This is a genomic window from Streptomyces sp. NPDC090088 (assembly GCF_044747345.1).
Taxonomy (GTDB): Bacteria; Actinomycetota; Actinomycetes; order Streptomycetales; family Streptomycetaceae; genus Streptomyces.
The window spans coordinates 688,255-745,925 of the sequence record NZ_JBIVDZ010000001.1 but is presented as its reverse complement, the minus strand read 5'-3'; the positions used below and the strand labels follow the sequence as shown (position 1 = coordinate 745,925).

43 protein-coding genes and 2 pseudogenes (2 of these 45 only partly in view) are annotated in these 57,671 nt (G+C 70.8%); 9 read left to right on the top strand and 36 right to left on the bottom strand.

Annotation, left to right across the window (positions count from 1 at the left end; all coding sequences use genetic code 11):
• The 4 genes in view from ACIPSJ_RS03405 to ACIPSJ_RS03390 are tightly spaced (at most 19 nt apart) and all read right to left on the bottom strand, a layout consistent with a single transcriptional unit that may run on beyond the window.
• Positions 1-145, bottom strand: partial view of an MmcQ/YjbR family DNA-binding protein gene (locus ACIPSJ_RS03405; RefSeq protein ID WP_359224512.1) — the 5' end (the start) only. The gene continues 215 nt to the left of window position 1, outside the view; the window shows 145 of its 360 coding nt (coding positions 1-145); the start codon lies at positions 143-145; the stop codon falls past the left edge of the window.
• Positions 142-1,443: a hemolysin family protein gene (locus ACIPSJ_RS03400; RefSeq protein ID WP_359224510.1), complete on the bottom strand. Its 1,302-nt coding sequence runs from the start codon at positions 1,441-1,443 to the stop codon at positions 142-144. Before ACIPSJ_RS03400 ends, ACIPSJ_RS03405 begins: the two co-directional genes overlap by 4 nt.
• 19 nt (positions 1,444-1,462) lie before the next feature.
• Positions 1,463-1,960: an rRNA maturation RNase YbeY gene (gene ybeY / locus ACIPSJ_RS03395; protein WP_181802918.1), complete on the bottom strand. Its 498-nt coding sequence runs from the start codon at positions 1,958-1,960 to the stop codon at positions 1,463-1,465.
• A 14-nt stretch (positions 1,961-1,974) separates the two neighbouring features.
• Positions 1,975-3,042: a PhoH family protein gene (locus ACIPSJ_RS03390; protein ID WP_359224507.1), complete on the bottom strand. Its 1,068-nt coding sequence runs from the start codon at positions 3,040-3,042 to the stop codon at positions 1,975-1,977.
• A gap of 224 nt (positions 3,043-3,266) precedes the next feature.
• Between ACIPSJ_RS03390 and ACIPSJ_RS03385 the strand changes: the two genes are divergently transcribed.
• Positions 3,267-3,941, top strand: a complete 675-nt coding sequence (locus ACIPSJ_RS03385) for an FAD binding domain-containing protein (protein WP_401343050.1) — start codon at positions 3,267-3,269, stop codon at positions 3,939-3,941.
• Positions 3,942-4,179: 238 nt separating this feature from the next.
• Here ACIPSJ_RS03385 and ACIPSJ_RS03380 read toward each other — a convergent pair whose 3' ends face one another.
• From ACIPSJ_RS03380 to ACIPSJ_RS03370, 3 genes are all read right to left on the bottom strand, one after another.
• A complete protein-coding gene (locus tag ACIPSJ_RS03380; RefSeq protein WP_401343048.1) occupies positions 4,180-5,355 on the bottom strand; it encodes a carbohydrate kinase family protein in 1,176 nt (391 codons plus the stop codon).
• A gap of 95 nt (positions 5,356-5,450) precedes the next feature.
• Positions 5,451-6,740: a glucarate dehydratase family protein gene (locus ACIPSJ_RS03375; protein ID WP_359224503.1), complete on the bottom strand. Its 1,290-nt coding sequence runs from the start codon at positions 6,738-6,740 to the stop codon at positions 5,451-5,453.
• The gene (locus tag ACIPSJ_RS03370; protein WP_401344555.1) at positions 6,737-7,633 is read right to left on the bottom strand and encodes a 5-dehydro-4-deoxyglucarate dehydratase; all 897 of its coding nucleotides are present in this window, start codon (positions 7,631-7,633) and stop codon (positions 6,737-6,739) included. The genes ACIPSJ_RS03375 and ACIPSJ_RS03370 overlap by 4 nt, the downstream gene beginning before the upstream one ends.
• Positions 7,634-7,788: 155 nt before the next feature.
• Between ACIPSJ_RS03370 and ACIPSJ_RS03365 the strand changes: the two genes are divergently transcribed.
• Together ACIPSJ_RS03365 and ACIPSJ_RS03360 are read left to right on the top strand one after the other, a co-directional pair.
• The gene (locus tag ACIPSJ_RS03365) at positions 7,789-8,565 is read left to right on the top strand and encodes an IclR family transcriptional regulator (RefSeq protein ID WP_359224498.1); all 777 of its coding nucleotides are present in this window, start codon (positions 7,789-7,791) and stop codon (positions 8,563-8,565) included.
• Positions 8,566-8,910: 345 nt separating this feature from the next.
• On the top strand, positions 8,911-10,137 hold the full coding sequence (locus ACIPSJ_RS03360; RefSeq protein ID WP_401343046.1) for an MFS transporter: 1,227 nt from the start codon (positions 8,911-8,913) through the stop codon (positions 10,135-10,137).
• A 28-nt stretch (positions 10,138-10,165) separates the two neighbouring features.
• On the opposite strand, the gene ACIPSJ_RS03355 is transcribed toward ACIPSJ_RS03360, so the two are convergent.
• The 10 genes from ACIPSJ_RS03355 to hrcA all read right to left on the bottom strand — a co-directional run bounded on the left by ACIPSJ_RS03355 (position 10,166) and on the right by hrcA (position 21,002).
• A complete protein-coding gene (locus ACIPSJ_RS03355) occupies positions 10,166-11,158 on the bottom strand; it encodes an adenosine deaminase (RefSeq protein WP_401343045.1) in 993 nt (330 codons plus the stop codon).
• A 20-nt stretch (positions 11,159-11,178) separates the two neighbouring features.
• Positions 11,179-12,087, bottom strand: coding sequence for a ribonuclease Z (locus ACIPSJ_RS03350; protein WP_401343044.1), 909 nt, complete (start codon positions 12,085-12,087; stop codon positions 11,179-11,181).
• Between the two features lie 6 nt (positions 12,088-12,093).
• Entirely contained in the window at positions 12,094-12,447 is a 354-nt protein-coding gene (locus ACIPSJ_RS03345; protein ID WP_359224489.1) for a histidine triad nucleotide-binding protein, read from the bottom strand.
• Positions 12,448-12,589: 142 nt separating this feature from the next.
• The gene (locus ACIPSJ_RS03340) at positions 12,590-15,799 is read right to left on the bottom strand and encodes a S41 family peptidase (RefSeq protein ID WP_359224486.1); all 3,210 of its coding nucleotides are present in this window, start codon (positions 15,797-15,799) and stop codon (positions 12,590-12,592) included.
• A 46-nt stretch (positions 15,800-15,845) separates the two neighbouring features.
• Positions 15,846-16,403: a hypothetical protein gene (locus ACIPSJ_RS03335; RefSeq protein ID WP_359224484.1), complete on the bottom strand. Its 558-nt coding sequence runs from the start codon at positions 16,401-16,403 to the stop codon at positions 15,846-15,848.
• Positions 16,404-16,479: 76 nt separating this feature from the next.
• On the bottom strand, positions 16,480-16,872 hold the full coding sequence (locus tag ACIPSJ_RS03330) for a VOC family protein (RefSeq protein ID WP_359224481.1): 393 nt from the start codon (positions 16,870-16,872) through the stop codon (positions 16,480-16,482).
• A 27-nt stretch (positions 16,873-16,899) separates the two neighbouring features.
• Complete coding sequence (locus ACIPSJ_RS03325; RefSeq protein WP_401343041.1) at positions 16,900-17,649, bottom strand: 16S rRNA (uracil(1498)-N(3))-methyltransferase; 750 nt, start codon at positions 17,647-17,649, stop codon at positions 16,900-16,902.
• Positions 17,646-18,737: a nitronate monooxygenase gene (locus ACIPSJ_RS03320; protein WP_359224477.1), complete on the bottom strand. Its 1,092-nt coding sequence runs from the start codon at positions 18,735-18,737 to the stop codon at positions 17,646-17,648. The genes ACIPSJ_RS03325 and ACIPSJ_RS03320 overlap by 4 nt, the downstream gene beginning before the upstream one ends.
• A 111-nt stretch (positions 18,738-18,848) precedes the next feature.
• Complete coding sequence (gene dnaJ, locus ACIPSJ_RS03315) at positions 18,849-19,985, bottom strand: molecular chaperone DnaJ (RefSeq protein WP_355710776.1); 1,137 nt, start codon at positions 19,983-19,985, stop codon at positions 18,849-18,851.
• Positions 19,986-21,002: a heat-inducible transcriptional repressor HrcA gene (gene hrcA, locus ACIPSJ_RS03310; RefSeq protein WP_355710777.1), complete on the bottom strand. Its 1,017-nt coding sequence runs from the start codon at positions 21,000-21,002 to the stop codon at positions 19,986-19,988. It lies immediately after the preceding gene.
• A gap of 172 nt (positions 21,003-21,174) precedes the next feature.
• On the opposite strand from hrcA, the gene ACIPSJ_RS03305 reads away from it, so the two are divergent.
• Complete coding sequence (locus tag ACIPSJ_RS03305; RefSeq protein WP_401343038.1) at positions 21,175-21,897, top strand: MBL fold metallo-hydrolase; 723 nt, start codon at positions 21,175-21,177, stop codon at positions 21,895-21,897.
• Between the two features lie 34 nt (positions 21,898-21,931).
• A complete protein-coding gene (locus ACIPSJ_RS03300; protein ID WP_401343036.1) occupies positions 21,932-22,747 on the top strand; it encodes a DUF3097 domain-containing protein in 816 nt (271 codons plus the stop codon).
• A gap of 24 nt (positions 22,748-22,771) precedes the next feature.
• Here the strand turns inward: ACIPSJ_RS03300 and hemW are convergent, their stop codons facing one another.
• Entirely contained in the window at positions 22,772-24,004 is a 1,233-nt protein-coding gene (gene hemW, locus ACIPSJ_RS03295) for a radical SAM family heme chaperone HemW (RefSeq protein WP_359224470.1), read from the bottom strand.
• 111 nt (positions 24,005-24,115) lie between these two features.
• Positions 24,116-26,107: a SpoIIE family protein phosphatase gene (locus ACIPSJ_RS03290; protein WP_401343034.1), complete on the bottom strand. Its 1,992-nt coding sequence runs from the start codon at positions 26,105-26,107 to the stop codon at positions 24,116-24,118.
• Between the two features lie 102 nt (positions 26,108-26,209).
• On the opposite strand from ACIPSJ_RS03290, the gene ACIPSJ_RS03285 reads away from it, so the two are divergent.
• Together ACIPSJ_RS03285 and ACIPSJ_RS03280 are read left to right on the top strand one after the other, a co-directional pair.
• Complete coding sequence (locus ACIPSJ_RS03285) at positions 26,210-30,313, top strand: HAMP domain-containing protein (protein ID WP_359224465.1); 4,104 nt, start codon at positions 26,210-26,212, stop codon at positions 30,311-30,313.
• 38 nt (positions 30,314-30,351) lie between these two features.
• Positions 30,352-30,870: a two-component system response regulator gene (locus ACIPSJ_RS03280; RefSeq protein ID WP_401343031.1), complete on the top strand. Its 519-nt coding sequence runs from the start codon at positions 30,352-30,354 to the stop codon at positions 30,868-30,870.
• 71 nt (positions 30,871-30,941) lie between these two features.
• Here ACIPSJ_RS03280 and ACIPSJ_RS03275 read toward each other — a convergent pair whose 3' ends face one another.
• Positions 30,942-32,816, bottom strand: coding sequence for an AMP-dependent synthetase/ligase (locus ACIPSJ_RS03275; protein WP_401343029.1), 1,875 nt, complete (start codon positions 32,814-32,816; stop codon positions 30,942-30,944).
• A 272-nt stretch (positions 32,817-33,088) separates the two neighbouring features.
• Positions 33,089-34,963: a translation elongation factor 4 gene (gene lepA / locus ACIPSJ_RS03270; RefSeq protein ID WP_401343027.1), complete on the bottom strand. Its 1,875-nt coding sequence runs from the start codon at positions 34,961-34,963 to the stop codon at positions 33,089-33,091.
• A 221-nt stretch (positions 34,964-35,184) separates the two neighbouring features.
• On the opposite strand from lepA, the gene rpsT reads away from it, so the two are divergent.
• Positions 35,185-35,451, top strand: coding sequence for a 30S ribosomal protein S20 (rpsT, locus tag ACIPSJ_RS03265; RefSeq protein WP_046733201.1), 267 nt, complete (start codon positions 35,185-35,187; stop codon positions 35,449-35,451).
• A gap of 231 nt (positions 35,452-35,682) precedes the next feature.
• Here rpsT and holA read toward each other — a convergent pair whose 3' ends face one another.
• The 15 genes and pseudogenes from holA to leuS form a co-directional block, all read right to left on the bottom strand.
• A complete protein-coding gene (gene holA, locus ACIPSJ_RS03260; RefSeq protein ID WP_359224455.1) occupies positions 35,683-36,672 on the bottom strand; it encodes a DNA polymerase III subunit delta in 990 nt (329 codons plus the stop codon).
• A gap of 77 nt (positions 36,673-36,749) precedes the next feature.
• Positions 36,750-36,995, bottom strand: coding sequence for a hypothetical protein (locus tag ACIPSJ_RS03255; protein ID WP_359224452.1), 246 nt, complete (start codon positions 36,993-36,995; stop codon positions 36,750-36,752).
• Between the two features lie 56 nt (positions 36,996-37,051).
• Positions 37,052-37,933 carry a YceI family protein gene (locus tag ACIPSJ_RS03250; protein WP_359224449.1) on the bottom strand — a complete coding sequence of 294 codons (882 nt, stop codon included), beginning with the start codon at positions 37,931-37,933 and terminating at the stop codon, positions 37,052-37,054.
• A 174-nt stretch (positions 37,934-38,107) separates the two neighbouring features.
• Positions 38,108-38,980 (bottom strand): arylamine N-acetyltransferase, encoded by an 873-nt coding sequence (locus ACIPSJ_RS03245; RefSeq protein ID WP_401344554.1) that lies wholly within the window; start codon positions 38,978-38,980, stop codon positions 38,108-38,110.
• Positions 38,981-39,011: 31 nt separating this feature from the next.
• Positions 39,012-39,299, bottom strand: a pseudogene (locus ACIPSJ_RS03240) (ComEC/Rec2 family competence protein); the annotation flags it as partial.
• 82 nt (positions 39,300-39,381) lie between these two features.
• Positions 39,382-41,289 carry a TniQ family protein gene (locus ACIPSJ_RS03235; RefSeq protein ID WP_401343024.1) on the bottom strand — a complete coding sequence of 636 codons (1,908 nt, stop codon included), beginning with the start codon at positions 41,287-41,289 and terminating at the stop codon, positions 39,382-39,384.
• A 7-nt stretch (positions 41,290-41,296) separates the two neighbouring features.
• Positions 41,297-42,556, bottom strand: a complete 1,260-nt coding sequence (locus ACIPSJ_RS03230; RefSeq protein WP_401343022.1) for an ATP-binding protein — start codon at positions 42,554-42,556, stop codon at positions 41,297-41,299.
• Positions 42,553-44,808 (bottom strand): transposase, encoded by a 2,256-nt coding sequence (locus tag ACIPSJ_RS03225; protein ID WP_401343020.1) that lies wholly within the window; start codon positions 44,806-44,808, stop codon positions 42,553-42,555. The genes ACIPSJ_RS03230 and ACIPSJ_RS03225 overlap by 4 nt, the downstream gene beginning before the upstream one ends.
• A complete protein-coding gene (locus tag ACIPSJ_RS03220; RefSeq protein ID WP_401343018.1) occupies positions 44,805-45,698 on the bottom strand; it encodes a TnsA-like heteromeric transposase endonuclease subunit in 894 nt (297 codons plus the stop codon). The genes ACIPSJ_RS03225 and ACIPSJ_RS03220 overlap by 4 nt, the downstream gene beginning before the upstream one ends.
• Positions 45,699-45,896: 198 nt before the next feature.
• Positions 45,897-47,459, bottom strand: coding sequence for a serine/threonine-protein kinase (locus tag ACIPSJ_RS03215; RefSeq protein WP_401343016.1), 1,563 nt, complete (start codon positions 47,457-47,459; stop codon positions 45,897-45,899).
• Between the two features lie 233 nt (positions 47,460-47,692).
• A pseudogene (locus tag ACIPSJ_RS03210) lies at positions 47,693-50,086 on the bottom strand (ComEC/Rec2 family competence protein); the annotation flags it as partial.
• A complete protein-coding gene (locus ACIPSJ_RS03205; protein ID WP_401343014.1) occupies positions 50,083-51,174 on the bottom strand; it encodes a helix-hairpin-helix domain-containing protein in 1,092 nt (363 codons plus the stop codon). The gene ACIPSJ_RS03205 and the pseudogene ACIPSJ_RS03210, both read right to left, overlap by 4 nt.
• A gap of 155 nt (positions 51,175-51,329) precedes the next feature.
• Positions 51,330-52,175, bottom strand: coding sequence for a DegV family protein (locus tag ACIPSJ_RS03200; protein WP_359224442.1), 846 nt, complete (start codon positions 52,173-52,175; stop codon positions 51,330-51,332).
• A gap of 72 nt (positions 52,176-52,247) precedes the next feature.
• On the bottom strand, positions 52,248-52,982 hold the full coding sequence (locus ACIPSJ_RS03195) for a hypothetical protein (protein WP_401343012.1): 735 nt from the start codon (positions 52,980-52,982) through the stop codon (positions 52,248-52,250).
• Positions 52,983-53,133: 151 nt separating this feature from the next.
• Complete coding sequence (leuS, locus tag ACIPSJ_RS03190; RefSeq protein WP_401343010.1) at positions 53,134-56,013, bottom strand: leucine--tRNA ligase; 2,880 nt, start codon at positions 56,011-56,013, stop codon at positions 53,134-53,136.
• A gap of 427 nt (positions 56,014-56,440) precedes the next feature.
• Here leuS and ACIPSJ_RS03185 point away from each other — a divergent pair, with 427 nt between their 5' ends.
• On the top strand, positions 56,441-57,671 hold the 5' portion of the coding sequence (locus ACIPSJ_RS03185) for a cytochrome b/b6 domain-containing protein (RefSeq protein ID WP_401343008.1). 59 nt of this gene lie beyond the right edge of the window; the window shows 1,231 of its 1,290 coding nt (coding positions 1-1,231); it begins with the start codon at positions 56,441-56,443; the stop codon falls past the right edge of the window.

The following is a 57,671-nucleotide window of genomic DNA, read 5'->3' as shown; positions in this document are numbered from 1 at the left end:
TGACCTTGAGCGGCTTCGCGTCCATCCAGCTCAGCGCGAACATCTTGCCGAGCACCTTGAAGACGGAGATGTCCGGGTTGAAGGGGAAGTCCTCCTCGGCCGCGTTGAAGGAGAGGCAGAGGGCGCGCAGCTGGTCCGGGGTCACTCGGGGTCGTCCTCCGAGGCGTCGGGCACCGGCACCGGCTCCACCAGCACCGTCACGATCTTGTTCCGGCGGCCGGCGGCCGACTCGGCGGTGAGGGCCAGCCTGCGGCCGTCGGGGAGTTCGACCTGGGCGGAGGCACCGGCGATCGGGACCCGGCCGAGGGCCTTCGCGAGCAGCCCGCCGACGGTCTCCACGTCCTCGTCGTCGTACTCCTCCAGGCCGTACAGCTCGCCGAGATCGGTGATGTCGAGGCGGGCGGTGACCCGGTAGCGGTCGTCCCCGAGGTCGGTGACGGGCGGGAGTTCACGGTCGTACTCGTCGGTGATCTCGCCGACGATCTCCTCCAGGATGTCCTCGATGGTGACGATCCCGGCCGTGCCGCCGTACTCGTCGATGACGACGGCGACGTGGTTGCGTTCCTTCTGCATCTCGCGCAGCAGGTCGCCGGCGTTCTTGGTGTCGGGGACGAAGAACGCGGGCCGCATCGCGGTGGAGACCAGGTCGGCCTCGGCGTCCCGGCTGATGTGCGTCTTGCGGACCAGGTCCTTCAGGTACACGATCCCGACGATGTCGTCCTCGCTCTCCCCGGTGACGGGTATCCGCGAGAAACCGGACCTGAGCGCGAGGGTGAGGGCCTGCCGGATGGTCTTGTAGCGCTCGATGACGACGAGGTCGGTGCGCGGCACCATGACCTCCCGGACCAGCGTGTCGCTCAGCTCGAAGACGGAGTGCACCATGCGGCGCTCGTCGTCCTCGATCAGGGACTCCTGCTCGGCGAGGTCGACCAGGGCGCGCAGTTCGGCCTCGGAGGCGAACGGGCCGCGCCTGAAGCCCTTGCCGGGGGTGAGCGCGTTGCCGATGAGGATGAGGAGATAGGGGATCGGGCCCATGATCCGGGCCAGCGGCAGCAGCACGTACGCGGCGGCCGTGGCCGTGTTCAGCGGGTGCTGGCGGCCGATGGTGCGCGGGGAGACGCCGACGGCGACGTACGACACGAGCACCATCACGCCGATCGCGGCGAGCAGCGCCTGCCAGGTGCTGGGGATCTCCTGGAGGCACTCGTAGGTGACCAGGGCCGCGGCGGCCATCTCGCAGGCGACGCGGACCAGCAGCGCCACGTTGAGGTAGCGGGTCGGGTCGGCGGCGAGTTCGGCGAGCCGGGCGCTGCCGCGCCGCCCGGACTTCACCGCCTCCTCGGCGCGGAAACTGGAGACGCGGGCGATACCGGCCTCGGCGCAGGCGGCCAGCCAGGCGACGACGACCAGGGCGATCGCGCCGAGAACGATCTGCGGACTCATTCGAGGACGACCCGCCCGACTAGGAGACCGTCGGCGCCGGCGAGGGCCCGGTCAGGCCCTGCTCCGCGCGCCAGCCGTCCACGATGGCCGCCTGTAGGCCGAACATCTCGGCCTTCTCGTCGGGCTCCTCGTGGTCGTAGCCGAGCAGGTGCAGCACGCCATGGACGGTGAGCAGCTGGAGCTCCTCGTCCATGGAGTGCTGGGTCTCGGCCTCGGCGCCCTGCTTGGCGGCGACCTCCGGGCAGAGCACGATGTCGCCGAGCAGCCCCTGCGGGGGCTCCTCCTCGTCCTTCGACGGCGGCCGCAGCTCGTCCATCGGGAAGGACATGACATCGGTGGGCCCGGGCAGGTCCATCCACTGGATGTGCAGCTGCTCCATGGCGTCGGCGTCCACGACGATCACCGAGAGCTCGGAGAGCGGGTGGATGCGCATCCGTGCGAGCGCGTAGCGGGCGATGTCGAGGATCGCCTGCTCGTCGACCTCGGTTCCGGACTCGTTGTTGACGTCGATCGACATGGCGCGGTGCTTGTCTACTTCCCCTTGTGCCCGGACTTCGAGCGGCCGCCCTGGTGCGCGCCGTTCTCCGTGCCGTGCTGGCTGTCGAACTTCTCGTACGCGTCGACGATACGGCCCACCAGCTTGTGCCGTACGACATCGTGGGACGTCAGCCGGGAGAAGTGCACGTCCTCCACGCCTTCGAGGATGTCCTGCACCTGACGCAGACCGCTCTTGGTGCCGTTGGGCAGGTCGACCTGCGTCACGTCACCGGTGATCACGATCTTCGACTCGAAGCCGAGGCGGGTGAGGAACATCTTCATCTGCTCGGGGCTCGTGTTCTGGGCCTCGTCCAGGATGATGAAGGCGTCGTTGAGGGTACGGCCGCGCATGTACGCCAGCGGCGCGACCTCGATCGTCCCGGCCGCCATCAGGCGCGGGATCGAGTCCGGGTCGAGCATGTCGTGCAGCGCGTCGTACAGCGGGCGCAGGTAGGGGTCGATCTTCTCGTAGAGCGTGCCGGGCAGGAAGCCCAGCCGCTCGCCCGCCTCCACGGCCGGCCGGGTCAGGATGATGCGGTTGACCTGCTTGGACTGCAGGGCCTGCACCGCCTTGGCCATGGCCAGGTACGTCTTTCCGGTACCGGCGGGGCCGATGCCGAAGACGATCGTGTGCTTGTCGATCGCGTCGACGTACCGCTTCTGGTTGAGGGTCTTGGGGCGGATGGTGCGGCCGCGCGAGGACAGGATGTTCTGGGTCAGAACCTGGGCCGGGGTCTCCTCCGCGCCCTCCCCGTTCTCACTCGCCCGCAGCATGGCGATCGAGCGTTCCACTGCGTCCTCCGTCATCGGCTGCCCGGTGCGGAGCACCAGCATCATCTCGTCGAACAGGCGCTGGACGAGGGCGACTTCATGCGCCTCGCCGACCGCGCTGATCTCATTGCCCCGGACGTGTATGTCGGCCGCCGGGAAGGCCTTCTCGATCACACGCAGCAGGGAGTCGCCGGATCCCAGTACCGTGACCATCGGGTGCTGGGCGGGAACCTCGAACTGAGCTCGGGCCTGCTGCTGCGCGGGAGAGTGAGCTGTGGGTGTCTGAGTCATGGGCCGGCGCTTAAGGCCTGCGGTTCCTCCTCATCACGGCCGCGTAGCTGAGGGCGGCCTCGCGGTATCAAGCGTACGACGTGGCACTGACAACGCCGTAGGGCTTTTCGCCGGGAAAGGCGCCCTCAGTGAAACCGTGAGCCCTGCATGCGCTCCTGCACGCCGGGGCAGAATCCGAGCTACGTCCTTATGTCCTTACAGAGCCCCTCAGAAAGCAGGTAGCCGTGCAGCTGCGACTGCCCACGTCGGTGTCCGAGGCCCGGGAATGCCTGGCCGAGGGGGCGATACCCGTCGGCGGAGCGACCCTCGTGTGGGCCGCCTGGCAGCGGGACGGCTTCCCGGAACAGGCGGTGTCCCTGCGGGAGGTGCCGGAGGCGACGGTGATAGGAGACGGGGTGCTCGGCGGAGCGGTGCTGCTGCACCAGGTGGACGACCGGGTTCCGGAGGTGCTGCGGCTGGCCGCGAAGGGCGTCGGCACGGGGGCGGTGCGCCGGGCGGCGACGGTCGGCGGGAACATCGCGGGGTCGAGCCTGCGGGATCTGCTGCCGGCGGCGCTGGTGCTGGACGCGCGGGCCGACGTGCTCACCGCGGACGGGGTGGAGGAGGTGGACCTCGCCGAGGTGGTGGCGAAGTCTCCCGTGCTGTTGGCGCTGCGCTGGCGGGAGCCGGTGCGGGGCGCGTTCGCCAAGGTGGCGGACCCGGCGGGCGGGGAGGTGCCGACGCTGGCCGCGGCGGCGGTCGACACGGAGGGTGTGCTGAGGGTCGCGGTGCGGGAGGGGTATGTGGTGAGCGCGGGGGACGGTGGGGTGGAGGAGCTGTTCGCCGGGGCGTTGGCAGGGGTGTCGGAGGCGGGACGGGAGCTGGTGCGGGCGCAGGTGGCGAGGGTGACCGGGGGGTAGGTGGGGGCGGTTTCGGTCCGCCGTCGGGCGCGGGCCGGTGGGGGCTGGTCGCGCAGTTCCTCCCCCAGCCTTCGGCCGGGGGGACCCCAGCGCCCCTGACGGGGCGCTGTCCAGCCGCGGGCCGCGTCACGACTACTCAGCTACTCAGCTACTCAGCTGCGGGCAGGCGTGCCGCAGGGCGGCACGGGTGGGCGCAGCGGCACCCGGCCGGCGCCGGTGAGCGTCCCCACTCCTGCGGTCACCCCGCGCGGCCGAAGCCGATCGTCGGTACCGCTCTCCGCAGTGGCCAGGGGCGGGCCTGGTCCTCCCCCGGTACCAGGCCGTCCAGGAACGCGTAGCGCCGGAGTGCCGCCGGGTCCTGGCCCTCGACCGACTGCACCTTGCGCCACCAGGCGCCGATCTCGGACCAGCCGGGGGCCGAGAGGGAGCCGCCGAACTCCTGGACGGACAGCGCGGCGGTGAGGCCGGCGAAGGCGAGGCGGTCGGCGAGGGGCCAGTCGGCGAGGGTGCCGGTGACGAAGCCGGCGACGAAGACGTCGCCGGCGCCGGTCGGGTCGAGGGCCTCCACGGCGATGGCCGGGACCTCGGCGGACTCGCCGGTGCGTCCGTCGACGGCGTACGCGCCGTCCGCGCCGAGGGTGACCACGGCGAGGGGCACGTACGCGGTGAGGGCGTGCGCGGCGGCGCGCGGGCAGTCGGCGCCGGTGTACCGCATCGCCTCCTCCGCGTTCGGCAGGAACGCCTCGCAGTGCTCCAGGTCGGCGAGGCTCGCCAGGTCCCACGCCCCGGTGTCGTCCCAGCCGACGTCGGCGAAGATCCGGGTGCCCTCGGCGGCGGCCCTGGCGATCCACGGGTTGCGTTTGCCGGGCAGCAGCGAGGCGACGGCGGCGCGCGCGTGGGCGGGGCGGCCGGGTGCGTTCTGCTGGCGGAACAGGGTGTCGGCGGGCGGTTCGTGGCCGTGCGAGACCATGGTCCGCTCGCCCTCGTAGGCCATGGAGACGGTGACCGGCGAGTGCCAGCCGCGCACGGTCCGGGACGGGGAGAGGTCGATGCCCTCGCCCTGTTCGAGCGCGTCCCAGCAGTACTCGCCGTAGTGGTCGTCGCCGAAGGCCGCCGCGAGCGAGGTCTTCAGGCCGAGCCGGGCGAGGGCGGTGGCCATGTTGGCGATGCCGCCGGGGCTGGATCCCATCCCGCGCGCCCAGGACTCGGTGCCGCGCACCGGGGCGGAGGCGAGGCCGGTGAAGACGATGTCGAGGAAGACGGTGCCGGTGAGGTAGACGTCCCAGGGCGGATCGCCCGGTGCGCGCAGGCCGGCCAGCGGGTCGACCTGCGCGGCACAGTGCGGTGTTGTTGCTCCCCTGTCGTCGTCGAGGTACTCGGGTTCCTCTCCGGCGAACGCGTTGGACGCGGTCACGGTGCGCTCCCTGACGTGGTGCGGATCCGGCCAGTCTGCACCATGTCGTACCGGAGGCGGCCGCAGTCGTCGTACGACCGCCCGAACGAGCGCTCCTACCAGCGCGGTACCGCCGGTGTGGTCCACCCCGGCTCGGCGGCCCGCATCGCGGCCGCGTCGTCGCGGTCGCGCAGGGTGCCGTCGTCGTCCAGCCAGCGCCGGTGCAGCCGTCGTACCTTCTCCTGGTCCAGTGCGACGCCGAGGCCCGGCGCGTCGGGGACGGCGACCCGGCCGTCGGTGAAGACGAGCCGCTCGGTGAGGACGTCCTCGGACTGCCAGGGGTAGTGGGAGTCGCAGGCGTGGTGGAGGTCGGGGACGGTCGCGGCGACGTGGGTCATCGCGGCCAGGCTGATCCCGAGGTGGGTGTTGGAGTGCATGGAGACGCCGACGCCGAAGGTGCGGCAGACGGCGGCCAGTTCCCGGGTGTTGCGCAGTCCGCCCCAGTAGTGGTGGTCGGAGAGGACGACCTGCACGGCCCCGCCGCTGAACGCCTCCGGGATCTCGCCGAAGGTCGTCACGCACATGTTGGTGGCGAGCGGCACGTCCGTACCGGCCGCCACCTTCGCCATCGCCGGGGTGCCGAGCGCCGGGTCCTCCAGGTACTCCAGGACGTCGGCGAGTTCCGCCGCGACCTTCAGGGAGGTCTCCACGGACCAGGCGCCGTTGGGGTCGAGCCGCAGCGGGTGCCCGGGGAACGCCTCGGCCAGCGCCCGTACGGCCGCGATCTCCTGCTCGGGCGGGAAGACCCCGCCCTTGAGCTTGAAGGAGGTGAAGCCGTAGCGGTCCTTGAACCGGCGGGCCTGGGCCACGACCCCCGCCGGGTCGAGCGCGGGCCCCCAGTCGTCGGCCTCGGCCGGCACGCCCTGCGGATGCGCGGCCCACTTGTAGAACAGGTACGCGCTGTACTCGACCGAGTCGCGCACCTTCCCGCCGAGCAGCGCGTGCACGGGCAGCCCGAGCGCCTTGCCGAGGGCGTCGAGGCAGGCGACCTCGAAGCCGGAGACGACCGACAGCCGCAGCTTGTCGGCGGTCTGCACGCCCCGCAGCCCGCCCACGTCCACCTGCCCGGAGACCCGGGAGGCGTCCACGGCGACCTCGTCGGCGACGGTGAACAGCCCGTTCAGGTCGGAGACCGCACGGCCGACCAGCCGCGCCGCGAACGGCCGGGCCAGCTCCAGGTACTTGGTGTCCCCGTAGGTCTCGCCGACCCCGACCACCCCGTCGGCGGTCTCCACCTCGACGATCAGCCGGGGCGTGTACGGCTGGTGCACCCCCTGGGTGTTGAGCAGCGGCGGGTCGGCGACCAGGATCGGGGTCAGGCGGACGTCGGTGATCGTGAGGTTCACAGGGACGCTCCGACGAGGTCGAGGCCGGCGCCGAGCAGGGTCCGCAGTTCGGCGAGGTCGGCGGTGGAGGGGTCGGTGAGGGGGGCGCGGACGGGTCCCACGGGCCGGCCGCGCAGCCGGGCCGCCGCCTTCACCAGCGACACGGCGTATCCGGGGACGCGGTCGCGGAGTTCGACGAGCGGCACGTAGAAGTCGCGCAGCAGCTTGTCGGCGGTGCCCTGCTCGCCGTCGCGCAGGGCGGCGAAGAAGGCGTCGGCGATCTCGGGGGCGAAGGCGTGCACGGCGGAGGAGTAGGCGGGGACGCCGACGGTGGCGTAGGCGCGGGCCTGGATCTCGGCGGTGGCGGCGCCGTTGAAGAAGAGGAAGCCGTCCGGGGCGGCGAGGGTGAGCCGCTGCAGCCGGTCGAGGTCGCTGTGCCCGTCCTTGAGCCCGATCACGCCGGGGATGCGGGCGATCCGCGTCAACGAGTGGGCCGTGTAGGCGACCTGGCCGCGCTGGTAGGCGATGAGGGGGAGCGAGGTCCGGGCGGCGAGCTGCTCCAGCTGCGCGACCAGTCCGTCCTGCGGGGCGGCGACGAGGTAGTGGGGCAGCACGAGCAGGGCGTCGGCCCCGGCCTCCTCGGCGATCCGCGCGAACCGGGCGGCCTGCGCCCAGCCGTACCCCACCCCCGCGACCACCGGTACCCGGCCGCCGGCCTCCTCGACCGCGACGCCCACGACCTGCCGGTACTCGTCCTCGTCCAGCGAGAAGAACTCCCCGGTGCCGCAGGCCGGGAAGAGCGCGCCGGGCGCGGCGGCCAGCTGCCCGGCGACGTACGCCCGGAACCCGTCCGCGTCCAGGGACCCGTCGGCGTGGAAGGAGGTCAGCGGAAAGGACAGCACCCCCTCCGCCATCCCGTCCCGCAGCGCGCGCACCACACTCTCCGGCTGTCCGCCCACCGAACCCATCTCCCTACCTAAACGTCATCTACATACGAAGACAGAGACTAGATATGCGAACGCGCCCCCGTCAACGGCGCACCCCGCCCGCGCCCCTCTACGATCTGCACATGTCCGAGACAGCAGGCGTCCGCGAGGTGAAGTCCGCGGCGCGCACGGTGGAGCTGCTGGAGCTCCTCGCGGACCGCGGCGACCGCCCGGCCCGCCTCCAGGAACTCGCGGACGCGCTCGGCGTCCCGCGCAGCTCGATGTACGCCCTGCTGCAGACCCTGATCGCCCGGGGCTGGGTCCGCACGGACACCACCGGCTCCCTCTACGGCATCGGCATCCGCACCCTGCTGACCGGCACCAGCTACCTGGACTCCGACCCGCGCGTCCGCCTCGTACGCCCCTACCTCGACGAGGCGTCGGACGCCCTGGGCGAGACCATCCACCTGGCCCGCCTCGACGGCCGGAACGTGGCCTACCTCGCGACCCGCGAGTCCCACGCGTACCTGCGCACCATCAGCAGAGTGGGCCGCCGGTTCCCCGCCCACGCGGGCGCCCTCGGCAAGGCACTCCTGGCGGAACGCCCCGACACGGACCTCCCCGACGGCCCCTACGCCGCCCTCACCCCCAACACCCGCACCACGAGGGACGCCCTCGCCGCCGACCTCGCCGACGTCCGCGCCCGCGACCACTCCATCGACCGCGAGGAGGGTGTCGCCGGCATCATCGGCTTCGGCTTCGCCCTGCGCTACGACACCCCGGCCCAGGACGCGATCAGCTGCTCGGTACCGGTGGCACGGCTCACGCGGGAGCACGAGGAGCAGATCGTCACAGTGATGCACGAAATCCGGACCCGCATCGAATCAGCGACAACGGGCGGCACGGTCAACTGGCGTTAGCGGAAAGCGCGCCGTAAGGGCCGCGGGATCATGCAGTGCCCATACAGCTGCCGAACCGCAGCCAACCAAGGGGCGCTGGGGGTACCCCCGGCCGAAGGCTGGGGGAGGAACTGCGCGACCAGCCCCCACTCAGCCGCGCCCGCAAACGGACCCGCTCCCGCACCATGCAGGGCGCGGCTACCCCCTCCCCCGCACCCGAAACCCGGACGTGCCCCACATCACACCCCCCACCCCCTCTTCGCGCTCCCCTCACTTGATACAAATTGCCCGCGCGTTCCTGTCCGTCGACGGCCTGCGCCCAACCCCCTTCTTGAGCCGCTCCTTTCGCATGCCCTGGGAACGCCCGTGTCCGCCCCCCGCACCACCCCCTGGTCCCTCGTCGCCCTTTTCACGGCCGGGTACCTCGCCCCGTACCTCCTGCCGACCACCGTCGGCAGACTCCAGTCGGGGCTCCCCCTCTCCGCCACCCAGGCGGGCGCCATCGGCAGCGCCCTGCTGCTGAGTTCGGCGACGGCCGGCTTCCTGCTGGCGTCCCGCGTGGACCGCGTCGGCCCCCGCGCCCTCGCCCGGACCGGACTGCTCCTCGCCGTCCTCGGCTACGGCGGTGCCGCCCTCACCACCCACGTCCCCGCGGTCATCGCCGGCGCGGTCGCCGGCGGCTTCGGCTCCGGCACGGTCACCGCGGTCGCCGCCACCGGCATCGCCGCCATGGGGGTCCCCCCGCGCGAGGGTGTTCGAGCGTGGGGGAGCGACCCCCACCGCACCACCACCCTCGGCCTGCTCGGCGTCTCCGCCCTCGCGGGCGCCGTCTACCTGACGGTCCCGCACCTCGGCCCCGGCCACGCGCAGCCCCTCGCCGCGATCGCACTCACCGCGCTCGCGGTCTGGCCGCTCACCGCCCGGCTGTCCCCCCGTACCGCCCCGGCCCTCCCCCGCACCGTCACCGGCGGCTCCCGGCTCCCCCACCTCCGCTCGGGTCTGCTGCTGGCCGCCGCCATGCCGTGCTGGTCGGCCGTCCAGAACTCGCTCTGGGGCGTGAGCGGCCGGATCGGCCTGACGCAGGCGCATCTCAGCGAGGTGACCGTCGGCGCGGTGTTCGCGGTGGCGCTCGGCGCCGGACTGCTGGGCGTGGTCGGCGCGGGCGCCCTGGGCCCGCGGCTCGGCCAGGCGCTGCCGATCGGCCTCGGCACGATCCTGATCGCGGGCTGTATCGCGCTCAGCGCGTCCGCCACCGACCTGACGACGTTCGCGTCCGGCGAGATCGCCTGGAACGTGCTCTACCCGGTCGTGCTGTCGTACGTCATCGGCCTGGCCGCCTCCCTCGACCCACGGGGCCGCTGGGCGGTGCTGGTCGGGTCGGCGTCCTCGCTGGGCACGGCCGTCGGCCCGATGACCGGCAGTCTGCTGGCGGCCCGGGCCGGTTTCCCGGCGATGGGGACGATCCTGGCGGTGGCCCTGCTGGCGGTCGCCGTACCGCTGACGGCGGTGGCGCTGCGCCGCAGGACCACCACCGTCACGGCCGGCGCCGCGTTCGCCGACGAGGCGGCGGTACGGCTGGACGTCGCGGCGTAGCGGAGTAGCGGAGTAGCGGTCTGGCGGCCTAGCCGAACTCGTAGGCCTCGACCTCGGCGAGGTAGCGGGCCCGCAGTTCCTCGTCGTCCTCCAGGAAGGACGCGAGGAAGGAGTTGCGGGCCAGCTCCCGCATCTGCTCCCGGGACAGGCCCAGGGTGTCGCGCACGGCGTGGTAGTTGTCGGCGACGTACCCGCCGAAGTAGGCCGGGTCGTCGGAGTTGACCGTGCACAGCAGCCCGGCCTCGATCATGGCCGGAAGCGGATGCTCGGCCAGCACGTCGACGGCGCGCAGGCGGACGTTGGACAGCGGGCACAGCGTCAGCGGGATCCGCTCCCGCACCAGACGGGCGACCAGCTCCGGGTCCTCCATGCAGCGCAGCCCGTGGTCGACGCGCTCCACGCCGAGCAGGTCCAGCGCGTCGGTGATGTACTGCGGCGGCCCCTCCTCACCCGCGTGCGCCACCCGCCGCAGCCCGAGCCCGGCCGCCGCCTCGTACACCTCGCGGAACTTGGCCGGCGGATGCCCGACCTCGGCCGAGTCCAGCCCGATGCCGATGATCCGGTCCAGGTACGGCCGCGCGGCCCGCAGCGTCGCCATCGCCGACTCGGCGGACTCGTCCCGCAGGAAGCACATGATCAGCCGGGTGGAGACCCCGTGGTTCTCGACGCTTCGGCCGAGCGCCCGCCACAGGCCCTCGACGACCGTGCCCATGCCGACGCCCCGGGCGAGGTGCGCCTGCGGGTCGAAGAAGATCTCGGCGTGCCGCACGCCCTGCGCGGCGGCGCGGGCGAGGTAGGCGTTGGCGAGGTCCTCGAAGTCCTGCTCGGTGCGCAGGACCGCCATCAGCTCGTAGTACAGGTTCAGGAAGGACTGCAGGTCCTCGAACTGGTACGCCTTGCGCAGCGCGTCGGTGTCCGGGTACGACAGCTCGACGCCGTTGCGTCCGGCGAGCCGGAACGCCAGCTCGGGCTCCAGGGTGCCTTCGATGTGGAGGTGCAGTTCTGCTTTGGGGAGGGGCATCAGAGCATGGTACGGCCGTTTCACCTGCGCTTCGGGACAGGCACCCGGAGCAGATCCCGTGCCACGGTCAGCTCGCCCTCGTACCCGGCGGCCCGCGCCTGCCGTTCGAACTCCTCGGGTTCCGGGTAGCGCTGGCTGAAGTGGGTCAGCACCAGGTGCCGTACGCCCGCGTCCCGGGCCACGGCCGCCGCCTGCCCGGCGGTCAGATGGCCGTGGTCCACGGCGAGTCCGGCGTCCTCGTCGAGGAAGGTGGACTCGATGACCAGCAGGTCGCAGCCCTCGGCGAGCGCGTACACCCCCGCGCACAGCCGGGTGTCCATCACGAACGCGAACCGCTGGCCGCGCCGCACCTCGCTGACCTGGTCGAGGGTGACGTCCCCGAGGACGCCCGCGCGCTGGAGCCGGCCGACGTCGGGGCCGGTGATGCCGTGCGCGGCGAGCCGTTCGGGGAGCATGCGGCGGCCGTCGGGCTCGGTGAGCCGGTAGCCGTAGGACTCCACGGGGTGGGAGAGCCGGCGGGCCTCCAGCCGGTAGGACCGGGTGGAGGCGAGGTCGCCGCCCTCGCCGTGGACCGGGGCCTCGGTGATGCCGACGGTCTCGCGGTAGGCGGTGGCGTAGCGGAGCCGGTCGAAGAAGCGCTGCCCCGACTTCGGGTAGTGCGCGGTGACCGGGTGCGGGACCTTGTCGAGGTTGATCCGCTGGATGACCCCGGCGAGGCCGAGGGAGTGGTCGCCGTGGAAGTGGGTGACGCAGATCCGGTTCAGGTCGTGCGCGGCGACCCCGGCCCGCAGCATCTGCCGCTGGGTGCCCTCGCCGGGGTCGAAGAGGATGCCCTCGCCGTCCCAGCGCAGCAGGTAGCCGTTGTGGTTGCGGTGCCGGGTGGGTACCTGGCTGGCTGTGCCGAGGACCACCAACTCGCGTACGGACACGGTCGGTTATCCGGGCGGCCAGGTCAGGCCGCGACCGCCGAGGACGTGGGCGTGGGCGTGCCAGACGGTCTGGCCGGCGCCGCTGCCGGTGTTGAAGACGATGCGGTAGCTCTCCAGCTTGTCCTCGTCGGCGACGGTCCGGGCCTCGCGCAGTATGTCGGCGGCGATCGCGGGTTCGCTCTCGGCGAGTTCGGCCGCGTTCTTGTAGTGGACCTTGGGGATCACCAGGACGTGGGTGGGTGCCTGGGGGTTGATGTCCCGGAAGGCGACGGTGGTGTCCGTCTCCCGGACGATCGTCGCGGGGACGTGGCCTGCGACGATCTTGCAGAAGAGGCAGTCGTCCTGGGGTTCCCCTGGCATGTCTTCTCCTCGCCCGGTGATCAGCTTCGGGGGCATCGTAGTCGGTTCGGCTGCGGGCCGGTGGGGGCTTGTCGCGCCCACGCGGCGGAGCCGCATGTCGAATGCAGCCCCGCGCCCCCTGGGTGGGACCCGGCGCCCCTCGTCAGGTCGGCAGCGTCGGTGGAGTCTTCGCAGGAGCCGTCTCCAACGCCTCCAGCGCTATCCGTACCGCCTCGTCGAGCTGGGGATCCCTCCCCGCCCCCCAGTCCTGCGGGGTCTGGACGACCTCCACATCCGGGTCGACGCCGTGGTTCTCGACGCCCCAGCCGTAGCCCTCCAGCCAGAAGGCGTACTTCGGCTGGGTGACGAGGGTGCCGTCGACGAGGCGGTAGCGGCTGTCGATGCCGATGACGCCGCCCCAGGTGCGGGTGCCGACGACCGGGCCGATGCCGAGGGCCTTGATGGCCGCGTTGACGATGTCGCCGTCGGAGCCGGAGAACTCGTTGGCGACGACGACCACCGGGCCGCGGGGTGCGTCCCTCGGGTAGCTGAAGGGCCGCATGCCGCGCGGCAGGTCCCAACCGACGATGCGGCGGGCGAGTTTCTCGACGACGAGCTGGGAGGTGTGGCCGCCGCGGTTCTCGCGGACGTCGACGACGATGCCCTCGCGGGCCATCTCCACGCTCAGGTCGCGGTGGATCTGGGCCCAGCCGGGGGCCTGCATGTCGGGGACGTGGAGGTAGCCGAGCCGGCCGCCGGAGAGTTCGTGGACGTGGGCGCGGCGGTCGGCGACCCAGGCGTGGTAGCGGAGCGGTTCCTCGTCGGCGACCGGGACGACCACCGGGTGGCGCAGCTCGCCGCCGCCGGCCGGGGACACGGTCAGTTCGATGGCCTTGCCGGCGGTGCCGACGAGGAGCGGGCCGGGGCCGGTCACCGGGTCGACCGGGCGGCCGGCGACGGCCACGATCGCGTCGCCGGCGCGGACCGCGACGCCGGGTGCGGCGAGCGGGGAGCGGGCGCCGGGGTCGGAGGTCTCGGCGGGCAGGATGCGGTCGATGCGCCAGCTGCCGTCCTCGTGCCGGGAGATGTCGGCGCCGAGCAGGCCCTGGCGGGCGCCGTTGCCGTGGCCGCCGCGCGGGGTGACGTAGGCGTGCGAGGTGCCGAGTTCGCCCTGGACCTCCCAGAGCAGGTCGACGAGGTCGTCGTGGGTGGCGCAGTGGTCGACGAGCGGGCGGTAGCGGGCGAGGACGCCGTCCCAGTCGACGCCGCCGAGGTCGGGGCGCCAGAACTGGTCGCGCATGATGCGGCCGGTCTCGTCGAACATCTGCCGCCACTCGGCGGCCGGTTCGACGGTCTGCCGTACCCGGGCCAGGTCGACGGTGATGTTGGTGTCGCTGTCGTCGTCGTTCGAGGCGCGGCGGTCGCTGGGGACGACCTTGAGCTTGCCGTCGGACCAGAGCAGGACCCGCTTCCCGTCGCCGCTGACCTCGAAGTGGTCGGCGTCGGAGGAGAGGTACTCGATGCGCTGCTGGGCGAGGTCGTAGCGCTCCAGCTCGGTCTTGGGCGCGGGGTCCTCGGGGTGGGCGCGGGAGGCGCCGAGGACACCGCGCACCGGGTGGCGCAGCCAGAGCACGCCGTCCTTGGCGGCGCGCAGGCCCGAGTAGCGGCCGGCCTCGACGGGGAAGGGCACGATCCGGTCGGCGAGGCCCTCCAGGTCGATCCGGGTGGCGGGGGTGCCCTCGGCGTCGGGGGTCTCGTCCTTGTCGGGGGTCTCGAACGGGCGGCCGTGCCGCTGCGGGCCGAACGGGGAGGGGGTGGTGGCCGCGAGGGTGATCAGGTGCGGGCGGTCGCCGACCACGAAGGCCAGGTCGAAGACGTGCTCGTCGTAGACCGGGTCGAAGGAGCGGGTGGAGAGGAACGCCAGGTGCTTGCCGTCGCGGGTGAAGGCGGGGGCGTAGTCCTGGAAGCGCAGCGGGGTCGCCTCGGTGACGGTGAGGTCGGTGGTGTGGGCGATACGGAGCTGGGCGAGGCCGCCGGCGCCGGGGTGCGACCAGGCGAGCCAGCCGGAGTCGGGCGAGAAGGCGAGCCCGGAGACGTCGCCGTCCTCGCTGCGGTCGACCTCGCGGACCTCGCCGCTCTCGCGTTCGACGAGGAGCAGGCGTCCGTCGTGGGCGGCGACGGCGACCCGGCCGCCGTCGGGGGCGACGGCGAGTTCCAGGACCCGGCCGAGCTGTCCGGCGGCGATCCGGCGCGGGGTGGAGCCGGGCGCGAGACCGGTGGCGGGGGCGAACTCCAGGGCGTCGTCGCCCTCGGCGTCGGTCACCCACACCACCCACTCCTCCGCGTCCGCGCGGAAGGTGACGGGCAGCCGTCCCCGTACCCCGGGCTGCGCGGCGAGCGCGCGCGCCGGACCGGACCGGTGGGTCACCCAGTGCACCCCGCCGCGGACCAGGACGGCGCTGCCGCGCGCGGTGTGGTCGGGCGAGGCGGAGCTGAACCAGCGTCCCGCGTTCACCGGGTACGGCTGCCGGTCGACCCGGGAGCCGCCGAGCCGGATGTCCAGCCGGCGCGGCTCGGCCCCCTCCAGGTCGTCCAGGAGCCAGAGTTCACCGGCGGACGCGTAGACGACCCGGCTGCCGTCGCCGGCCGCGTGCCGGGCGTAGAAGCCGTCGAGGGGCGTGTGCCGGCGCAGGTCGGAGCCGTCGGCGAGGGAGGAGTACAGGGCCCCGGTGCCCTCGTGGTCGGAGAGGAACGCGATCCGCTCCCCGGCCCAGACGGGGTATTCGAGGTTCCCGTCCAGCTCCGCGTGCAGCCGTACGAACTCTCCGCCCCCTTCCCGGTCGATCCACAGCTTGCCCGCCGTACCGCCCCGGTACCGCTTCCACCAGGCGGCCTCGCGGCCCATCGGCGCGGAGAGCAGCACGGGGTGCGGACCGAGGGCGACATGGCCGACCGGGCCGTACGGGAGGACGGTGGACGGGCCGCCGTCGAGCGGGACGGTGCGGGCCCAGCTGCGCCGGAGGCTGGACTGGCCGTAGGTGGTGATCGCGAGGACCTGCCCGTCGGCGGTCCAGTCGCGCACCTGGGTGCGGGAACTCCCCCAGTGCGTCAGGCGGGTGGCGGAGCCGCCGTCGACGGGGGCGAGGTGGATCTCGGGGGCGCCGTCGCGGGTGGAGGTCCAGGCGACCGTGGTCCCGTCCGGCGAGATACGGGGCAGGGTCACCGGGACGTTGTCGGCGCTGACCCGCCAGGCCCGGCCGCCGTCCAGCGGCGCGAGCCACACGTCGTCCTCGGCGGTGAAGGCGACCAGGTCGCCGTGGACGTGGGGAAATCGGAGGTAGGACCGCGGTCCTGTCGCTGCACCCTGAGTCACCCGCTCAGCCTATGCACCGCGGCGGGTTCCCGGCGGCCGATTTCGATCACTTTCCCTGCACGGGCCAGCACTTGGGGTCGCCCTGGCACCAGACGGTCTTCGTCACGGTCACGGTGGGGCCGGGCTGCTGCCCGTAGGTGGGCGGCCGGTAGGTGCTGTACGTCGGACCGGGCGTGGCGTCGCAGTTGCCGAGGCCCTTCACCCGGAACCACTCCTTGCCGCCGACCTTGGCGACGAGGTTCCCGCGCACACAGGCCCCGCTGACGGCCTTGGTGACCCGTCCGGTGACGGTGATGTCCCGCCCGTCCTTGGTCCGGCCCCGGCAGTCCACGGAGACCACGGTGGTCTGCGAGGCCGACGGTGTCCTCGTGGAACCGGCCGCCGACGAGCCGTAGTTGCCGGTGCAGGTGAGCCAGCTGACGTCGACGTGCTGCCGTTTCAGCTCGGCGGTGGCGGTCTGGTCGGTGGTGTACGCGACGGTCGCGGAGTTCAGATCGGTCGGCTGGCAGCCCACGACACCGCCCACGGCGATCACCGCGAGCCCCGCCACGGCCGCCGCCCTGGCCCCGCGCGGCCGCCGCCGAATCCGGCTCAATGCCCCCATGAGGGGCAGCCTCCCACCGTCGGGCCCGTGACGGTAGGGGGCATACGGCCACTCACGTGTTCGCAGCCGTCACCCTTCAGGTGCGCAGCAGCAGCCATTCCTGCAGTTCCACCAGGTTCCCCTCGGGGTCCTTGAGGTGGGCGACCCGCATGCGTTCCGTCATGGGCACGGGCCCCTGCACCAGGACCGCGCCGCGCGCGGCGATCTGCTCGCAGTAGGCGTCGAGGTCGTCGACGCGCAGCACCACCAGCGACCGGTGCCCGGTGGCGGTGTCCCCCAGCTCGCCCAGCACCTCGGCCATCATGGTCCGGTCCTGGAGGGCGATCCCCGCGGACCCGGCGTGCGGGCTGAACTTCTCGTACGGTCCCTCGCTCGCCCCCGACTGCGGCCGCAGCCCGAGCACTTCGGCGTAGAAGTGGTAGCAGGCGGCGAAGTCGGTGACCAGGAGCCGGACTTGGGCGAGTTCCACGGTGTGTCCCCCAGAGGGTCGTGCGGGTCAGGACCACCGGCCGGTGCGGCCGAGCAGCAGGGCCGCGGCGGCCGTGCCGGCGGTCGAGGTACGCATCACGCTGGGCCCCAGGACGTATGTCCCCGCGCCCGCCTCCTCGAAGAGCGCCACCTCGTCCCGGGCGACGCCCCCCTCGGGGCCGACGACCAGCACGATCTCGCCCGTGGCGGGCAGGTCGGCGGTGGCCAGCGGTGTGCTGCCGTGCTCGAAGTCGGAGTGCAGGACGGCGGCGAAATCGGCTTCGGCGAGAAGTGCGGCAACCTGTTTGGTGCTCGCCGCGTCCGCGACCTGGGGGAACCGCACCCGGCGGGACTGCTTGCCGGCCTCGCGGGCGGTGGCCCGCCACTTCGCGAGCGACTTGAGCCCCCGGTCGCCCCGCCACTGGGTGACGCAGCGGGCGGCCTGCCAGGGCACGATCGCGTCGACGCCGACCTCGGTCATGGTCTCCACGGCGACCTCGCCGCGGTCGCCCTTGGGCAGGGCCTGGACGACGGTGATACGGGGCTGCGGCGCGGGCTCCTCGGCGACCTCCGTCAGGCGGACGACCAGCCGGTCCTTGCCCTCGGCGGCGATCACGTCGCACACCGCGTAGCGGCCGGCGCCGTCGGTGAGGACGACCTCCTCGCCGGGCTGAAGCCGCTTCACGGAGACCGCGTGACGGCCCTCGGGCCCGTCCAGGACGTACTGTCCGGAGCCGTCCGCGCGGAGGTCCTCGACGACGAACACCGGCGCGGTCATCGCCCGTCCCCCCTCTCGGTCCCCGCCTTGGTCGACAACGCTGTCGACGCGGCGGCCAGTTCCTCGACGAGGGTCTCCACCAGCTGCCCGGCGGGCAGCTCCCGGGCCATCCGGTGCCCCTGCCCGGACCACAGCGCCATGCCCTGCGCGTCCCCGGCCTTGGCGGCGGCCTTGCGCAGCGGGGAGGTGAGGTGGTGGACCTCCGGGTAGGCGGCGGGCGCGTACGGCCCGTGCTCGCGCAGGAAGCGGTTGACGAGCCCGCGGGCGGGCCGCCCGGAGAAGGCCCGGGTCAGTTCCGTGCGGACGAACAGGGGGTTGGTCAGGGCCTGCTTGTGGATGTCGGCGGCGCCGGACTCGGGGGTGGCGAGGAAGGCCGTACCGAGCTGGGCGGCGCTCGCGCCCGCGGCGAGCACGGCGGCGATCTGGCTGCCGCGCATGATCCCGCCGGCGGCGACCACCGGGATGCCCACGGTCTCCCGTATCTGGCCGATCAGCGACAGCAGCCCGATCCCGGCTCCGTCGTTCTCGGCGATGTCCCGGTGGGTGCCCTGGTGCCCGCCGGCCTCGACGCCCTGCGCGATCACCGCGTCCGCCCCGGCCCGCTCGACGGCGAGGGCCTCCTCGGCGGTGGTCGCGGTGACCAGGGTGAGGGTTCCGGCCCGGCGCAGGGACTCCAGCACCTCGCGGGTCGGCACACCGAAGTGGAAGGAGACGACGGCCACCGGGTTGTCGAGGAGTACCGCGAGCTTCGCGTCGTACCCGTCGTCGCGGCCGCTGTCCGGGTCGCCGAGCTCGGTCTCGTACCAGGCGGCCTCACCGGCCAGCTGGTGTGCGTACAGCTCCACGGCGCCGGACTCCGCGTGCTCCGGCTGCGGCATGAAGAGGTTGACCCCGAAAGGGCGGCCGGTCAGCCCCCGCAGCTGCTTGATCTCCTGGTACATCCCGTCGGCGGTCTTGTACCCGGCGGCGAGGAACCCCAGCCCGCCCGCCTCGGACACGGCGGCGGCCAGCTGCGGGACGGAGACCCCGCCGGCCATGGGGGCCTGCACGATCGGAAAGGGGAAGAGATCGGTCAGTGCGGAGGACATGACGGCATGTTGTCACGTCCTCCGAACAAGACCGAATCGGGTCGCCTCTTTGGCACATGCCACATATCGCGGGCGGCACAGCCCCTCCGCGACCCGCTGCGGGCGCCCGCGTCAACGCCCGTTGAACGCGTCCTTCAGCCGGGAGAAGAGGCCCTGCTGCCCCGGCTGGAACTGCCCCGTGGGCCGCTCCTCGCCGCGCAGTTTCGCCAGCTCGCGCAGGAGGCGTTCCTGCTCGGGGTCGAGCTTGGTCGGCGTCATGACCTCGACGTGGACGATCAGGTCGCCCCGGCCGCCGCCCCGCAGATGCGTGACACCGCGCCCGTGCAGCGGGATCGACTGCCCGGACTGGGTGCCCGGCCGGATGTCGACCTCCTCCATCCCGTCCAGCGTCTCCAGCGGCACCTTCGTACCGAGCGAGGCCGCCGTCATCGGGATCGTCACCGTGCAGTGCAGGTCGTCGCCGCGCCGCTGGAACGTGGAGTGCGGCAGCTCGTGGATCTCGACGTACAGGTCACCGGCGGGACCGCCGCCGGGCCCGACCTCGCCCTCACCGGCGAGCTGGATCCGGGTGCCATTGTCGACACCGGCCGGGATCTTCACGGTCAGCGTCCGCCGGGAGCGGACCCGGCCGTCACCGGCGCACTCGGGGCACGGCGTCGGCACGACGGTGCCGAAGCCCTGACACTGCGGGCAGGGCCGGGAGGTCATGACCTGCCCGAGGAAGGACCGCGTCACCTGCGAGACCTCACCACGGCCCCGGCACATGTCACACGTCTGGGCGGAGGTGCCCGGCGCCGCGCCCTCACCGTTACAGGTGTTGCAGACGATCGCCGTGTCGACCTGGATGTCCTTGGTCGTGCCGAAAGCGGCCTCGTCCAGCTCCACCTCGATCCGGATCATCGCGTCCTGGCCGCGCCGCGTACGCGACCTCGGCCCACGCTGGGACGCCGTACCGAAGAACGCGTCCATGATGTCGGAGAAGTTCCCGAAGCCACCGGCCCCGAAGCCGCCCGCGCCCGCGCCGCCCGCCTGCGAGAGCGGGTCGCCGCCGAGGTCGTAGACCTGCTTCTTCTGCGGGTCCGAGAGCACCTCGTAAGCGGCGTTGATCTCCTTGAACCGCTCCTGGGTCTTCGGGTCCGGGTTGACGTCCGGGTGCAGCTCGCGCGCGAGCCGACGGAAGGCCTTCTTGATCTCTTCCTGCGACGCGTCGCGGCGCACGCCGAGAACGGCGTAGTAGTCCGTGGCCACTTACGACTCCGCCAGGATCTGTCCGACGTACCGTGCCACCGCTCGTACCGCTCCCATCGTTCCCGGGTAATCCATGCGGGTCGGTCCGACCACGCCGAGTTTGGCGAGTGCCTCGCCGCCCGAACCGTAACCGACCGACACCACGGACGTGGAGTTGAGTCCCTCATAGGCGTTCTCGTGACCGATGCGTACGGTCATGCCCGAATCCCCGGCCTCGCCAAGGAGCTTGAGAAGCACCACGTGCTCCTCGAGTGCCTCCAGAACAGGCCGGATCATGAGGGGAAAGTCATGCCCGAAGCGGGTGAGATTGGCGGTGCCGCCGATCACCAGCCGCTCCTCGTTCTCCTCGACGAGCGTCTCCAGCAGGGTGGAGAGCACCGCCGAGACCGTGCCGCGGTCCTCGACGTCGAAGGCGTCCGGCAGATCCTCCACCAGCCGGGGCACGTCCGAGAACCGGCGCCCCGCGACCCGGCTGTTCAGCCGCGCCCGCAGATCCGCCAGCGACGTCTCCCCGAAGGGTGCCGGGCAGTCGACCATCCGCTGCTCGACCCGCCCGGTGTCGGTGATCAGCACCAGCATCAGCCGGGCCGGAGCCAGTGACAGCAGCTCCACGTGGCGCACGGTGGACCGCGTCAGCGACGGATACTGCACCACCGCCACCTGCCGCGTCAGCTGCGCCAGCAGCCGCACGGTCCGCGCGACGACGTCGTCGAGGTCGACGGCGCCGTCGAGGAAGTTCTGGATCGCCCGCCGTTCGGGCGCGCTCATCGGCTTGACACCGGCGAGCTTGTCGACGAACAGCCGGTAGCCCTTGTCGGTCGGGATCCGCCCGGCGCTGGTGTGCGGCTGGGCGATGTACCCCTCGTCCTCCAGGGCGGCCATGTCGTTGCGCACGGTCGCCGGGGAGACCCCGAGGTTGTGCCGCTCGGTCAGCGCCTTCGACCCGACCGGTTCCTCGGTGCCGACATAGTCCTGGACGATGGCGCGCAATACCTGAAGCCTGCGTTCACTCAGCATCCAGCGCCACACCTCCAGAAAGTCGTGCCCGCGGCCTTTCGGGTCCTTCGGGTCTTTCGTCTGGCACTCTGCGATCCCGAGTGCCAACATCCCCGGCCCAGTGTACGGCCGTCGGGTACTGACTGGGCAAGGTCGGTCAGGACCCGTGACGTTCTACGGCTAGCGTCGCGGCATGACGGTGACTTGGGAAGAGCTGGGGTGGGAGCGGGTGGCCGAAGGGGTCGGCCGGTGCCGGCTGCCGGGCTGGGACTGCACGGCGGGGCTGGCCCTCGGTCCGGGCGCGGTCCTGATGGTGGACGCCGGGTCGAGCCTGGCGGAGGGCGCGCGGTTGCGTACGGAGGCGCAGGCGCTGGCCGGGCGCCGTGTGACCCATCTCGCGCTCACCCACCCCCACTTCGACCACGTCTTCGGCACGCCCGCCTTCGCGGGCACCGACCTGTACGCGGCGGCGGGCGCGGAGGCCGTCCTCGCCCACGACCGCGAGGCGCTGCGCCTGGACGCGGTCCGCAACGGCCTCCCGGCCCCCGAGGCCGAGGAGGCGGCCGACGCCCTCCCGCTCCCCCGCCGCCCGGTCTCCGGCGAGCGGGCCCTCGACCTGGGCGGCGGCCGCCGGGCCCTGCTGGCCGACGTGGGCCCCGGCCACACCTCCCACGATCTCGCGGTCCTCGTCCCCGGCGACCCGCCGGTGGTCTTCTGCGGCGACCTGGTGGAGGAGTCCGGCGATCCCCAGGCCGGCCCGGACGCCGTACCGTCCCGCTGGCCGGCGGCCCTGGACCGCCTGCTCTCGCTCGGCGGCGACGACGCCCTGTACGTCCCCGGTCACGGAGCGGTGGTCGACGCGGCGTTCGTACGGGCCCAGCGCGACGCCCTGGCGGCCCGCTTCGGCGTGTCGTAGGCGCACCCGTTCGGCTTCTCCTATCGTCATCCGAATGCGCCAGTACTCCGCCGACCTGACCCCGCCGTGGAAGAAGCCGAAGCCGGTGCCGGAGGTGGCCGCCGAACCCGGCCTGGTGGTGGAGGAGCCCGGTACCGGCTTCTGCGGCGCGGTGATCCGCTGCGAGGCGGGCACGGTCACCCTGGAGGACCGCTTCGGCAAGCACCGCGTCTTCCCGCTGGAGCCGCGCGGCTTCCTCCTGGAGGGACAGGTCGTCACCCTCGTACGGCCCGCGTCCGGGGGGCCGGTACGCCCGTCCCGTACCGCCTCCGGCTCGGTCGCCGTCCCCGGCGCCCGCGCGCGTGTCGCCCGCGCGGGCCGCATCTACGTGGAGGGCCGCCACGACGCGGAACTGGTCGAGAAGGTCTGGGGCGACGACCTGCGCGTCGAGGGCGTGGTCGTCGAGTACCTGGAGGGCGTCGACGACCTCCCCTCCATCGTGGCCGAATTCGCCCCCGGCCCGGACGCCCGCCTGGGTGTCCTCGTCGACCACCTGCTCCCCGGCACCAAGGAGTGGCGCATCGCCCAGTCGGTCACCAGCGGCCACGCCCTGGTCGTCGGCCACCCGTACATCGACATCTGGGAGGCCGTGAAACCGTCGTCCCTGGGCATCGAGGCGTGGCCGCGCGTCCCGCACGGGCAGGACTGGAAGACGGGCGTGTGCCGGGCGCTGGGCTGGCCCTCGGACAACACGGGCGCGGTGTGGCAGGCGATCCTGGCGAAGGTGACCTCGTACAAGGACCTGGAGCCGGAGCTGCTGGGCCGGGTGGAGGAACTGATCGACTTCGTCACGGGCGGCGATGGGGCCTGACGCCCCGTTCACCCACCGGAGTGATCAGTCCACCAGGTCCCTGACCACGGCGTCCGCCAGCAGCCGCCCGCGCAGTGTCAGCACGGCCCGCCCCTCGTCGTAGGCCCCCTGCTCCAGGAGTCCGTCCGACAGGGCCCGGCGCGACGCCCTGAGCCCGTCCTCCTTGAGGAGCGCCAGCGGCACGCCCTCGCGCAGCCGCAGCTCCAGCAGGATGCGCTCCACCCGGCGGTCCTCGTCCGTCAGGAGTTCGCGTCCGGCGCCCGGGGAGCGTCCGGACGCGAGGGCCGCCGCGTACGCCCCCGGGTGCTTGACGTTCCACCAGCGCACCCCGCCCACGTGGGAGTGCGCCCCCGGTCCGGCGCCCCACCAGTCGGCGCCCCGCCAGTACAGCTCGTTGTGCAGGCAGCGGGCCGCCTCGGAGGTGGCCCAGTTGGACACCTCGTACCAGTCGAAGCCCGCGTCCGTCAGCACCGACTCGGCGATCAGGTAGCGGTCGGCGTGGACGTCGTCGTCGGTCATCGGGACCTCGCCGCGGCGGATCCGGCGGGCGAGCTGGGTGCCCTCCTCGACGATCAGCGCGTACGCCGACACATGGTCGGGACCGGCCCCGATCGCCGCCTCCAGGGAGGCCCGCCAGTCGTCGTCGGACTCGCCCGGGGTGCCGTAGATCAGATCGAGGTTGACATGCTCGAAGCCGGCCGCGCGGGCCTCCGCGACGCATGCCTCGGGGCGGCCGGGGGTGTGCGTGCGGTCGAGCACCCGCAGCACGTGCTGCCGCGCGCTCTGCATGCCGAAGGAGATCCGGTTGAAGCCGCCCTCCCGCAGAGCCGCCAGATAGGCCGGGTCGACGGACTCCGGGTTCGCCTCCGTGGTGACCTCGGCGTCCGCCGCGAGCCCGAACTCGTCCCGGATCGCGCCCAGCATCCGTACGAGATCGGCGGCGCCCAGCAGCGTCGGCGTACCGCCCCCGACGAACACGGTCCGCACCTCGCGCGGGTCGTCGCCGAGGACCTTCCTGGCCTGCCTGACCTCGTCGATCAGCGTGTCCGCGTAGTTGTCGCGGGAGGCCAGGACACCGCCGGTGCCGCGCAGCTCGGTCGCGGTGTACGTGTTGAAGTCGCAGTAGCCGCAGCGGGTCGCGCAGTAGGGGACGTGCAGGTAGAACCCGAGGGGGCGGGCGGCGGCCCCGGCGAGCGCGGAAGCGGGGAGCGCGCCGTCGTCGGGGACGGGCTCGCCGTCGGGGAGTGCGGAAGGCATGTCCTCCATTGTCCCGTACGGCGCCGGTCGCTCCGCCGGTCACTCCGCCGGTCACTCCGCCAGTCGCTCCGCCAGTCGCTCCGCCGGTCGCTCCACCGGTCACTCCGCCGGTCACTCCGCCTGGAGGACGAGCAGCGCCAGGTCGTCCTCGGGCTGGCCGCCGCCGAACTCGTGGACGAGCCGTCTGATCCGTTCGGCGATCAGCTCCGCGCTCAGCCCCGCGCAGCCGGCCAGCGCCCGCGCGAGCCCGTCGCCGTCGTCGAACTGGCGGGTGCCGGAGCGGCGCTCGGTCACCCCGTCGGTGACGCACAGCAGGCTGTGGCCGGGCGCGAGCTCGACGGTCTCGCTGGTGTACGTCTCGTCCTCGATGACCCCGAGCAGGGTCTGCGGCCGGGCGGCGGTGCTGACCTCGCCGTCGGGGCCGAGGAGCAGCGGCAGCGGGTGCCCGGCGGAGGCGAGGGTGCAGCGGACCCCGCCGCCCTCCAGCGGGGTGAGCTCGCCGTAGAGGAGGGACAGGAAGCGGGTCTGCGGGCCGTCGCCGGGCGGCAGGGGGCGGCCGCCGGCGGCGACCAGGGCGCGGGCGGCGGCGTCGGCGGCCTCGGTGGCGTCGTCGAGGAGGAGCTGGTTGAGGCGGTCCAGGACGTCGGCGACCCGGTAGCCCTCCCGGGCGAGCAGGCGCAGCCAGGGCCGGGCGAGCCCGATCACGACGGCGGCCTCGGGGCCCTTGCCCTGGACGTCGCCGACGGCGAAGCACCAGCGGCCGTCACCGGCCGGGAAGAGGTCGTAGAAGTCGCCGCTCGGTCCGCCCTTGTCGCAGGGTTCGTAGACGAGCGCGCTGCGCACCCCCGGGATCTCGGCGACCGCGCCGGGCAGCAGGCCGCGCTGGAGCACGGCGCTGATGGTGGCCTGGCGGGCGTACTGGCGGGCCGCGCCGATGGCGAGGGCGACCCGGCGGCCGAAGTCCTCGACCAGGCCGGTGATCTCGTCGGGGAAGCCGTCGGGACCGGAGCGTCCGATGACGAGCGTGCCGAGCGGGCGGCCGCCCGCGATCAGCCGGTAGGCGAGCGCCGAGCCGAGGGCGCCCTGCGGGCCGAGCGCCTCGCGGGGCCAGGGATACGGCTCGGGCCCTGACCTCCCCCACTCTCGGCTTCGCTCGATCGGGGGCGCCCCCGTGCCGTCCCGGGCGCAGGGCGGGTCCTTCTCCAGGACGCGGCGCAGTTCCTCGATGCGGTTCTCGCTGCCGTGCCAGACCCGGGCCAGCCGCGGCCCGCCCGCGCCGGTGGGATCGTGCCGGCCGCCGCCGCGCACGGTCGCCTCGTCCTCCAGCCACACCGCGCACCAGTCGGCGAGCCGGGGCACGATCAGCTGGCCGGTGAGCGCGGCCACCAGGTTCTCGTCGAGCTGCCCGGCGAGCAGGTCGGAGGCCTCGGCGAGGAAGGTGAGGGCGCCCCGGTTGAGCCAGTCCCGGTCGCGTTCGGGGCGGTGGGAGCAGGCCCGCGCGGGGTCGTCCGCGGGGGCGGGCGGCTCGGGGGCGAGGATCTCGGCGACCTTCAGTTCCTGCTCGTCGGGGAGCGTGCCGCCGCGGCCGGTCAGCCGCGCCCACACCGACTTCGCGCCGGTGCGGTAGGTCACCCCCCAGGACTCGGCGAGCGAGGCGACCAGCCGCAGCCCGCGCCCGAACTCCGGTGTCTCGTACGGCGTCTCGCCCGGGTGGTCGCGCGGGGCGCGGGAGGGGTGGTGGTCGGTGACCTCGACGACGAACGCCGGCTCCTCGTCCTCCTCCGGTGCGTACTGTTCCAGCCACCAGTCGACCTCGACGTCCGTGCCGGCGTGCACCACGGCGTTGGTGACGAGTTCGCTGACGACGACCATGGCGTCCTCGGCGACCCGCTGCCGCTCCCGGCCCAGCAGTCCGCAGTCGATCCACTCGTCGAGGGAGGCGCGCACCAGTGCGCGGGCGGAACCGGGCGCGAGGGGGCTTCCGTGCAGAGTCACGCGCCCCTGGGCGCGTAAGCCCGCGGTCTCGTGCGCGGGCGGGTCGTCGTGCGCGGGCGCCTCGCGGACCCGGGAGGCGGTCTCCCGTTGCGTGGGTATGGCCCCCATGTCCAGCTCCCCGAGCAGTTCGGACGAATACATCCCGATCGATGCGGACAGAGTGACAGACTGACTGCGCCCATAAGCACCGAGTTACCGAAGTGGGCCGCCATGAGTGAGAACAGTGCTACGCGTGTGCTCGAAGACGGACAGAAACTGGAACAACTCCGAGCATCCGAACTGCGCCCTCTGCTCGCCGCGATGACCGCCGCCCGCGACGGCGACTTCACCAAGGTGCCGGAGACGGGCGAGGGAATCGTCGGCGAACTCACCGCCGTCTTCAACCAGATCATGGACCGCAACATCCACTTCAACACCGATGTGCGCCGCGTGAAACGGGAGCTGGTGCGCCACGGCCGCCTGGACGAACGCCTGTCGGCGAGTCCCGGCCAGGGCGCCTGGACGTCCCGTGTCAACGACGTCAACCAGGTCCTCGACGCCCTGGTCGCACCGGCGGCGAACGCCACGCGCGTGCTGGACGCGGTGGCCGGCGGCGATCTCACCCAGCGGGTCGATCTGCACGACGGCAGCCGGCAGTTGCGCGGCGATCTGCGGCGGCTGGGCCGCGCGGTGAACAAGATGGTCGACCAGCTGTCCCTGTTCACCGGCGAGGTGACCCGGGTCGCGCGCGAGGTCGGCACCGAGGGGCGGCTCGGCGGCCGGGCCAAGGTGCAGGGGCTCTCGGGCAGTTGGCGGGACGTGACCGAGGCCGTCAACACCATGGCGTCCCGGCTGACCGCACAGGTCCGCGACATCGCCCTGGTGACGACGGCGGTGGCCCGCGGCGACCTGACCCGCACGGTGACCATCGAGGCGACCGGCGAACTCCTGGAACTGAAGCTGACCGTCAACACCATGGTCGACCAGCTCTCCGCGTTCGCCGACGAGGTCACCCGCGTCGCCCGCGAGGTCGGCACCGAGGGCCGGCTGGGCGGGCGCGCCCAGGTGCGGGGTGTGTCCGGTGTCTGGAAGGACCTCACCGACAACGTCAACTTCATGGCGTCGAACCTGACCTCCCAGGTCCGCAACATCGCCCAGGTGACGACGGCCGTCGCCAACGGAGATCTCAGCCAGAAGATCACGGTCGACGCGCAAGGCGAAATTCTTGAACTGAAATCAACCATCAACACGATGGTGGACCAGCTGTCCGCGTTCGCCGACGAGGTCACCCGCGTCGCCCGCGAGGTCGGCACCGAAGGAAACCTCGGCGGCCGGGCCCAGGTCCGCGGCGTCTCCGGCGTCTGGAAAGACCTCACCGACAACGTCAACTTCATGGCGGACAACCTGACGTCCCAGGTCCGCAACATCGCCCTCGTCTCCACCGCCGTCGCCCAGGGAGACCTCGGCAAGAAGATCACTGTGGAGGCGAAAGGCGAGATTCTTGAACTGAAGTCGACGATCAACACGATGGTGGACCAGCTGTCCGCCTTCGCCGACGAAGTCACCCGCGTCGCCCGCGAGGTCGGCACCGAAGGAAACCTCGGCGGTCAGGCCCAGGTCCGCGGCGTCTCCGGCGTCTGGAAAGACCTCACCGACAACGTCAACTTCATGGCGCTGAACCTGACCTCCCAGGTACGCAACATCGCCCAGGTGACGACGGCCGTCGCCAACGGCGACCTCTCCAAGAAGATCACCGTCGACGCGCGCGGCGAGATCCTGGAACTGAAGGACACCGTCAACACGATGGTGGAACAACTGCGGGCCTTCGCCGACGAGGTCACCCGCGTGGCCCGCGAGGTCGGCACCGACGGCCGGCTGGGCGGCCGCGCACAGGTCCTCGGCGTCTCCGGGGTCTGGCGCGACCTGACCGACAACGTCAACTACATGGCCGACAACCTCACCTCCCAGGTCCGCAACATCGCCCAGGTGGCGACCGCCGTGGCACAGGGCGACCTGTCGAAGAAGATCGACGTGGACGCGCGCGGCGAGATCCTCGAACTCAAGACGACCATCAACACGATGGTCGACACCCTGTCCTCGTTCTCCTCCGAGGTGACACGGGTCGCCCGCGAGGTGGGCTCCGAGGGACAGCTCGGTGGCCAGGCCCGCGTGGAAGGCGTGTACGGCACCTGGAAACGCCTCACGACCAACGTGAACGAACTCGCGCTCAACCTCACCACCCAGGTCCGCGCGATCGCCGAGGTCGCCTCGGCCGTGGCCCAGGGCGACATGTCCCGCTCGATCACCGTCGAGACACAGGGCGAGGTCGCCGAACTGAAGGACAACATCAACCTGATGGTGGCCAACCTGCGCGAGACGACCCGCGCGAAGGACTGGCTGGAGTCCAACCTGGCCCGCCTCGCCGCGCTGATGCAGGGCCACCGCGACCTGATGGAGGTCGCCGACCTGATCCTGCGCGAGCTGACCCCGCTGGTGAACGCCCAGTACGGCGCGTTCTTCCTGGCCGACCCGGACGAGGACGGCGCCGCCGTGCGCACGGCCGTACCGGCGAAGGGGCTGGCGTTCATCGCCGGATACGGGTCGGCACAGGGCGCGACGGTCGAGACCGGCGGCCTCCCGGTGCACGGCCTGGTCCACCAGGCGGCCCGCGAGAAGCAGCGGATCCTCGTGGAGGAGACCCCACCGGACTACATCAAGATCAACAGCGGTCTGGGCGAGGCCGCCCCGACCACGATCGTCATCATCCCGATCCTCTTCGAGGACAAACTCCTCGGCGTGATCGAGCTGGCCTCCTTCTCCCGCTTCTCCGACGTCCACCTGGCGTTCTTCGACCAGTTCGTCAACACCATCGGCGTGGCGATCAACACGATCATCGCCAACTCGCGCACGGAGTCCCTGCTCGGCGAGTCGCAACGGCTCGCGATGCAACTCCAGGAACGCTCTGACGAACTGCAGAAACAACAGGCCGAACTGCAGCGCTCGAACGCGGAGCTGGAGGAGAAGGCGGCCCTCCTTGCGACGTCGTCCCAGTACAAGTCGGAGTTCCTGGCGAACATGTCGCACGAACTGCGCACTCCGCTGAATTCCCTGCTGATTCTGGCCCGACTGCTGTCCGACAACCCGGACGGCCATCTCTCCGATCAGGAGGTCCAGTTCGCGACGACGATCCACCGCTCGGGCTCGGACCTCCTCCAGCTCATCAACGACATCCTGGACCTGTCGAAGATCGAGGCCGGCCGGATGGACGTACGCCCCAAGCGCCTCCCCCTGATCAAACTCCTCGACTACGTCCACGCGACCTTCCGCCCGCTCACCCTGGACCGGGGCCTGGCCTTCGAGGTGACCGTCGGCGACGACGTACCGCGCGAGATGTACTCGGACGAACAACGCCTCCAGCAGATCCTGCGCAACCTGCTCTCCAACGCGATCAAGTTCACCGCCAAGGGACGCGTGGAACTACGGGTGAGCCGGGAGAAGGACCCCGCACGCCACTGTGTCCGCGACAGCGACGAGGTGATCGCCTTCGAGGTGTCGGACACCGGCATCGGCATCGCCGCCGAGAAACTCCCGGTCATCTTCGAGGCCTTCCAGCAGGCCGACGGCACCACCAACCGCAAGTACGGCGGCACCGGCCTCGGGCTGTCCATCAGCCGGGAGATCGCGGGCCTGCTGGGCGGCCGTATCGTCGCGGAGAGCGAACCGGGCAAGGGCTCGACGTTCACGCTGTACGTCCCGGTCGTCAGCCCCGGCCACACGGCGGCGGGCCCCACCCCCAAGGACCACGCCCTGCCGGTCCTCGGCCCCGCCCCGGCCACCGCCCCCGACACCGACGACGCCTGGCCGGCCCCGACCAGGCTGGAGGCCTGGCAGACGGGCCGCGCGGGCCGGATCCTCCCCGGCCGCCGCGTCCTGATCATCGACGACGACATCCGCAACGTGTTCGCCCTCACCCATGTCCTGGGGCGGGTCGGCATGCCGGTGCTGTACGCCGAGAACGGCCGGGAGGGCATCGAGACCCTGGAACGCAACCCGGACGTCGAACTGGTCCTGATGGACATCATGATGCCGGAGATGGACGGCTACGAGACCATCGCGGCGATCCGCCGCGCCCCCCGCTGGACGGGCCTGCCGATCGTCGCCCTCACCGCGAAGGCCATGCCCGGCGACCGGGAGAAGTCCATCGCGCGCGGCGCCAACGACTACGTGCCCAAACCGGTCGACGTCGACCGGCTGCTCACCGTCGTCTGCGCGCTCCTGGACCCCGACGGCACCGAGGACAGCGAGACGGCCGACAACGAACGGACGGAGCAATGATCCCTGACGAGCGGGCCGGCATCCTCCTGGTCGACGACATGGAGGACAACCTGATCGCGCTGGAGGCCGTTCTGGCGTCGTTGAACGAGCCGATCGTACGGGCGCGTTCCGGCGAGGAGGCGATGAAGGCGCTGCTGCGCCGCCGTTTCGCCGTGGTCCTTCTCGACATCCGTATGCCGGGCATGGACGGCTTCGAAACCGCCGCGAACATCAAACGCCTCGACCAGACGAAAGACGTCCCGATCATCTTCCTGACGGGAGCGGAGGAGGAGGCGGGGTACGCGTTCCGGGGCTACGCGACGGGCGCCGCCGACTATCTGACGAAGCCGTTCGATCCCTGGGTGCTGCGGGCGAAGGTCAACGTCTTCCTTGAACTGCACCGGAAGAACCAGCAGCTGCAGACCCTGCTGGCACGGGAAAAAGCGGATTTCAGTGAGCTGAGCAAGCGGCTGGCGGTGCTGGAGGACCGGCTCGGCGAGGAACCCGTCGACGTGGCAACGCTGCGAGAAGAAGCCAGGGAACTGCGGCGACTGCTCGGCCAAGGCAGGCCGCACTGACCGGAAGGGGCGCGGGGAGCTGCGTGAACAGCCCCCACGCGCCCGCGCCCTGCGACGAGCCCCTCAGTCCCTCAGGCCTCCCGGGTCCCCGCGTACATCTCGTCGATGAGGTGCTTGTACTCCCGCTCCACGACCGGCCGCTTCAGCTTCAGGCTCGGCGTGATCTCCCCGTGCTCCACGTCGAGGTCCCGGGGCAGCAGCCGGAACTTCTTGATGGTCTGCCACTTCTGCAGCCCGCCGTTGAGCTCCTTGACGTACCCGTCGACCATCTCGACGGTCGCCGGCGCGGCCACCACGTCGCCGTAGGACTTGCCGCCCAGGCCGTTGTCCTTGGCCCACTCCAGGATCGCGACCTCGTCGAGGGCGATCAGGGCGGTGCAGAAGTTCCGGTCGGCGCCGTGCACGAGGATGTTGGAGACGTACGGGCAGACCGCCTTGAACTGTCCCTCGACCTCGGCGGGCGCGATGTACTTGCCGCCGGACGTCTTGATGAGGTCCTTCTTGCGGTCGGTGATCCGCAGATAGCCGTCGGGGGACAGCTCGCCGATGTCACCGGTGTGGAACCAGCCGTCGCTCTCCAGGACCTCGGCGGTCTTCTCGGGCAGCCCGTGGTAGCCCTGCATGATGCCGGGGCCGCGCAGCAGGATCTCGCCGTCGTCGGCGATCCGCACCTCGCAGCCGGGCAGCGGCTTGCCGACCGTACCGGTGCGGTAGGCCTCGCCGGGGTTCACGAAGGACGCGGCCGAGGACTCCGTGAGGCCGTAGCCCTCCAGGATGTGCACACCGGCGCCGGCGAAGAAGTAGCCGATCTCCGGCGCGAGCGCGGCGGAGCCGGAGACACAGGCCCGCAGTCGCCCGCCGAAGGCCTCCCGCAGCTTGCTGTAGACGAGCCCGTCGGCGACCTTGTGCTTCGCGGTGAGGCCGAAGGGGGCGGTCGCGGCACCGGTGCGGCGGAAGTTGTCCTGGGTGACCTTGGCGTACTCGCGGGCGACCTCGGCCGCCCACTGGAAGATCTTGTACTTGGCGCCGCCGCCCGCGCGGGCCTTCGCCGCGACGCCGTTGTAGACCTTCTCGAAGATCCGCGGCACGGCGGCCATGTACGTCGGCTGCACGACCGGCAGGTTCTCGATGATCTTGTCGACCCGGCCGTCGACGGCGGTGACGTGGCCGACCTCGATCTGCCCGGAGGTGAGCACCTTGCCGAAGACATGGGCGAGCGGCAGCCACAGGTACTGCACGTCTTCGCCGCTGATCAGCCCGGTCGCGGCGATCGCCTTCGCCATGTACGACCAGTTGTCCTGCGGCAGCCGTACGCCCTTGGGGCGGCCGGTGGTGCCGGAGGTGTAGATGAGGGTGGCGAGCTGGTCCTTGGTGATCGCGCCGACCCGCTCCTTGATCAGCTCGGGGTGCTTCTCCAGGTACTTGGCACCACGCTGCTCCAGCTCGGCGAGCGTGATGACCCAGTCGCCGGTCTCCACGCCGGCCGCGTCGATGACGACGACCTGGGTGAGCTCGGGCAGCTCGGCGCGCTTCTCGACGGCCTTGGCGACCTGCGCCGCGTCCTCCGCGATCAGCACCCGGCTCTCGGAGTCGGACAGGATGAACGCCGACTCCTCCGCGTTGGTCTGCGGGTAGACGGTCGTGGTGGCCGCGCCTGCGCACAGGATGCCGAGGTCGGCGAGGATCCACTCGACGCGGGTGGAGGAGGCGAGGGCGACCCGCTGCTCCGGCTGGATGCCGAGTTCGATGAGACCGGCCGCGATCGCGTAGACCCGCTCGGCGGCCTGTCCCCAGCTGAGCGACTTCCAGTCGTCCGGGCCCTGGCCGGAAGCCGCGGGCACCGGGTAACGGTAGGCCTCGGCGTCCGGTGTGGCCGCAACGCGATCCAGGAAGAGGGCCGCCACGGAGGGCGGTCGGTTCTCGATCAGTGTCTGTGTGTCGCTCACGACATCCTCCGGGACCCGCGACGATGCGGCTGGCTCAGTGCGGCTGGTTTTACTCACGGTGGGGCTGAAGCTGGTTGTTTAACTCGCGAGTAACTATCGAGCAGGGATCAGACTAAGCCGCGACCGGCCTGTACGTAAGGGGCATCGGCCTGTCTGTTTCCCCGCATGTTCCACGCAGAGCGACCCTACGCACGCGTAGGGGCCCGCCACACTTTCGTACGACGGACCCCTCTTGCACCCGTTTTGCGGACGCGGTCACAAGTTACCCGCGGTTACTTCTTGCTCTTGGCCGATCCCGCGCTGTCATCACTGCTCAGCACGGCGATGAAGGCTTCCTGCGGAACCTCCACGGAACCCACCATCTTCATCCGCTTCTTGCCTTCCTTCTGCTTCTCCAGCAGCTTGCGCTTACGGGAGATGTCGCCGCCGTAGCACTTGGCGAGGACGTCCTTGCGGATGGCGCGGATGGTCTCGCGGGCGATCACCCGCGAGCCGATGGCGGCCTGGATGGGCACCTCGAAGGCCTGCCGCGGGATCAGCTCGCGCAGCTTGGCGACCAGCCGCACGCCGTACGCGTACGCCGCGTCCTTGTGCGTGATCGCCGAGAAGGCGTCGACCTTGTCGCCGTGCAGCAGGATGTCGACCTTGACCAGGCTGGAGGTCTGCTCGCCGGTGGGCTCGTAGTCGAGCGACGCGTAGCCGCGCGTCTTCGACTTCAACTGGTCGAAGAAGTCGAAGACGATTTCCGCGAGCGGCAGCGTGTACCGGATCTCGACCCGGTCCTCCGACAGGTAGTCCATCCCGAGCAGGGTGCCGCGCCGGGTCTGGCACAGCTCCATGATCGAGCCGATGAACTCGCTCGGCGCGAGGATCGTGGCCCGTACGACGGGCTCGTACACCTCGTTGATCTTCCCCTCGGGGAATTCGCTCGGATTGGTGACCGTGTGCTCGGTCCCGTCCTCCATGACCACGCGGTAGACCACGTTCGGCGCGGTGGCGATGAGATCGAGCCCGAACTCGCGCTCCAGCCGCTCCCGGATCACGTCGAGGTGCAGCAGCCCGAGGAAGCCGACGCGGAAACCGAAGCCGAGCGCCGCCGAGGTCTCCGGCTCGTAGACGAGCGCGGCGTCGTTGAGCTGCAGCTTGTCCAGCGCCTCGCGCAGCTCCGGATAGTCGGAGCCGTCGAGCGGATAGAGCCCGGAGAAGACCATGGGCTTCGGGTCCTTGTAGCCGCCCAGGGCTTCCGTGGCGCCCTTGTTCTGGCTGGTGACCGTGTCACCGACCTTGGACTGCCGGACGTCCTTCACACCGGTGATCAGATAGCCGACCTCGCCGACGCCCAGTCCGTCCGCGGACAGCATCTCCGGCGAGTTCGTCCCGATCTCCAGCAGCTCGTGCGTGGCGCCCGTCGACATCATCTTGATGCGCTCACGCTTGTTGAGCTGGCCGTCGATGACACGGACGTACGTCACGACACCGCGGTAGGAGTCGTAGACCGAGTCGAAGATCATCGCGCGGGCGGGCGCGTCGGCGACGCCGACCGGCGCCGGGATCTCCTTGACGACCCTGTTCAGCAGCGCGTCGACGCCGACACCGGTCTTCGCGGAGACCCGCAGCACGTCGTCCGGGTCGCAGCCGACCAGGTTCGCCAGTTCCTCGGCGAACTTCTCCGGCTGCGCGGCCGGCAGGTCGATCTTGTTGAGCACGGGGATGATCGTGAGGTCGTTCTCCATCGCCAGGTAGAGGTTGGCGAGGGTCTGCGCCTCGATGCCCTGGGCTGCGTCGACGAGAAGGACAGTCCCCTCGCAGGCCGCCAGCGACCGCGACACCTCGTACGTGAAGTCGACGTGCCCCGGGGTGTCGATCATGTTGAGGATGTGCGTGCTGCCCTGGTCCGGGCCCTCGGTGGGGGCCCAGGGCAGACGCACCGCCTGGGACTTGATCGTGATGCCGCGCTCGCGCTCGATGTCCATCCGGTCGAGGTACTGAGCACGCATCTGCCGCTGCTCGACCACACCGGTCAGCTGGAGCATCCGGTCGGCGAGCGTGGACTTGCCGTGGTCGATGTGCGCGATGATGCAGAAATTGCGAATCAGAGCCGGGGCGGTACGGCTCGGCTCGGGCACATTGTTAGGGGTCGCGGGCACGCAGGGTCCTGTCTCTTGAGGCGCCTTGTGCCTCGGGTCGGATCGATACGTAGCCTCCATGGTCCCATGGAGAGGGACCAGGGACAGGTTTGGGCTGTTGTCCGCCTCGCTGGTAGTGTGGGCAGCTGTGTCTCATGCCCTCTCAGCGCGAGGCACATCTTCTGGAAATCATCGGTACGGGAGCTTCACGGCTCCGGACCAGAACCTGAAAAGGCTCATTCGTGGCGAACATCAAGTCCCAGATCAAGCGGATCAAGACCAACGAGAAGGCTCGGCTGCGCAACAAGGCCGTCAAGTCCTCCCTGAAGACCGCGATCCGCAAGGCCCGTGAGGCCGCTGCCGCAGGCGACGTCCAGAAGGCCACCGAGCTGCAGCGCGCTGCCGCGCGTCAGCTCGACAAGGCCGTCTCCAAGGGCGTCATCCACAAGAACCAGGCCGCCAACAAGAAGTCGGCGCTCGCTTCCAAGGTCGCGTCCCTCCAGGGCTGAACCTCTTCTTTGATCTGATCGCCGGACGGACCCGGGCGGGCCCTCTCTCATCCGCCCCCGGCCGGCACCCCGGAGCCACGCGCGGCCTGCGTTCGCCACGCGGGCGTGGCTCCTCACAGCACGAACCGAAGCCCCGGTACCCCCCACCCTTCCCCAGGGTGGGACATCGGGGCTTTCGGCACTTCTGACGGATTTCAGGGGCCGAAGGGGGCCCAGCCCCTCCTGGCGGGCTTACCCCCGCCCGCGCGACCGCGCCGCCCGCGCGATGGTCACCACAGCCTTCTCCAGGGCGTACTCGGGATCGTCCCCGCCGCCCTTGACACCCGCGTCGGCCTCGGCGACGGCCTGCAGTGCCACGGCGACCCCGTCCGGTGTCCACCCCCGCATCTGCTGCCGTACCCGGTCGATCTTCCACGGCGGCATCCCCAGCTCCCGCGCGAGATCCGCGGGCCGCCCACCGCGCGCGCCGGACAGCTTCCCGATCGCCCGCACCCCCTGTGCGAGCGCACTCGTGATCAGCACCGGAGCGACCCCGGTCGCCAGCGACCAGCGCAGCGCCTCCAGCGCCTCCGCCGTACGACCTTCCACGGCCCGGTCGGCGACGGTGAAGCTCGACGCCTCGGCCCGCCCGGTGTAGTACCGCCCGACGACGGCCTCGTCGATGGTGCCCTCGATGTCCGCGACGAGCTGGGTCACGGCCGACGCCAGCTCCCGCAGATCGCTGCCGATGGCGTCGACCAGCGCCTGACACGCCTCCGGTGTGGCGGACCGTCCCGAGGCCCGGAACTCGCTGCGCACGAACGCGAGCCGGTCCGCGGGCTTGGTCATCTTCGGGCAGGCGACCTCCCGGGCCCCCGCCTTGCGCGCCGCGTCCAGCAGCCCCTTGCCCTTGACGCCGCCCGCGTGCAGCAGCACGAGGGTGATCTCCTCGGCGGGCGCCCCGAGGTACGCCTTGACGTCCTTGATCGTGTCGGCGGACAGGTCCTGCGCGTTGCGGACGACCACGACCTTGCGCTCCGAGAAGAGCGACGGGCTGGTCAGCTCGGCGAGCGTGCCGGGCTGCAACTGGTCCGGGGTCAGATCCCGCACGTCCGTGTCGGCGTCGGCGGCCCGGGCGGCGGCCACCACCTGCTGCACCGCACGGTCGAGCAGCAGGTCCTCCTGCCCCACCGCAAGGGTCACGGGGGCCAGCGGATCGTCATCAGCACTCTTCTTCGCCATCACGCCAAGCATCCCACGGGCCACTGACAACGGGACCGCGCGGCCGGTCGCCCCTCAACGCCGCGGCCACCGGCAGGTCACGGTTCCTCCCGCCACCCGTCCCACTCCCCCGCGAACTCGTCCAGCTCCGCGGGATCAAGCCGCCCGTCCTCGTCGCCCAGCAGCACCAGCCACTGCGCGTCCTCCGCGTCGTCCTCGCCGGCCAGCGCGTCCCGCACCAGCCGCGGCTCCTCGACGATTCCGAACCGCTCCCCGAGCGCCTGGGCCGCTTCCTCCGCCGCGTCCCGGTCCGGCAGCACCAGCACATGTCTCACATCACTCACGGCACCATTCTCGGGCACCACCGGACGCGTCCGGACGACGGCCGTGAAAGAAAAGATCAGCCCTTGGGCACGATCTGCACATCGAGATCGATGCGAATGCTCGGTCCGACGACCGCGATCCCGCGCGCCAGCATGGTCTGCCAGCTCACGGTGAAGTCGTCCCGGTGCAGTTCGGTGGTGGCCCGGCAGGCCGCCCGCGCCTCGCCCTCCATGCCGTTGCCGAGCCCGAGGTACTCCGTGTCCAGCGTGACCGTCCGGGTCACTCCGTGCAGGGACAGCGCCCCGGTCACGGCCCATTTGGTGCCGCCCTTGTGGACAAACCGTTCGCTGTAGAACTCCAGCGTCGGGAACCGCTGCACGTCCAGGAAGTCCGCCGACCGCAGATGGTCGTCCCGCATCCGCACGCCCGTGTCGATGGTCGCGGCGTCGATCACGACGTGCATCGCGGACCGCTCGACGTGCTCGGCGATCCGTACCGCGCCCGCGAACGAGTTGAACCGCCCGTGGATCCGGGCCAGTCCGATGTGCCGGGCGGTGAAGGCGATCGAGGAATGCGTCGGCTCGATCTCCCAGTCCCCCGGCGCCGGCAGCTCCGGCGGCTGGGCGACCTGGAGGGTCACGTCACCGAGCGAGGCGAGGCTGTTCTCGCCGACCAGCGCGGTCGCCCGGTACGGCGTGAACCCCTCGGCGGACACCGCCAGCCGGTACTCCCCGGCCGGCACGGTCGTCACGAACGACCCGTAGGGGTCCGTACCCCCGCTGACCACCGTGCGCCCCATGGTGTCGCTGACCGCGAACTCGGCCTTCGGCACCGGCTCGTTGACCGGGTCGAGCACCCGGCAGCTCAGCACCCCGGCGTCGGGCGGAGTCTGCACCGCCGCGAGGGGGCTCGTCCGCTGCGCGCGGCTCGTTCGGTTTCCCATCAAGCGGCCGAACATCCTCGCCACCCCTGTACGCCTCGCCACCATCCATTACCGAAGACACATTCGATCACTGATGCGGCTTTCGAGGCAACACGAGCCCACATCGCGGGAATCCAGCGCATGCGCCGGGACTACGCACGAGTAGGACGCTACGCGCCAGTAGTAACGTGTTCGACCATCAAGCCCGAATTAGCCATTCCGGTTGGTGTTTCGCAGATTTCGCACAGTCGGCACACGGTTCAGCTCGATCCCGAACCGCTCCCGGTAGACCGCGAGCACCTCCTCGTCGCGCTCCAACTCCCGTTCCTCACGCGACCCGTCGGCCGCCGACACCTTGAACATCCGCCCGCTGAGCGTGATCCGCCCACCGTCCTCGGTGATACGCGAACAGACCAGCGACTGCGTGAAGTGCGACGACGGCGACGTGCTGTGCCACCACGCCCCGGCCGTGAAGTCCCCGAGCACCCGCGGCCTGACCTCCAGCCGGTACTGCGGCCGACCGTCACGCAACACGTCCACGTCCCCGGCCACCGTGCCGTCCCCTCCCTCCCCTCCCCCCGCCCCCGCCGCTCCCCGCACCCCCGCCGCGTCCGGCCCGGCGGCCGTCACCCGGAACGTCCCGCCCGGGTCCGGCTGGTCCCCCCGCTCCGCGAACGCCAGCGGGAAATGGCTGTGCGCCCCGAACCCGACGTCGGCGAGCCACTCGCCCCCGTCCACCGTCCGCACCAGCAGCGCGAGATGGTCGTACGGGATCCCGAGCCGCCCCTCGTCCCCGTACACCCGCCCCGCCAGCGGTGTCACCCCGAAACCGAGGGCGGTCAGCAACGCCGCGAAGGCTCCGTTGAGTTCGTAGCAGAACCCGCCCCGGCCCGCGCCCACCACCTTGTCCAGCAGCCGCTTCTCCTCCAGCACGATCTCCTCGCCGAGGTGGATCGACAGGTTCTCGAAGGGAATGGTCCGCAGATGCAGCAGATGCAGCTCGCGCAAGGCCTCGGCGGTGGGCCGGGCCGGGCGGGCGGCCCCGACACGGCGGAGGTAGGCGTCGATCTGCGCGGAGTTCAGCGGGTTCACCGGGTTCACCGAGTTCATGCGCTCAGTCTCGCGCCACTACCAGCTCCCCCGCCTCCTTTCCCCGACGGCCGCCGGTCACGGCGAGCGCCCCGTCCCGGTCGGTCCTCAGCACCCTCGCCCCTCCGGCCCGCAGCAGAGCCACCGTGCCCGGAGCCGGATGTCCGTACGGGTTGTCCGCACCACAGGAGATGAGGGCGACCCGGGGCGCCACCAGCCGTATCAGCCGCGGATCCTGATACGCGGACCCGTGATGGGCCACTTTCAGAACATCCACCCGGCCCAGCGCGGCGGCCGCCGGTGATCTGAGAATTTCAGCGAGGCTTGGCACTTTTCAGCGAGAAGTGGCACTGCTTCCGCGTTGCCGGGCGAGGACCTTTCTGGTTCGGTGCTCGTCAGGTCCAGGGGCTGGCGTCGCTGGATGGCGTTTCGCCGCGGTCGATGATGGGGGTGAGGTAGGCAGCGTACTCGTTCAGCGCTGTGATCAGCTGGTCGTCGGTAGGCCTGGTGGTGCGGTGCCGTATGCGGGCCCAGACCGCGTCGACGCTCATCCTCCATTTCTTCTGCGTTTGCAGGTCTTGTTCATCGCTGATGGGGGTCGGGGCGAGGACGTGCTCGCTTTGGGTCACGAGGGCCCAGAGGATGACGGATGCGATGTTCCGCTTCCGATCGGTGCGGTCGATCGGGAACCCACCGCCGGGGGCCACTCCCCCGCCGGGGACGGCGATTCGGGAACTGATCTTTTCCCAAGGCCCTGGTCCGATGCTCCAATTCTGCAGAGCTTCCCTGCGCTGTTCGTAGTCGATCAGGTCGTCACGAGCGTCCAGTTCCGCGGCAAGGTCACGGATTGCGGACTCGAACTCAAGAGGGTTGGGGCGGCTTCGAGCCCACCGGTGAATGCGCTTGGCGCAGTCCGCGAGTCGGAATTTGTCGACGCGGTCGGGAAGGAAGAGACTCATCCGGTCCGCGGCCTTCTGGATCGATCCGCCGGATGCTGTCTGGCAGAGTCGCAGTGCGACGGTGCGCCGCAGATGGACAGTCGTGGTGCCTTCCATGTGAGCGAAGTACCGCTGATACCAGTCCTCTTCGAGGAACTGCGGGATGTGTTCGGGGCGGAAGCGGGTCATGTGGACCGGTTCTTTCAGGTTCCTCGCAAGGTTCGTTCGGGAATAGCTGTGGACTACTGACGAGACTGCTCGCAGGAAGCCTTCTGAGCAATCGGGCCGGGTGTCGAGAAAGGTTCGGGTCCAGCCGACTTTGGATGGACGGCAGTCAGCGCCCCCGGTCAGGATCCTCAGGTGGCCGGCGAAGCCGTCCGGATTGTGCGCCCTCAGCAGTCGGTCTGCGGCCATGAGGAGGGCTGCATGCGGTCGTGCTGCCAGCTGGGGCGTGTCGCTGACGGTTCGGAGGAACCTCGACTGCGAGATATTTCCCTCGCTGTCGACAAGGCCGTTCTCCAGGGACGCAGTGAGTTCCGGACTGTCCAGAAGATGACGGGAGTTGGGCCAGGATGTCCGCAGTAGTTGGCAGGTTGATCGCAGGTCGTTGAAGTAGTGAGCCGGAGTCGTCTCGTGCCCGAGAATCTCAACGGTCTCAGGACCGTCCGGGTTCAGCAGGTCCAGCAGGAATTTCTGGAACTTCCGAAATTTGGGCGGTAGCGGCTGAACGGAGACTGGGCTCTGGTCCAGGCGGTGCCCGCAGTTTCTATCGATGAATGCTCTGCATTGTGCGGGGTGCAGGTTGTCTTCCACCCAGCGGGGCATGCGCTTGGCTGTGTTGCGGGTCTCGGTGCTGAGGACCAGCGAATTGCAGGCGGGGCAGGTGTGTTCCAGGAAGCGGCGGTGGTCCAGGCAGGAGAAGACGGGCGGAAGGCGCCAGGTCTTCTTCCAGGCTCCGCCGAAGGCTCGTTCCACGGGGTTGTCGTGGCCGGCCAGGCACTGCGGGCAGTATCGCGTGGAGCGCGTGAACAGCCAGCGGTGCTTGGAGTTCACCTGGCCGTTCCGACCGGTCGTGGAGGGTTGTGCGGGCGGGTAGCGGTCGCTGTAGGTGTCCAGCAGCATGGCGTCGACCTCGGCGTCCGCGGCCTTGATCATCGTGGCGAAGGTGTGCTGCCGCTCGGCGGACAGGCCGATGAGAAGCGGCATCGGCATGGCCGCCTCCTGCGGGCGACCGGTCAGCCCGGTGCGGACGGCCAGCTCGGCTGGTGAGGTGTCCAGCCGGAAGGCGAGCCGGAGAAGGAATCCGGGCAGGGACTCGTCCGGCAGCGGTGGAAGGCTTCGGGCGAGGGGACGCAGCGGGGGCATCGCCGGCTCACTTCCGGACTGCGGTCATCTGGGGGACGCCCTTGTCGTCGAAGACGGTGTTGCGCGGTCTGCGGCCCTGGACCGCTTTCTTCGTCGGAAGGGCCGGCGGGACGTCCCCTTCTTCTCCCGCCGCCCGGTCGCGCTTGGGGTGCTGGGTGCGGATGACCACTCTGTCCAGCAGTTCCTCGGTGATCTCTTCGAGGCCGGTGTCCATGGCCAGCGATGCGCCGTCCTCGATCAGCCGCTCGATCAGCCCGACGACGCCGCCGGTGCGGCGGTAGATGTACTCGGGCATGCCGCCGCCTGTCAGCATGCCCTCACGGGCGTTGAACAGCCTGAGCTCGTCCTCCAGTCCGGTGAGGTGGTCGACGAAGTCGGCGATGTCGTCGTCTGTGCCGTAGTTGAACGGCCGCAGGTCGACGAGGTCGAACCGCCTGGCGGTCTGGGTGGATGCCTCGTCTGTCCAGTCCTTGTGGCCGGGTTCGGGGAACTCCCACTGGCCGGTCTCGGGGTTCTGCCAGCCTCCCGTGAGCAGGCCGGAGTCGGGGATGCCGACACCGATCAGGACCAGGGTGACGCGCATGCTCATCAGGGCCCGGATCAGGTCGAGGGTGTCCTGGTCGTCCTTGCGGTGCATGCGGAGCCGGGTGATGTCGTCGAGGATCAGCACGCGGGTGCGGTGATCACGCAGGGAAGCACGGACCTGCTGGACGAGCTGGGTCAGGGTCATGTTGCGACCGCTGGTGCCGAAGAAGTCGAGGATGGCCTGGCAGGTCGATTTCGGTGTCGCGGTGACCGGCGTCTGAACGTAGGCGACGGTGGCCCGAAGATCGCGGGCGCCGGGCAGTTCGGGGACGTCCACGAATTCCTCGAGTCCCAGCCACAGGTCCTCGAACGCGGCTGCCGCTTCGGCAGCGGTTTCCGTCTTGCCCTGGTTCCCGCCTCCGTTGATCATGAGTCCGGGCCGTGTGGTCGGCTTCTGCTTCATCGCGTTGTTCAGCAGCCGGGTCTCCATCAGTTCGGAGACGAGCAGGCTCATCGGGGTGTCCAGCAGCGGCAGGTTGGCATGCGTGGCCCGGCGGTGGAGATCATGGATCGCCTTGTCGCGTGGGCTCTTGTTGTCATAGACAGCGCGGGAGATGCGGGGTGCGGGGACGAACGAGTGCCGTGTCTTCCTCCACCTCGTCCAGCCCTCGGCGGTCTCCCGGTCCGGGACCTCGCCCGGCAGGATGAACCCCTGGGCGGCAAGCCTGGCCTCGACACTCACCGTGCTTCCCCTCGTTCTGTCTCGTCGTCGCGTACCGAATCCGCATCCGCCTCGGCCGGTTCGTCCGCGGCCATCAGAGCGTGGGCCCTGCGGCGGGATCCGTCTCCCAGCCGGCGCGGTGCGCGGGGCTGCAGGACGGCGGCCTCGCGTCGGCTGCGGCGTTCGGCGTCCACCGCCTCGTCCACGGGGACCGGACGGCTGGGCCTGCTTCCGATGGCGGCGCCGGCCGTGCCAGCTGCAGGCCGGTCGGCCGCTGCCGCCTTCACCTGGGCAGCCTCACGGGCCCGTTCCCTGCGTTGAGCCTTGGTCAGCTGTCCCGGCCACTGCTCGGCCTTGACATGGGCGGCGAGCAACTCCAGCAGCAGGGGCAGCAGTTCGCTGTCCGTGCGGGGCTTGAGACCGGCCTGTTTCGCCGCGGTCAGCAGTTCGCGTACCCGTGCGTCGGTGAACGCGGGGACCTCGCCCGCCGGCGGCATGCCCGTCCACCGCAGTTCGTGCCAGTCGTGGGTGCGCGGGTCCTGGAAGAACGCGAACCGTGCGTCGCGCGGGTCGCGGTGAACGGTCCAGCGGTCCTTGTGTCGCCCGCCGCGACCGGATCCCTCCTCGTCGCGGTAGGGATCCAGGGCCCTGCCGTCATACCAAAGTCCGCGGATCTTCACCCCCCTCCTGCCCTGGATGATGACCTGGTGCCGGGGCAGCAGCTGGTAGTAGAGGCTTGGCGAGGGAATCTCCAGAGCCCATCCGCCCTGGGCCATCGAGGCGGCGAACAGCGTGTTCGGGCTGTGATCGCCGACCGGGTCCCAGCAGGGGGCATATTCGCCCATTCGCCGGTTCTGCCAGATGCGGACGATCCAGGTCGCCAGCAGATGCTCCATCTCTGCGATGGTGAGGACCGCGTCGCCCTCGACATCGGCGCCGCGGTCCGACGCGTCGACGCCGGTGTAGCCGGGAAGGTACTCGAACAGCATCGAACGGGCAGATCCGAATGCCCGCTCGACCGCCTGCTTGTCGGTCGGCCGCAGCACCCGCGCCGGCAGCACCTTCACGCCCAGAACATGCTGAGCCTGAACGAGGTGATGGTTGCGGTAGACGCTCCCGTGATCAGTGGTGACCGTCTCCGGAGCGAAGAACGGCAGCGCGGCCACCTCGTGCCCGGCGAACTCCGCGACCAGGGCCGACGGGACGCCGGGATAGGGCCATTCCATGTCCTCGCCCCAGTCGTCCCGCATCGGCAGCGGCATCGTCACATCCCGCAGCAGCATCGCGACGTCAGTCGACGTGTCCGAGACCAACGTCAGGCGGAACCCGACCAGCGAGTGCGTGTAGACACACATCGCCAGCGTCAGATAGACGGTGACCGGGTCGTCGAAGACCGTCTCCCGCAGCATCACCGGCAACACCGTGGTGTCCAGGGCGACGACCTGCCCCGGACGCTCGATGATCACGTGTTCGCCCGTGGTCTCCAGTAGTGCGGAGCGGGCATAGCGCTGACGTGCGCGACCTGTGCCGAACCACTCCTGCCAGACCACCCGCAGCGTGCCGTAGCTCGGGATCTTCTCGGCGGCCTCCTCGCCGTAGGTCTCCAGCACGTACTGGTGGATGAGGCCGACCCGGGCCCGCATGTTGATCTTCGACCGGTGCAGGGTCTCCTGCCGGACGGCGAGAATCGCCTTGCGGACCTCTTCCGTGATGCTCGGATGCCCGCGCGAAGCGGGGGTCCAACGGTCGTCGGCGCATCCCATCGTCACGTCGGCCCGCCGTTTGGACTCCCAGCGAGTCAGCGTCCGGTAGCTCACCCGGGACAGGCCCAGCACCTTCGCGTGTTCCGGATCAAGAGCCTTCAGCTCGGCGACCTTGGCCCAGCGACGCTGGGTCACGGTGGTGCAGTCCGGATCGTACTCAGGCCGCGGCTCACCCGGCCCTGGGTGCAGCGGATCGCCGCCGCGGTATCCCTTCTCGACTTCCAGCAGATGGCCCCGCCTGATCTGCAGCAACGTCCGCTGATGATCGGTGAGATCGCCCTCGGTCCTCGGCTGCAGATGCCGTCCCGACCCGGCCGCCACCGTCGAGCGCCGGCAGCGAGGATGGTGGGCGAGCATGCGGAACGACACCGTCTGCCGCGTCCCCGTGCCGGACGTCAACAGCACCCGGCCGTACTGCGGTTCGACGAGATCCACCCGCCATTCCTCGTCGTCCAGGATCAGGCTCTCGCCGACGGCCAGTTCCAGCAGCCCTGCCGCCTGCCCGCTCATCGAACGGCCTCCCTCGCGACGCGGAGGACGCTGCTGTCGCGGAACGGAGCCGCCAGGTCGACGCCCAACTGCCGGTGCCAGAGCAGGTGCAAGATCACCGGCCGGGCCAGGGACGGGAACTCGTAGCTGTCCGCCAGACTGCGGAAGGTGAGCGGCTCCGACAGGGCCTGGGCGGCCCGGGCTGTCTGCAGCAGCATCGGCTTCAGGCCCAGCCGGTCCTGCATCGGGCGGCGCCGGGAGTAGAACAGGTCGACGTTTCTCCAGGTCAGCGGCTTCCAGCCTGTGACCACGGCGTAGCCCCACCCCAACGCGAGCGCGACCTCGGACGTGGCCGCGAACTTCATCAGGTCATCGTCATCCATCCGGCCTGCCGGCCGGACATCCACAAGCCACCGGCCTCGCCTGGAAACCAGCAGGAAATCGGGAATGTGCTCACGCCAGCCACCGTCTCCCTGGAATTCCAGCAGGAAAGGCTGCGACAGCATTTCCTCCGCCTCACCCGTGAAATCCGCCATCACAACGAACTGATCTTCACGGTGCGACTCGAACGCATGCTGGCGCCCGGTCAACAGCATCGACTCCAGTCCCGGGCGATGGAACTGCCTTTGGTGCCAGGCGAAACCCCGCCAGGGAACGCAGCCGGTCAACGGCACCGCTTTCAAACCCTCGACCGGGCCGGCCCGCTTCACCTTGCCGACCTTCCACGTCGCACTCCATCTGGCTGACCAGCCACGATCGAGGTTCAGCATCGCCCGGCCGGTTGAGAGTTCCTCCCCGCTGCAGAGGAGGGCCAGGTCCTCCCAACCGCACGCATCCGACCAGAGCGGGCCGGCCACCCTCCCCTCAAGGACACGCGAGACGACAGGTCCGTCCACACTGGTCTGCTTCATAGGAGCAGCAGACAGGGACACGCAGAAGGTACGGAGAGATTTGATCAAAGAGGTGCCAACAGGCGTGAAACCTGCGTAAGGTGCCATCCCTCACTGACAAGTAGTTCCAACCATCGCCAAAAGAACTCATCAGCAACGCAGGTTTAGCACGCTCATTCGAAATGAGTACTCCCGCCCGACCGACGGCTAGTTCGGCCGTCAGCTGTCGTCGGACTCGATGAAGGCGGCAAGGCCGCCTCGCAGGACGGGATGCAGGGTTCGAATTACCGTACTGCCCACATTCCATTCCGCAGTCGACTTCCCTGCCATACGAAGTCCTTCGAGAGCGGCGACCGCATCCTCAGGCGTTCGGATATTCTGCAGAATAGCGACAACGACATCACGAACATGCCAGCGATTATGGTTCTCGCCGAGATGGGCAAGTCCTCGGACAGCCTCACGCAGAATAATGGGATCTCCCGTGGCGCTGACGGCACGGCGAGCAAAATCCGCAAGGAGGTCACACAACTCGAAGCCGAAAGATCCCTCCAAGCGATTTGTGAACGCCTGGAAGACACCGAGGAAGCCGTCGGGGTTCTGTTTCCACCACCACTTCACGGAATCCGACGGCAGGACACAAAGAGCCCAGGAAAACTCCCCCATGTCTGTGTAATTGGTGAAATCCAGTTCGTCCGCCCAGCGGACGAGTTCATCGAGGGCGGCTTCATCCACGATGCGGCCGACCTTGAGGCGGGGGCGCAGGCGCCCAGCCTTCTCATCGGCGGTTTCCCAGCGCCCGGTCGGGGCCGGGGCGACCGCAGCCTCGATAGCCGCCAGCAACTCGGTCGCACTACCATGGCGCCGAGTGCGGTCCTGAGAGATCGCACGCTGGACCACTGCCCTCAGAGGCCCGGCCGGCACGTCATCGTCCACCGGAGTGCTTCCCGTCAGGAGCGCCTGCATGATCTTGCCTGCGGAGTAGATGTCCGCACGCTCATCAACATGCTTGGCGTCCCTCCACTGCTCGGGAGCGACATAAAATCGGGTGCCCATACCATCGAAGGTGGAAGTCAGGAGGCCACTCTCCTCCACCACTCGGGCGAGCCCGAAATCAGCAATGGCCCAGGCGCCCTCTGGAGTCCGCAGCACATTCGCTGGCTTGAGATCGCGGTGGAGCACTCCCTGGCTGTGAATATATGCGAGGCCAGCGCAGATCTCGCGCATTACGACGGCCACATCCTCGGCCTTCATGACGTCGCCGACCTCATCGGAAAGAACACCTCGGGCGAGCGGCATTGCATACCACAGGCCCAGTTCTTCGTCTCTCCCACTCGCCAGCAGCGTCATGACGTTCGCATGGCCGAGCGTAGACATCAGGCGGAGTTCCCGCTCGAACCGGGCGACGGTATCCGTGTCGAGTGCGTGCGTCTGCTGCAGGACCTTAACCGCCACCCGATCATCCTCGGCCGCCTTCAGGTCCCGCGCGCCGAACACGACCGCGAACCCGCCGCCTCCGATCTCCGCCCCGATTTCGAACCGGCGCCCGACAGAACGCGGCTGTCCAGCAGGGGTGGGTCGGCCCGCTCCCCGCCTTAGACCACTGCTTCCCCACCGCCGGATGGTGTCCAGATCCCAGATATCGCCAGCGCTGAGGGCCGCCACCGGGGCCGGGAAATCGTCGTTCTGACGGAGCTTGGCGACCTGCTGTCGGCTGACTCCGAGTTCTGCCGCAACTTCCGAGACTCCGCCGATACGACGGAACGGCCTGGCATTAGTTGTCATGAGGTCAACCATACACGAATGGTTGACCTTGCGACGCCAATTATCTTGGCGCCCTACGGCAGCCCCTCCGCGACAGGGATCACACAGGGGCCGAACGCGGATGTGCCAGCAAGCCCGAAACTCGCACAAAGTGCCATCTGTCAGCGATATTCAGTGCCAACTACCCCTGACAGGCCATGTCGCCGCTGCAGGTCAGCCTCCACGGGCAGTGCCATCCGTGACTGAAATTCTCATGATCTCAGCAGTTCCTCCTGGGCCGGGGGTTCGAGGTCGCCGAGGAGCAGCATCCGCAGTCCGGCCGACCGCACCAGCAGAGCGACGCTGGCGTCGTTCGGACCGTCCGGTTCGAGTGCCGGGGCCGGAGGCGGCCACAGCACCTGCCAGTCCAGCGGTCCCGTCCTGCGCCGCTCCCCGGCGACCGCGCGCGTGACCGGGATCCCGTGCTCGGCCGCCTCCCTTCTCACGAACCCGGCCTGGTCGGCGGGTTCCTCGAACCCGGTCGTCTCGATCTGCGCCACCTCACGGCCACGCAGCACCCCGGGCAGGCCGGCCACATGGTCGGCGTGGAAGTGGGTCAGGACGACCAGCGGAACGCGGGTGATGCCGAGTTCTCGCAGACAGTGGTCGACCAGCGCCGGATCGGGCCCGGCGTCCACCACCACGCCGGCGCCCGCACCCGCCGCGAGCACGGTCGCGTCGCCCTGCCCGACGTCGCACATCGCCAGCCGCCAGCCGGGCGGCGGCCAGCCCGTGATCACCCGGGTCAGCGGCACGGGCCGTACCACCAGCAGCAGGAGCAGCACCCCCAGCGCCCCGCACCACCACGGATGCCGCAGCAACCGCCGCCCCAGCGCTACGACGGCCACGGTGACCACCGCCAGCAGCAGAGCCCCCGTCCAGCTCCCGGGCCAGTCCACGCCCGCACCCGGCAGCTCGGCCCCGGTCCGGGCGATCCCCGCGATCCATCCGGCGGGCCAACCCGCGCACCAGGCCAGTGCCTTGGCCGCCGGCATCGCCACCGGGGCCGCCGCGAGCGACGCGAACCCCAGCACGGTGGCCGGCGCGACCGCGATCTCGGCCAGCAGATTGCAGGGCACCGCCACCAGGCTCACCCGCGCCGACAGCACCGCCACCACCGGCGCGCACACCGCCTGCGCCGCCGCGGCGGCGCCCAGGCCCTCGGCCAGCCGCTGCGGCACCCCGCGCCGCCGCAGCGCCTCGCTCCAGCCGGGCGCCAGGACCAGCAGCGCCCCGGTGGCCAGCACGGACAGCAGGAAGCCGTAACTGCGGGCCAGCCACGGGTCGTACAGCACCAGCAGCAGAACCGTCGTCGCGAGCGCCGGGATCAGGGATCTGCGGCGGCCGGTGGCGAGGGCCAGCAGGGCGACGGCTCCGCAGGCCGCGGCCCGCAGCACGCTGGGGTCCGGCCGGCACACGACGACGAAGCCGAGCGTGAGCGCCGACGCGAGCAGCGCGGTCCCCCGCAGCGACAGCCCGAGGCGTGGGGCGAGGCCGCGCCGCTCGACCTGCTGAGCCAGTCCCGGCGGCCCGATGAGCAGGGCGAGCAGGATGGTGAGGTTGCTGCCCGACACCGCGAGGGTGTGCGCGAGATCGGTCTCTTTGAAGGCCTCGTCCAGTTCGGGGGTGATCCGTGAGGTGTCCCCGACGACCAGCCCGGGCAGCAGGGCCCGCGCATCCCCGGGCAGCCCGTCGGTCGCTTCCCGCAGCCCGGCCCGCAGACGTCCGGCGAGCCGCTGCGGGCCGTTCGGCTCGCCCACCACCACCGGCGCGGGCGACTCCCGCACCCGCAGCATCGCCGCGACCCGGTCCCCGCCGGCCGTCGCGGGCGCCAGCCGCCCGCTCACCCGCAGCCGCGTGGAGGGCAGCAGCCCGAGCCACCGCGCCCGCCCGCCGCCACCGGGCGCCCGCACCTGCGGGTCGACGGCCACCAGCACCGGCGAACGCGTCGTCAGCGCCGTCCCGTCACCGTTCTCCACCCGGCGCACCTCCGCGCGTACCAGCACGGCGGCCGTCGTGGCGTGGTCCCCTCGCACGCGCGGCCTGCTGACCCAGGGGTCGCCGGTGAGTTCCACCTCAGCGGTCACGGTCGTGTACCCGCGGGCCAGCTCCGGCACCGGCCCCCGTCGCACATCCGCCCCGTGCAGCCCGGCCGACGCGGCGGCCCCGGCGACGCACAGGAGCAGGGCGCCGACGGAGGCGTTCCGCCAAGTCCCCCGGGAGGACAGGATGTCGGCGGCCGACGTCCCCGGCCGGGCGCCGGTCCGGCTCCGCCACAGCAGGAGCATCCCGGCGACCAGGCAGGCGACGGCGAGCCCCGCCGTCCACCGCGGCGGTGTGTCCAGCGTCAGCGCCGCCGTCGCCCAGGCGGCCAGCGCGGGCGGCACCAGCCGCAGGTCGGCCGTCGTGTCCCGCCGGCGGTGGGCAGTTCCGGGCCGACGGGGGTGGGCAGTCCCGTCACGGCGGGGGTGAGCAGTCCCGTCGCGGCGGGGGTGGGCAGTCCCGTCACGGCGGGGGTGAGCAGTCCCGTCCCGGCGGCCCGAGCCGGTGTGCCCGGGAGGGCGCCCGGTCGCGGATCCCGGCGGGGTACCGCCGGTCGCACGGCTCATGGCCGTACCAGATCCCGCAGGTCGGAGAAGCGGCGGTCGCCGATGCCCTTGACCTGGCGGAGTTCGCCGACGGAGCGGAAACCGCCGTGTTCGGTGCGGTAGTCGACGATGTGCTGGGCCAGCACGGGGCCGACTCCGGGCAGGGCGTCGAGCTGCTCCACGGTCGCCGAGTTCAGCAGGATCGGGGCGGCCGGGCCCGTTCCCGTCGTAGCCCCCGTGGCCTGGCCCGGTGCGGCCGGCGGGGCGGGTCCCCCGACGACGACCTGTTCGCCGTCCACCAGGAAGCGGGCCCGGTTGAGTCCGTCGGTGTCCGTACCGGGCCGTACTCCGCCCGCCGCCCGCAGCGCGTCGGTCACCCGGGACCCGGCCGGCAGGGTGTGGACGCCCGGCTCACGGACCTTCCCGGTGACGTCCACGACGATCTCGCCGCCCGGCCCGCCGGACGCGGCGACGGTACCGGTGCCCGTGGCCTGGACCTGCTCCTCGTTCTTCTCGTACGGCGCCTCGGCGCGTACCACCTCGGGCGCGGTCACGGACTCGGTGCGGCCCGTCCAGAAGTGCTGCGCGGCCAGGGCCGCCGCCGCGACGAGGACCACCCCGAGGGCGACCGCGCCCCGGCGTTCCAGACCGCAGCGGGTCTGCAGCCACACCGGCATCCGCTCCCGCACGGCGGACCCGAAGCGGGCCCGCAGCCTGGGCAGCGCCGGCTCGCCGTGGGCCGTCGCCGCGCCGGCCAGCGCACGGGCGGAGGACATCACGGCCGCCGCCGTGGTCAGTGCGGCAGCGGCGGTGCGTACCCCGGTCGTGGCGGCACGCACCCCGGCGGTGGCCGCGGTCAGTCCGGTCGCGGGCCCTGAGCCGGTCACCGTGGCCGCGCTCGGCGGGCCCTGGCCCGGATGCGGGCGGGTGATTCCGCGTTCCCCGAAGAGGAGTTCGGCCCGGCGGCGCAGTTTGTCCGCCGGGGCCGGGCGGTGCCGGGTGCGGACCCGGACGGAGGGCCGGCGGTGCCGGGTGCGGCCGTCGGAGGCGGGGCCCCGGCCCGGGCCGCTGGTCGCGTGTGTCTCGTGTGAGCGTGATCGAAGTGCCATGCGACGAGGATCGGGCTTCCCGCCGATTCGCGATGATCTTGCTCAATTTCCGTGGATCACGGCGGAGTTATGGATAACTTCACCACTCGCACGAGTGAAGAAGGGGAGAGCGCCGCTTCCTGGTCCACAGGTCACCGCGTCACCGCGTCACCGCGTCACCGTGGGGAGACGACGGCCCCGAGCAGTCCGGGGCCGGTGTGTGCCCCGATGACCGCGCCGACCTCGCTCACATGCAGGTCGGCCAGGCCGGGCACTCGGGCCCGCAGCCGGTCGGCGAGAGCCGAGGCACGGTCGGGGGCGGCGAGGTGGTGGACGGCGATGTCCACCTCGGCGCCGCCCGCACGCTCGGCGGCGAGCTCCTCGAGGCGGGCGATGGCCCGGGACGCCGTCCGGACCTTCTCGAGGAGTTCGATCCGGCCGCCGTCCAGCTGGAGCAGGGGTTTCACGGCGAGCGCGGAGCCGAGCAGGGCCTGGGCGGCGCCGATGCGGCCGCCACGGCGCAGATAGTCGAGGGTGTCCACATAGAAGTACGCGGAGGTGCCGGCGGCCCGTTTCTCCGCCGCCGTGACGGCCTCGTCGACGGTGCCGCCCGCCTCGGCGGCCTCGGCCGCCGCGAGCGCGCAGAAACCGAGGGCCATCGCGACCATCCCGGTGTCCACCACCCGCACCGGGACGGGTGCTTCGCGGGCCGCGACGACCGCCGCGTCGTAGGTGCCGGACAGTTCGGCGGACAGGTGCAGCGAGACGATGCCGGTGGCCCCGGACTCGGCGACCCTGCGATAGGTTGCCGCGAACACCTCGGGGCTGGGCCGGGACGTGGTGACAGGGCGGCGCTTCTGCAAAGCCTGCGCAAGGGAACGGGTGGAGATCTCGGTGCCCTCTTCGAGGGCCCGGTCGCCGAGGACTACGGTCAGGGGTACCGCGGTGATGCCGTGGCGCTCCATCGTCCGCGGCGGCAGGTAGGCCGTTGAATCGGTGACGATCGCGACATGGCGGGACATGAGCTGGAGGTTACCTGGCGTAGCCCAGGGGCGGCAGTCCACCCCCGCTCACCCGGACCGGGACCGGCCGGTTCAAGTGGTGCTCTCCGGCCGGGGCTTCTTCTGCCAGGGGTACGCCTGACGCCGGCCGGGCGGGGTGATCGCGGGCTGTACCGGATCCCCGGCCGCAGCGGCCCCGGGGGCTTCCGGCCAGGTCTGCCGGTCGGCCGGTCCGGCGGCGGCCTCGGGCCACGGCCGGGTTTCCGGCCCGGACGCGGTGCCCGGCCCGGTCCAGTGCCGCAGGGCGTCCGCCTCGACACCGATCTGTGTGCTCAAGGTGTCCAGATCGTCGTCGGCGAACCGGCGGGCCCGGTCCCGGGCCGCCCAGCGCAACGCGTCCGCGGACTCGGTGATGCGCTCGGTGCGCCGACGCAGCTCGGGCAGGCGTGCGGCGAGCGTGGCCCGGTCCGGCTCGGACTCCAGGCGCCGCAGTTCGCCGTCCAGTTCGTGTCCGTGCGCGCTGAGCCGCTGGAAGAGGCCGAGGGACTCCTTCAACGACTCGTCCTCGGCGACACCCGCGTGCAACGCTTCCTGGGTGGCCCGCATCGAGGTGCGCAGAGCGAGCCGCAACTGGGCGATCTCGCCCGCCGGGCCGAGCTGAACCATGGACTTGGCCCGCAGCGTGTGATCCTCGACGGTGCGCCGGGCCTGCGTGATCGTACGGTCCACGCCGCGCTTGGCGGCACCGACCGCCTTGAAGGTGACATACGCCCCGCCGGCGACGAAGAGCAGGAACAGCACGGCGAATACGGCGATCACTGTTTCCACGGTGCTCCTCCTCGCTCCCGGCCGACCCAACCGTCTCTACGACAGCAGGGGTGCGGCCGCGCTCTTCAACGGTAAACGCAAAGGGCAGGTCCGGAGTTCCAAAAAACCCCGAACCTGCCCGTAGGGGACCACCCGGAGACGGCCTACGGCATCACGCCGTGACGATGTTCACCAGCTTCGGCGCACGCACGATCACCTTCCGGATCCCGGCACCACCCAGCGCCTTCACGACCGTCTCGTCGGCCAGAGCCACCTTCTCCAGCTCTTCGTCGGAGATCGCCGGCGGCACCTCCAGACGGGCCTTGACCTTGCCCTTGATCTGCACGACGCAGGTCACGGTCTCGTCGACGACGTAATTCGGGTCGGCGACGGGGAAGTCGCGGTGCACGACCGAGTCGGTGTGGCCCAGCTTGCGCCACAGTTCCTCGGCGATGTGCGGAGCCAGCGGCGCGATCATCAGCACCAGCGGCTCGGCGACCGTACGCGACACGGCGGTACCGGTCTTGGTCAGGTGGTTGTTCAGCTCGGTGACCTTGGCGATGGCGGTGTTGAAGCGCAGGCCCTCCAGGTCCTGGCGGACACCGTCGATCACCTTGTGCAGGACACGCAGCGTCTCCTCGTCGGGTTCGGTGTCGGTGACGGTGATCTCACCGGTCGCCTCGTCGACGATGTTGCGCCACAGCCGCTGCAGCAGCCGGAACTGACCGACCACCGCGCGGGTGTCCCACGGCCGGGAGACGTCCAGCGGCCCCATCGCCATCTCGTACAGGCGCAGCGTGTCGGCGCCGTACTCGGCACAGATCTCGTCCGGAGTCACCGCGTTCTTCAGGGACTTGCCCATCTTGCCCAGCAGACGGGTGACCTTCTCGCCCTCGTAGTAGTACGCGCCGTCCCGCTCCTCGACGTCGGCGGCGGGCACCGGGAATCCGCGGCCGTCGCGGTAGACGTAGGCCTGGATCATGCCCTGGTTGAACAGCTTGTGGAACGGCTCGGCGGACGAGACATGTCCCAGGTCGTACAGGACCTTCGACCAGAAACGGGCGTACAGCAGGTGCAGCACGGCGTGTTCGGCGCCGCCGACGTACAGGTCGACACCGCCGTGCGGCATGCCCTCGCGCGGGCCCATCCAGTACTGCTCGATCTCCGGGTCGACCAGCTGCTCGCTGTTGCGCGGGTCCAGGTAACGCAGCTCGTACCAGCAGGAACCGGCCCAGTTGGGCATGGTGTTGGTCTCGCGGCGGTACTTCTTCGGTCCGTCGCCCAGGTCCAGGGTGACGTCGACCCAGTCCTCGTTGCGCGACAGCGGCGTCTCGGGCCGGGTGTCCGCGTCCTCCGGGTCGAAGGTGCGCGGCGAGTAGTCCTCGACCTCCGGCAGCTCCAGCGGCAGCATCGACTCGGGCAGCGAGTGGGCGACGCCGTCCTCGTCGTAGACGATCGGGAAGGGCTCGCCCCAGTAGCGCTGGCGGCTGAACAGCCAGTCGCGCAGCCGGAAGTTGACGGTGCCCTCGCCGATGCCCTTGCGGGCCAGCCACTCGGTGATCCGGGCCTTGGCCTCGGCGACCGGCAGGCCGTCCAGCTTGATGTCGTCGTTGGAGGAGTTGATGATCTTCGCGTCGTAGGACCCGAAGGCGTCCTCCCACGTCGCGGTGTCCGTACCGCGGCCGTCGGTCGGCTCGACGATGCAGACGATCGGCAGCTCGAAGGCGCGCGCGAACTCGAAGTCGCGCTGGTCTCCGGCCGGTACGGCCATGATCGCGCCGGTGCCGTAGCCCATCAGGACGTAGTCGGCGATGAAGACCGGGATCCGGTCGCCGTTGACCGGGTTGGTCGCGTACGCACCCGTGAACACACCCGTCTTGTCCTTGGCCTCGGCCTGCCGTTCCACGTCGGACTTGGCGCCGGCCTGCGCGCGGTACGCGGCGACGGCCTCGGCCGGGGTGGCGTGCCCGCCGGTCCACACGTCATGGGTGCCCTCGGGCCAGGCGGCCGGGACGAACTTGTCGACCAGCGGGTGCTCGGGGGCCAGCACCATGTAGGTCGCGCCGAACAGGGTGTCCGGGCGCGTGGTGAAGACTGTGATGTTCTCGCCGTCGATCGGGAAGTCGACGCGGGCGCCCTCACTGCGGCCGATCCAGTTGCGCTGCTGCAGCTTGATGGCCTCGGGCCAGTCCAGCTCGTTCAGGTCGTCCAGCAGCCGGTCGGCGTAGGCGGTGATGCGCATGTTCCACTGGCGCAGCTTGGCCTTGAAGACGGGGAAGTTGCCGCGCTCGGAGCGGCCGTCGGCGGTGACCTCCTCGTTGGCCAGCACGGTGCCCAGTCCGGGACACCAGTTGACCGGCGCGTCGGAGGCGTAGGCCAGGCGGAACTCGCCCAGGACGTCACCGCGCTCGACGGCGGTCAGTTCGTTCCACGCGCGCGTGTGGCCCGGTACGACACGCTCGCCGGACTCGAACTGGGCGATCAGCTCGGAGATCGGACGGGCCTTGTCCGCCTCGTCGTCGTACCAGGAATTGAAGATCTGCAGGAAGATCCACTGGGTCCACTTGTAGTAGTCCGGGTCGATCGTGGCGAACGACCGGCGCTTGTCGTGGCCCAGGCCCAGCCGGCGCAGCTGGGACTTCATGTTGTTGATGGCGGCCTCGGTGGTCACCCTGGGGTGCTCGCCGGTCTGCACGGCGTGCTGCTCGGCGGGCAGGCCGAAGGCGTCGAAGCCCAGGGTGTGCAGGACGTTGTGGCCGTTCATCCGCTGGTAGCGGGCGACGACGTCGGTGGCGATGTAGCCCAGGGGGTGGCCGACGTGCAGGCCCGCACCCGACGGGTACGGGAACATGTCCATGATGAACTTCTTGGGCCTCGCGACCAGCTGCGGGTCGCCGGCCAGGTCACCCTTGGGGTTCGGGGCCGCGTAGGTGCCGTCGGCGTCCCAGATGTCCTGCCAGCGTGCCTCGATGTCGGCCGCCAGGGCGGCCGTGTAGCGGTGCGGCGCTGCCTCCGCCGACGTGGCGGCGGCAGCGGGGTTCGTCTCGCTCATGATCCTCAAAGCTCCATCGGTCGTCTCTGCCTGCGGCTGCGAACTTCCTAGAAACGAAAAATCCCCTCGCACAGGAGGGGACGCCGCGCCGATGCCGACCCACCGTTTCGTCCGGCGGTCGGGACTGATCAGCGCGGCCCGCTAAGCAGAAGGCGTACGGCACGCATGGCGTCAGGGTACCGCAGCGCTTGAGTAAGCCGCGACGCGCTTGCGTATCAACGGTTGACACGTGCGTCTGAGGCGACCATCGGGACGAGAGTTGAACCAGGTTCAAGAATTACTTCGCGTAACGTCCGCTAAGGGACACCACAAGGGCCGCACTGCCCTTTGATAACAACGCAATAACTCAAACCTCGTACTGATCGGTATGGCGCCACTTAGGCTGCGGCACCGGGACCGCTTTCCCGAACTGCTCGGAGTTGCCCCCATGAACCCTCGTCGTAGTAACAGCTCGCTTCCCAAGCCAGGCCGTTCGGCCTGGGGGGTGGCGTCCGCTGTCATCCTGTTGCTCATACCCGTGGTTGTGCTGACCGGAGGCAGCCAGTTCCAGTCGTTCCTGAACTTCGGCGCGGGCGTGCTCTCGCTCGTCTCGCTGAGCTGCTCGGTGATCTGGGGCCTGATCGCACAGGACCGCATCTTCCTCAACACCCGTCAGCGGATCGTCGGCCAGGCGGTGCACCGGACGACCGCGGTCGCCTCGATCGCGTTCCTGCTGATCCACATCGTCACGAAGATCGCCCTGGACCACACCGTGGTGATCGCGGCGATCATCCCGTTCTCGCTCGGCGTCACCGGAAGCGCCGGCCTGATCGGACTCGGCTCGCTCGCCGGACTCCTGATGATCTTCGTCGGTGTCACCGGCGCGCTGCGCAGCAACTTCGCCGCCCCGGCCGTGGTTGCGGCCCGCTGGCGGGCCATGCACATGCTGGCCTACCCGGCCTGGTGCGCGGCGCTGATCCACGGCCTGTTCGCGGGCCGCGCGGCGAAGCCGTTCTTCATGATCTCCTACGACCTGTGCCTGGTCGGCGTGATGGCCGCACTGGCGCTGCGCGCCGCCCCGCGCCCGTTCAAGCGCAAGGTCGCCGACAGCCTTGTCTCCATCCTGGGCAGCTCGGAACGCCCGGAACTGGACGATCTGGACGCCAGCCGGGCCCGGATGAGCGAGTCCGGGCTGCCCGGCTACGACAACATGCGCGAGCGTGAGCCGCGGCCGTCCCGGGCCGACACGGCGACCTCGCAGTCCAACCCGCTGTTCCCGACCGCTGCACCCACCTCCGAGCCGGCCTCCGGCTTCGCGGCCGCCTACCGGGCCACGTCCACGCCCGGACAGCCCCAGTCGCCGTTCGCGACCGGGCAGACCGCCCGCATGGAGCGGCTGGACATGCAGGCCACCGAGGCCATGCCGCGCATGGACGGCAACTCCAGCACGGGCAGCTGGCCGGTCCCGACCCCGCCACCGGTCGGCGAGGCTCCCCCGTCGGCGTACGACCCGCTCCAGGACACCGGATACAACATCCCCGCCTATGGCAATCCGGGCACAGGCGGAACGGTCGGACGTGATGTGTACGACACGGGTGAGACGAACGCCCGCTATGGCACGTACAACTCGAATGACACGTACAACAGCGGTCCCGCCAACGAACCAGCGCCCGGCGCGT

What these genes read in the sequence shown, in the direction of transcription:
- ACIPSJ_RS03400 (WP_359224510.1), bottom strand. Translation starts at nt 1,443, where the DNA reads ATGAGTCCGCAGATCGTTCTCGGCGCGATCGCCCTGGTCGTCGTCGCC.
- ybeY (WP_181802918.1), bottom strand. Translation starts at nt 1,960, where the DNA reads ATGTCGATCGACGTCAACAACGAGTCCGGAACCGAGGTCGACGAGCAG.
- ACIPSJ_RS03390 (WP_359224507.1), bottom strand. Translation starts at nt 3,042, where the DNA reads ATGACTCAGACACCCACAGCTCACTCTCCCGCGCAGCAGCAGGCCCGA.
- ACIPSJ_RS03370 (WP_401344555.1), bottom strand. Translation starts at nt 7,633, where the DNA reads ATGGCGGAGGGGGTGCTGTCCTTTCCGCTGACCTCCTTCCACGCCGAC.
- ACIPSJ_RS03365 (WP_359224498.1), top strand. Translation starts at nt 7,789, where the DNA reads ATGTCCGAGACAGCAGGCGTCCGCGAGGTGAAGTCCGCGGCGCGCACG.
- ACIPSJ_RS03355 (WP_401343045.1), bottom strand. Translation starts at nt 11,158, where the DNA reads ATGCCCCTCCCCAAAGCAGAACTGCACCTCCACATCGAAGGCACCCTG.
- ACIPSJ_RS03345 (WP_359224489.1), bottom strand. Translation starts at nt 12,447, where the DNA reads ATGCCAGGGGAACCCCAGGACGACTGCCTCTTCTGCAAGATCGTCGCA.
- ACIPSJ_RS03335 (WP_359224484.1), bottom strand. Translation starts at nt 16,403, where the DNA reads ATGGGGGCATTGAGCCGGATTCGGCGGCGGCCGCGCGGGGCCAGGGCG.
- ACIPSJ_RS03325 (WP_401343041.1), bottom strand. Translation starts at nt 17,649, where the DNA reads ATGACCGCGCCGGTGTTCGTCGTCGAGGACCTCCGCGCGGACGGCTCC.
- ACIPSJ_RS03320 (WP_359224477.1), bottom strand. Translation starts at nt 18,737, where the DNA reads ATGTCCTCCGCACTGACCGATCTCTTCCCCTTTCCGATCGTGCAGGCC.
- hrcA (WP_355710777.1), bottom strand. Translation starts at nt 21,002, where the DNA reads ATGCTGAGTGAACGCAGGCTTCAGGTATTGCGCGCCATCGTCCAGGAC.
- ACIPSJ_RS03305 (WP_401343038.1), top strand. Translation starts at nt 21,175, where the DNA reads ATGACGGTGACTTGGGAAGAGCTGGGGTGGGAGCGGGTGGCCGAAGGG.
- ACIPSJ_RS03300 (WP_401343036.1), top strand. Translation starts at nt 21,932, where the DNA reads ATGCGCCAGTACTCCGCCGACCTGACCCCGCCGTGGAAGAAGCCGAAG.
- hemW (WP_359224470.1), bottom strand. Translation starts at nt 24,004, where the DNA reads ATGCCTTCCGCACTCCCCGACGGCGAGCCCGTCCCCGACGACGGCGCG.
- ACIPSJ_RS03290 (WP_401343034.1), bottom strand. Translation starts at nt 26,107, where the DNA reads ATGGGGGCCATACCCACGCAACGGGAGACCGCCTCCCGGGTCCGCGAG.
- ACIPSJ_RS03285 (WP_359224465.1), top strand. Translation starts at nt 26,210, where the DNA reads ATGAGTGAGAACAGTGCTACGCGTGTGCTCGAAGACGGACAGAAACTG.
- ACIPSJ_RS03280 (WP_401343031.1), top strand. Translation starts at nt 30,352, where the DNA reads ATGGAGGACAACCTGATCGCGCTGGAGGCCGTTCTGGCGTCGTTGAAC.
- holA (WP_359224455.1), bottom strand. Translation starts at nt 36,672, where the DNA reads ATGGCGAAGAAGAGTGCTGATGACGATCCGCTGGCCCCCGTGACCCTT.
- ACIPSJ_RS03250 (WP_359224449.1), bottom strand. Translation starts at nt 37,933, where the DNA reads ATGTTCGGCCGCTTGATGGGAAACCGAACGAGCCGCGCGCAGCGGACG.
- ACIPSJ_RS03235 (WP_401343024.1), bottom strand. Translation starts at nt 41,289, where the DNA reads ATGCCCCCGCTGCGTCCCCTCGCCCGAAGCCTTCCACCGCTGCCGGAC.
- ACIPSJ_RS03225 (WP_401343020.1), bottom strand. Translation starts at nt 44,808, where the DNA reads ATGAGCGGGCAGGCGGCAGGGCTGCTGGAACTGGCCGTCGGCGAGAGC.
- ACIPSJ_RS03220 (WP_401343018.1), bottom strand. Translation starts at nt 45,698, where the DNA reads ATGAAGCAGACCAGTGTGGACGGACCTGTCGTCTCGCGTGTCCTTGAG.
- ACIPSJ_RS03215 (WP_401343016.1), bottom strand. Translation starts at nt 47,459, where the DNA reads ATGACAACTAATGCCAGGCCGTTCCGTCGTATCGGCGGAGTCTCGGAA.
- ACIPSJ_RS03205 (WP_401343014.1), bottom strand. Translation starts at nt 51,174, where the DNA reads ATGGCACTTCGATCACGCTCACACGAGACACACGCGACCAGCGGCCCG.
- ACIPSJ_RS03200 (WP_359224442.1), bottom strand. Translation starts at nt 52,175, where the DNA reads ATGTCCCGCCATGTCGCGATCGTCACCGATTCAACGGCCTACCTGCCG.
- leuS (WP_401343010.1), bottom strand. Translation starts at nt 56,013, where the DNA reads ATGAGCGAGACGAACCCCGCTGCCGCCGCCACGTCGGCGGAGGCAGCG.